This is a genomic window from Microbacterium sp. SLBN-111 (assembly GCF_049739645.1).
In the GTDB taxonomy this organism is placed as follows: Bacteria; Actinomycetota; Actinomycetes; order Actinomycetales; family Microbacteriaceae; genus Microbacterium.
This window is the reverse complement of sequence record NZ_JBMGQH010000001.1, coordinates 1992213-2049883: the sequence shown is the minus strand read 5'-3', so window position 1 is coordinate 2049883 and position 57671 is coordinate 1992213. Positions and strand designations below refer to the sequence as shown.

The window sequence follows — 57671 nt, the reverse complement described above, 5'->3', positions numbered from 1 at the left end:
TCGCCGGTGCCGAACGCCAGGCGCCGGGTCGCGGGGTGCGCGGCGATCGCGGCGGCGGCGAGCAGCGCCGCGGCCGACTCGATCATCGCCACGATCGGCACACCCACCCGACGGGATGCCGCGACGTGGGAGACGTCGGCGGGTCCGGCGCACATCGCGAGCACGATGCCGGCCAGGCGGTCGTCCAGCTCGCGGCACAGCTCCAGGTCGGCTTCGCCGTCGGGCGTGCCCGCGGCGCTGATCCGCAGCCACACGGGCGCGGTCTCGGCGGCGCGGCGGGCGCGTTCGCGGCCCTCGGTCTTGCGCGCGGCGGGCAGACCGTCCTCGAGGTCGAGGACGAGCACGTCGGCCGCGGTGTCGCCGCCGGCCGCCAGCGGCGAGCGCAGCAGCCACGTGCGGGCGAGGTCCACGCGCGCGGGGGCGGGGGCGGCCGAAGCCGCCCCCGCCGAGTGCTGCGTCAGGCTCACGAACGACCCCGGGCCGCCGCCGCCTCCGCCTCCGCCTGAGCGCGGAAGGCGTTGAGCGCCTGGGTGTCGACCGACGCCGGAACGGGCGCGGCTTCTGCTGCCGGGGTGGCGGCGTGGTCGTGACCGGTGAGGAGCGTCTCGTCGAAGGGGATGCGGCCCGCGAGGACCTCGCCGACGCGCTCGCGGTCGTACTGCTTGGTCCACGCTCCGATGAGGAGGGTCGCCACGGCGTTGCCGGTGAAGTTCGTGACCGCGCGGGCCTCGGACATGAACCGGTCGATGCCGACGATGACGCCGACGCCGTTGACCAGGTCGGGGCGGTAGGCGGAGAGGCCGCCGGCGAGGGTCGCGAGGCCCGCACCGGTGACGCCGGCCGCACCCTTGGAGGCGATGATCATGAAGATCAGGAGGCCGATCTGCTCGGGGATCGACATCGGGGCGCCCATGGCGGTCGCGATGAACAGCGACGCCATCGTGAGGTAGATCGCGGTGCCGTCGAGGTTGAACGAGTACCCGGTCGGGACGGTGATGCCGACGACCGGCTTCGAGACGCCCAGGTGCTCCATCTTCGCGATGAGGCGCGGCAGCGCGGCCTCGGAGGACGACGTGCCGACGATGAGGAGGTACTCGCGGCCGAGGTACTTCATGAGCGAGAAGATGTTGACCCGCGTGACGGCGAACAGCAGCAGACCGAGGACCACGGCGATGAAGAGGAAGCAGGTCAGGTAGAACGAGCCCATCAGGATGCCGAGGCTGATCACGGCCCCGAAACCGGTCTTGCCGACGACCGCGGCGATCGCGCCGAAGGCACCGATCGGAGCGAGCCACAGGATCATGCCGAGGATGCGGAAGACGAGCACCTGGAAGTTGCGGATGCCCTCGACCATGCGCGCGCCGCGGTCGCCCATGCCCTGCAGCCCGAAGCCGACGAGGAGAGCGATGAAGAGCACCTGGAGGATGCTGCCGCCGGTGAACGCCGAGAAGAACGTCGTCGGAATGATGCCCAGGATGAAGTCCTGCGTCGTGGTCGGCTCGGGGACGGCGTCGTAGGCCGCACCCGCGATGTTCAGGCCCTCACCGGGGTGGATGATGTTGCCCACCACCAGGCCGATGCCGAGCGCGAAGGTCGACATCACGAGGAAGTAGACCAGCGCCAGGCCGCCGATCTTGCCGACCGTGGAGGCCTTCGCGATCGAGCCGATGCCGACGACGATCGTGCAGAAGATGACCGGGGCGATCATCATCTTGATGAGGTTGACGAAGCCCTTGCCGATGGGTTCGAGGCCGACGGCGAACTGCGGGGCCACGAGCCCGACGACGATGCCCGCCACGACGGCGACGATGACGGCGATGTAGAGCCAGTGATTGCGGTCGATCTTCTTGCGAGGACGACCGTCGCGTGTGGTGCGGAGTGAGAGAGACATTCGCGACTTCCCCTTTTTCTAACGTCTTTGTTGAGTCCGGCGGGGCCGCCGGAGATGTGACGACTTTGCGGGAGCGCGGCGCACGGGGCGATTTGTGGTCGTATTGTTCACGGCAGGCCGAAGGAGGAAGCGACGTGCGATTGAGCGTGGGCGGACGACTGGCGATCGTGTCGCTCGGCGTCGTCCTGCTGGTCGCGGGCGTGCTCGCGGCGCTCCTGTCGGTGCAGTTGTCCGATTCCGGGCAGCGCCAGGCGGAGCAGGTCACCCGCTCGGTGGCGGAGACGCTCGCGCACGAACCGGACGTCGCGGCGCTGGTCCGGGCGCGTGATTCCGACACGCTGCAGCCGATGGTGGAGGCGATCCTCGCCGAGGGCGACCTGTCGTTCGTCACGATCATGACGCCCGACGGCATCCGGCTCACCCACCCCAATCGCTCCGAGATCGGCCAGCAGTACCTCGGCTCCCGCGACGAGGCGCTCGCGGGACGGACGTTCACCGAGGTGTACGACGGCACGCTCGGACCGTCCGTGCGCACGATCACGCCGATCCGCGACGGCGGCACCGACGCCGGCGAGATCGTCGGACTCGTCTCGGTCGGTGTGACCCTCGGCGCCGTGCAGGCGGACCTCGCCGCCCGCGTCCCGATGATCGTCGCCGCCGCGGCCGGCATCGTGGGCATCGGCATCCTCGGTGCCCTGTACGTGCGGCGCAGTGCGCGCCGGGTCACCGGGTCGTACACGCCGCGCGAGCTCGCCCGGCTCGTGGAGAGCTACGAGACCGTGCTGCACTCGCTGCGCGAGGGTCTCGTCGTCACGGACGGCCGCGGGCGGATCGTGCTGTACAACGACGAAGCCGCCGACCTCCTCGGCCTCCCGCCCGCGACGGAGGGCCAGGTCGACCTCGACCCGCGGGAGACCGACATGGATGCCGCTCTCGCCGACGCGATCGCGACCGGACGCCGCATGGTGGAGGAGACCGTGGCCACCGGCGACCGGGTGCTGCTGGTCAACCAGGAGGAGGCGCGGGATCTGAACGGGCGCCGCGCCCCCGAGCGCGGGCGCGTCATGACCCTCCGCGACCGCTCCGAGCTGCAAGCGCTGCTCGGCGAGCTGGAGGGGGTCCGCACCCTCAGCGAGACGCTGCGCTCGCAGACCCACGAGCACGGCAACCGGCTCCACGCGCTGCTCGCCCTGCTCGAACTCGGGCGCATCGACGACGCGCGGCGGCTGATCGCGGCATCCACCGAGGGGCGCCAGGATCTCGCCGACCGCATCGTCTCCGGCAACGACGGCGCCGTGGTCGTCGCGCTGCTGCTCGGCAAGCTCGACGAGGCCGCCGAGCGCGGTGTCGCCCTCGACCTCGACGTCGCCGAGCCGACCCCCGCGCTCCCGCTGGCCGCGGCCGAGGCGGTCACCGTGGTCGGCAACCTCGTGGACAACGCGATGGATGCCGCGGCCACCGGCGCCGAACCCCGCTGGGTCCGCGTCTCCCTCACGCGGAAGGGCCCCGACGTGGCCATCGAGGTGAGCGACAGCGGCGCAGGGTTCGACCCCGACCTCGCCGACCCGTTCGCGTTCGGCGCGTCGACCAAGCCCGCGGCGGTTCCCGGCGGCCGGGGCGTGGGCCTCGCGCTCGTGCGGGACATCGTCGCGGCGCACGGCGGGACGCTCTCGGTCACGGATGCGCCGACGACGGTGCGCGTGATGCTGCCCGCGCCGGTCGAGGCGGTGCCCGCATGATCCGGGTGCTCGTCGTCGACGACGACGCCCTCGCGCTCGAGTTGCACACCGCGTACGTCGGACGCGTCCCGGGGTTCCAGGTCGTCGGGCAGGCGGCGGGGGCGCGCGCGGCGCTCACCGCGATCGCGGACCCTGCCCGCCCCATCGACCTCGTGCTGCTGGACATGACCATGCCCGACGGCGGCGGCCTCGACGTCGCCCGGCGCGTGCGCGCGATGGGCGCGGGCGTCGACATCATCGCCGTGACGGCGGTCCGGGATGCCGCGACCGTGCGCGCCGCGGTGTCGACCGGGGTCGTGCAGTACCTCATCAAGCCGTTCACGTTCGCCGCGTTCCGCGAGCGGCTCGAGGCGTACCGCGCGTACGTCGAGGGGCTGGACCGTGCCGCCGGGGATGCCACGCAGTCCGAGGTCGACGCGCTGCTCGGGACGCTGCGCACCGTCGCGGCCCCCGCGCTGCCGAAGGGCCTGAGCGATGAGACGCTGCAGGCCGTCGCGGAACGCGTCCGCACGGCATCCACCGCGGTGTCCTCCACCGAGGTCGGCGAGCGCGAGGGCATGTCGCGCGTCACCGCGCGCCGGTACCTCGAGCACCTCGCCGACGTCGGTCGCGTGCGCCGCGAGCCGCGCTACGGCGGACCCGGCCGCCCCGAGATCACGTACGCCTGGGTCCGCGGCTGACGCCCGTGCCCTGCGGGCATCTCCGCCGCCAGTTCACGTGAAGTGGCCGAGCGTACGCGTCACAGCGCGCCACGCCGTGTGATCTCGACCAGATCACGTGAACTGGTGGCTGGGACCGGGGCGCGGACCGCGACCCGCGTCAGAGGTCGAACGCGGCCCGCACGCCCTCGTTCACCACGACGCCGGCGCGCACGTTCAGACCCTTCGCGAGGGCCGGATCAGCGGATGCCGCGGCCTCCCAGCCCGCGTCGGCGATGCGGGTGATGTACGGGAGCGTGGCGTTGGACAGCGCGCGCGTGGAGGTGTGCGGAACGGCGCCGGGCATGTTCGCGACGCAGTAGAACAGCGAGTCGTGGACGCGGAACGTCGGCGCGTCGTGGGTCGTCGGGCGCGATCCCTCGAAGCAGCCGCCCTGGTCGATCGCGATGTCGACGAGCACCGAGCCGGGCTTCATCGCGGCGACCATGTCGTCCGTGACGAGCTTGGGTGCCGCAGCTCCCGGGATCAGCACCGAGCCGATGACGAGGTCGGCGTCGGCGAGCTGCTCGGCGATCTCGAGGCGGGTCGACGCCCGCGTCTGGATGGCGCCGCCGAAGCGCTCCTCGAGCTGACGGAGTTTGGGCAGCGAGATGTCGATCACGGTGACGTTCGCGCCGAGGCCGAGGGCGTTCGCCGCGGCGTGCTCGCCCGCGACACCGCCGCCGATCACGACGACCTTCGCCTTCGGTGTTCCCGGAACACCGCCGGGGAGCAGGCCGCGACCGCCCGAGGCCCGCAGCAGGTGGTGCGCGCCCTCGATGATCGACAGGCGCCCGGCGACCTCGCTCATGGGGGCGAGCAGCGGCAGCGCGCGGTCCGCGGTCTGCACGGTCTCGTACGCGACGGCGGTGGTCCCTGCGTCCATGAGTGCGTCGGTCAGCGGCCGGTCGGCCGCGAGGTGCAGGTACGTGAAGAGCGTGAGGTCGGGACGCAGGTGCCCGTATTCGGGCGCGATCGGCTCCTTGACCTTGACGAGCAGCTCGGCGCGCGCCCACGTCTCGTCGGCGGTCGCGACGATCTCGGCGCCGGCCGCGCGGTACTGCTCGTCCGAGAACCCGCTGCCCTCACCGGCACCGGCCTGCACCAGCACCTCGTGGCCGCGGTGGACCAGAGCGTCGACGCCCGCGGGCGTCATCGCGACACGGTTCTCGTTGTTCTTGATCTCGGTGGGCACGGCGACGCGCATCGGTCTCTCCTCGGAATGGTGGTGGCAGGAAGAATCGCAGGAATCCATGTTTCGGTGGCGTAACGCCGCAGATTCTTCGGAATGGATGCCGCATCCCCCGGTATCGTCGGCGGAGAGACGCCCCAGCCGATCGAGAAACCGAAGGATCTACGATGCCCGACGACGACCTGCACCCGCTCGACGCCCGCATCATCGAGCTGCTCTCCGCCGACGCGCGGATGACGAACGCCGCCCTCGCCGACGCGCTCGGGGTGGCGGCATCCACCGCTCACGCCCGAGTCCGCGGCCTCGTCGACCGCGGACTCATCACGGGATTCCACGCCGCCGTCGACCAGAGCAGGCTCGGTCGCGGTCTCCAGGCGATCGTCGGCGTGACCCTCCGACCGGGGCAGCGGCACGAGAGCATCCGCGCCTTCGCGCAGGAGATCCGCCGCCACCCGGACGTGATCCAGCTGTTCTTCCTGGGCGGTTCCGACGACTTCCTCGTGCACATCGCGGTCGACGATTCTTCGGCCGTGCGCCGTTTCGTCGTCGATCAGCTCTCTGCGCGGAACAGCGTGGCATCCACGCGCACGAGCATCATCTTCGAGTACCACCGGAATGCGCTCGCTGCAGATTTCGACTGATGCGGCGCGGTCTGAAACGATACACTCGGCCGGAAAACGAACCGCAAACCCGGAGATCCCGTTGCTGCTGACGATCGGGCTGCTGGCGATGTGCCTCGGCGTGGCCGTCGGCATCGTCAGTGTCGCTCTGCCGCGCGTTACCACGCCCCTCTCCCTCACGACGTTCCTCCGCTACGCCGCCATCGCGGGGGTCCTCGCCGTGGGCTCGACCGTGATGTACGCGGTCCACGCCTCCGACAGAGGGCGGGGCTCGCTCGTCGTCGCGGACGCGGCGATGACGCTCTCCCCGGCCATCACGGCGGTCGGGGTCCGCGGGTTCCCTCCCCGCGCCCAGCGCATCGCCACGGGAGTCGCGGTGGCGATCGCGGTCGGCGTCGGCGTCTGCACCGCGGTGACGGACGCGGAGACGGCGCTCGTCGTCAAGTCCGCCACGTTGGCTGTCGTATGCGCGGGGTGTGCGCTCGCCGCGATCGCCACGACCACCGTCGCTCCGCTCCCGGCCCGACTGATCGCGGGCGCCATGGGCGCGTACGCGATCTACTCCGCCGCACGGGCGACCGTCGTGGCGCTCGGCGGGGACGCTTCTCCGCTGTTCTCCGTCGAGGTCGCCACGGCCGTGGCGACTCTCGCGGTGCTCGTGTGCGGCGCGGCGGTCATCCTCACGATCCACCCCGCCCGACGTGTCGCCGCAGACGGTCCGCACACGCTGTCCGTCGTCGTCATCGACGACGCTCGGCTGCTGGCCCACGCCTACGGCAGCGAGCGTCTGAGCTCGCTCGTCGCCGAGCTGCGCGCGGCCGCGCGGGCCCTCGACGATCACGCCTTCGACGTCCGCCACGGCGTCGCGACCGCCCTGCCCTCTGCCCTCGCGACCCTCGAGCACGAGATGCAGCACTCGTTCGGCTGGAACCCGGAGGAGATCGCCCTCCTCACCGAGCCCGCGCCTGCCCGCTCGCGCTCGGACGACGACTGACGGCGCCCGCGCCCGCAACGACGCCCTGCGGCGGGGGACTCGGACGCGGCAGATTTCGTCAAGCCCCCCTCTTCGCCCCGCGGCACCGCCAGGATGAGCCGAGGGAGGCCGCCGTGCTGTCGATTGGACTGGCTGTGATGTGTGCCGCCGTCGGCGCCAGCATGATCGGCATCATCCTGCCCCACCTCGGCGCCCGGATCCCGCTCACCTTCTTCCTGCGGGTGATCGGGCTCGCGGGGGTTCTCTCGGTCGGCTGCACGGCCCTGTACGTCGTGAGTCTCCACGGCGGCGATCGGCTGTCCTGCAGTGCGGCGGACGCCCTCATGGTCGCCACTCCCCTCGTGGTCGGCGTCTCGACCACGTCGCCGGGGAGTCGCCGAATGCGAGCGGTCCTCGCGCTCGCGATCGTCCTTCCCGCCGCCGTCGCGTCGAGTTCACTCCTGCTCCCGGCCGAGGTCTCCCACATCGTGCGCATCGCCGCGGTCACCCTCGCGTGCGCGCTCGGCGCCCTGCTCGCCTTCACGTCCGTGACCGTCCCGCGGCGGTCGGTGGCGGCGATCGTCGTGTCGATGACGACCTACGCCGTCTACTCCCTGGCCCGGACGGTCGTCGCCCTCAGCCCCGCGGCGACGTCGGACGTCGCTCGAACGGTGTTCTCGCACGCCGCCAGCGCCGGAGTCGCCACGGCGTGCGTTCTCCTGATCGGCGTCGCCGTCGTCCTCGTGCGCCGCTCCCCGCACCCCGACCTGACCGGGGGCGGCACGTCCTGGACACGGCTCGTGGTGGGCGACTGGCGCGCGGCGATCCGCACCCACGGCACGCCCACCGTGCTGGCGCTCGTCTCCGAGCTGCGCAGCGCCGCCCGCGATCTCGATCCCTCGTCCGTCGACGTGCACCGGGGCGTGGACGTACCGTGCCCCGCAGCGCTTCCCGCCGTGAGCAGGGTGCTGCGCGAGACGTACGGATGGGGGCCCGAGAACTTCGCGCTGCTGCGGACGCCGGAGCCCCTGCCGCGGCCGACGTGGTCGTCGATCCCGGCCGCACGGCCCTCCGACGCCGCGGACGGGTGAGCGGGACCGCTAGCGGACGGTCGCGGCGATCGCGGCGATGTCCGCCGGGGTCGAACGGCAGCATCCGCCGACGAGCCGCGCGCCCGCGGCGACCCAGGCCGGCGCGTCCTCGGCGAGCGGAGCAGCACCCCCGTGCCAGGTCCGGGTCGTGGCATCCCACCGCTCCCCGGTGTTCGGGTAGGCGACGAGCGGGACGGCGGGGCGCGTCGGCGAGCGCGGGACCGACGCTGCCGGGAGCGCAGCAGTTCACGCCGACGGCGACGACACCCGGAACGGATGCCGCGGCCCTCAGCGCCGCGGCCAGCGACCCCGCCGCGGCGAAACCCGTGCTGTCCGCCGAGAGGCTCACGAACGCGGGGACGCCCAGGTCGGCCAGCTCGAATGCGAGCGCCTCGACCTCGAGCGGCGACGGGACGGTCTCGACCGCGAGCAGGTCGGCCCCCGCATCCGCGAGCACGGCGAGACGCCGCCGGTGCAGCGCGCGCAGCGCGGCGACGTCGAGCCCGTAGGCACCGGTGTAATCGCTGCCGTCGGCGCGCAGTGCGCCGATCGGACCCACGGATGCCGCGACCAGGCCGTCCCCCGCCTCCCGGGCCAGCGACACCGAACGGCGGAGGAGCATCTCGACCTCGGCATCCGGGATCGGACCGCCGAAGCCCACCTGGTACGAGGCCGTGATCAGGACGTCCGCACCGGCCACGGCGAACTCCGCGTGGGCGGCGCGCACTTCGTCGGGGTCGTCGCGCAGCACGCGCGCCGACCATAGCGGGGACGCCACGTCGTTGCCGCGGCTCTCGAGCAGCGTGCCGAGGCCGCCGTCCAGGACCAGCGGCGCGGCGGTGAGATCGATCACGCCTCGTGGGTCTCGCCTGCGGCGAGGACGCGCAGCACCCGCGCGAGCATGGCCTGGTCCGCGCGGCTGACGTCGCGCAGCGCATCGCCTTCGAGGCGGACGAGCTCGGTCATGGCGGCATCCACGCGCTGGATGCCCTCGGGCGTGATGGCGACGAGGATCGCGCGGCCGTCGGACGGGTTCGGGCGGCGGGTGACGAGGCCGCGGTCGGCGAGCTTGTCGAGGCGGTTGGTCATCGCCGCGCTGCCGATCATCGTCGCCGCGATGAGACGCGTGGCGCTGAGCTCGGTGCCGGCGCGGCGGAGGACGGCGAGGACGTCGAACTCCCACACCGCGATGTCGGCGCTGGCGAACGCGCGGGCGCGCAGCTTCGACAGGTGGAACGCCGCGCGGCGCAGCCGCGACATGACGTCGAGAGGGGTCAGGTCGACCTCGGGCAGCAACTGCGACCAGGCGTCGATGAGGAGATCGACCTCGTCGTCCTTGTTGCTGGAGAGAGTGGACACACCACGACGGTACCGGAGCCGGGATGCCACTCGGCCACCGACGACCCTTCTCCCGCGAAATTCCGGCTCGGGCGCCTCAGCCGAGCCGCTCGGCGAGCGCCTCTCCCGCGGCGGTGAGCCATCGGGCGGGCTCGGCCAGCGCAGCCTCGGTCGACCCGGCGAGCTGCACGAGCGCGACCGCCGCACCGAACCCGGACGTGTCGGCATCCGGAGCGATCCGACCAGCGACGAGTCCGACCCGGCGTCCCTCCGCGCGGGCGAGAGCCGCGACGCGGGCGGGGGCCTTGCCGGTCGCGGAGCTCGCGTCGAACGACCCCTCCCCGGTCACGACCACGTCGGCCGCGGCCACGGCGTCGGCGAGACCGAGGAGGTCGGCGATGCGCTCGGCTCCCGGAACCAGCTCCGCGCCCCAGGCCCGGAGGGCCGCGCCGGTGCCGCCGGCCGCACCCGTGCCGGGGAAGGCGGCGTCGGTGGCGAGCAGGTCCGCCGCGCGAGCGAGGGCAGCATTCGCCGCCGGGATGTCCTCGGCGCCGAGCCCCTTCTGCGGCCCGAACACCGCGGCCGCGCCGCCGGGGCCCGTGAGGGGGCTGCGGACGTCGGTCAACACGAGCGCCCCGCCAGCCGGCAGCGCGCGGAGCCCGTCGCGTTCGAGGCGCGCGGCGGTCTGGACACCGCGCAATCCGGGCGGAACATCTCGACCGTCGGCATCCACGATCCGCGCGCCGAGGGCGGTGAGCAGGCCGAAACCGGCGTCGGTCGAGGCGCTGGACCCGATCGCGAGCACGAGCCGCGAGACGCCGTGGTCGAGGGCGGCGGCGATCGCCTGCCCGAACCCGCGCGTATCGGCGTCGAACGGGCGCAGGTCGCCGGCGAGCAGCTCGATCCCCGACGTGGACGCCAGCTCGACGACCCCGGTCCCGTGCGGCGCGTCCGCCGTCGCCGGGAGGAGGGCCCAGGATGCCACGACCTCACGCCCGTGCGGACCCGTGACGGTCAGCGGCATCCGTCGCGCTCCCGGCACGGCGACGAGGAAGGCGTCGAGCGTGCCCTCCCCGCCGTCGGCCACAGGCAGCTCGACGATCGCGTCGCCGGGCCGCACGGCGCGCCACCCCGCGGCGAGCGCGGCCGCGGCCGCCGCCGCGGAGATCGATCCCTTGAACCCGTCCGGGGCGAGCAGCACGCGCGTCACGCGCCGACCCTACCGCGCAGCCCCCGGCGGGGCGGCCCTGACCGCGAGACTCCACCCAGCCGACAAACCCACTGCAGCCTGCAACCGAGATGTCAGCCCACTGCAGTCCCGGCGCCAACGGGGCCCGGCCCCGGGCCCACCCCGAGTTCAGCGCGGCGGGGGCGCCGTCGTGCCGCGGGCGACGAGACGAGTCGCGAGCTGCAGGTGCGTCTCGGGCAGCTCCTCGCCGGCGAGCAGCGCAAGGACGATGCGCACGGCCTCCGCGCCGAGGAGCTTCATGGGCTGGCGCACGGTCGTCAGCGGCGGCTGCGCCCGCGCCGCCTCGGGCACGTCGTCGAAACCGACGACGGACAGGTCATCGGGCACGCGCAGCCCGCGGGCCACGGCCACCTCGACGATCGACAGCGCCGACAGGTCGTTGGCGGCGAACACCGCGGTCGGCGGATCCGGCAGCGCGAGCATCGCGTGCGCGGCCTCGCGCGCGACGTCCTGCTCGTAGTGCCCCTGCCCCACGAGAGCGGGATCGAACGGAATGCCGGCGGCCGACAGGGCCTCGCGATACCCCGAGGCCCGGGCGACCGCCGACCGCAGATCGGGACGCCCCGCGATGAACCCGATCCGGCGGTGGCCGAGCTGCACGAGGTGGTGGACGGCCTGCTGCGCGCCGGTGAAGCTGTCGGACTCGACGGTGGGGAGGTCGGCGCGGCCGGTGTGCGGGTCGATCGCGACGATGGGCACCTCGGCGGCGACGTTCACGACGGTCGGGGTCACGAGGATCGCGGCGTCGATGAGGGTGCCGCTCAGGCGGCTGAGCGAGCGCCGCTCCCACCCCTCGCCGTCGCGGCGTGCGCCGGTGTAGGCGAGCAGGTCGTATCCGGTGTCGGACAGCGCTCCCCCGACGCCCTTGAGGATCTCGGCCGAGAAGGGCTCGATGTCGGCGACGAGCACGCCGATCACCCCGGTCCGCCGCGACCGCATGCTGCTGGCGACGAGGCTCGACTCGTAGCCGAGGGCGCGCACGGCATCCAGGACGCGGCCCACGGTCTCGGGCGCCACCCCGTAGCGCCCGTTGACGGCTTTCGACACCGTGGCGACCGACACACCGGCAGCCGCGGCGACGTCGTGGATGGTGGCACGCCGGGTCATGGCATCCGACCCTAGCGTGGAAATCATTTTCGAAAACGTTTGACGACGCTTCGCGGCCGGGTGACACTGCTCCCACCCGGGCCGCACACCCGGACGTGAACGACCGGCACCGATGCCGACACCGGAGCATCCCGCACGGGACGCACCTCGACGAAGAGAAACGGGAATCACATGAACAAGAGGAAACTCCTCGCCGCAGCCACCCTCGCGGTCGCCGGCACCCTGGCCCTCGGCGGCTGCGCCGGCGGCGGAGGCGGACAGAACGCCGACGGCAGCGTCACCCTGACGCTGTGGCACAACTCCACCACCGGCGACGGCAAGAAGTACTGGGAAGACACCGCCGCGGCCTTCGAGAAGGCCAACCCCAACGTGAAGATCGAGATCCAGGCCGTGCAGAACGAGGAGATGGACGGCAAGCTCCAGACCGCCCTGAACTCCGGCGACGCCCCCGACCTGTTCATGGCGCGCGGCGGCGGCAAGCTCGCCGACATCGTCAAGGCCGGCCAGGTCATGGACCTCACCGACAAGATCTCGTCGGATGCCAAGACCGCGCTCGGCTCGTCGCTGTCGGCGTTCGAGATCGACGGGAAGAACTACGGGATGCCGGTCGCGGTGCTGCCGTCCGGCATCTTCACGTCCCAGGACGTCCTCACCGCCGCGGGTGTCACCTCGGCCCCGAAGACGATCGACGAGCTCGAGGCCGCCAACGCCAAGATCAAGGCCACCGGGGTCGCCCCGATCGCCGTGGGCGCGAAGGACGCCTGGCCCGCCGCGCACTGGTACTACAACTTCGCGCTCCGCGCCTGCTCCAAGGACGTGCTCGACGCGGCGGCCGCGAGCCGCAGCTTCGACGACCCGTGCTGGCTCAAGGCCGGCGAGAACCTCGAGGCGTTCCTCAAGACGCAGCCGTTCAACGACGGTTTCCTCACCACCGCCGCGCAGCAGGGCGCCGGTTCGTCCGCCGGTCTCCTCGCCAACAAGCAGGCGGGCATGGAGCTCATGGGCGCGTGGGACCCGGGCGTGATCGCCTCGCTCACCCCCGACCAGAAGCCGCTCCCCGACCTCGGCTGGTTCCCCTTCCCGGAGGTCCCCGGCGGTGACGGCGAGCCCGGCGCCATGATGGGCGGCGTCGACGGGTACTCGTGCTGGGTCAACGCTCCCGCGCAGTGCACCGACTTCCTGAACTTCCTGGTGAACAAGGAGAACCAGGAGGCCTACGCCACGGCCTTCCAGACGCTCCCCGCGTCCTCGGAGGCGACGGATGCCGTGACCACCCCCGCGCTGCAGTCGGTGCTCGAGGCCTACTCGAAGGCGCCGTACGTCTCGGTATGGCTCGACACGCTCTACGGCCAGAACGTCGGCAACGCGCTCAACGTCGCCGTGGTCGACATGTTCGCCGGCAAGGGCACTCCGCAGAGCATCGTCGACGCCGTCAACGCCGCCGCCGCGCGCTCCTGAGGGAACCGACATGACCACCGTGCGTCATCCCGTCGCCCCCGCGTCGGACGACGTCGTCGGTCGCCGCTCGTCCGAGGAGAGAGCTCCCCGCTCCTCCTCGGCCGGGCGGTCGCCCGTGCGGCGGCGCCGCGAGAACTGGAAGATCCGCGGGGAACTGGCGATCCTCCTGGGCCCCGCCCTGGTGGTGTTCGTCTCGTTCGTCATCCTGCCGGTGGCCCTGGCGGCCTTCTACGGCTTCTACAGCTGGTCGGGCTTCGGGACGCCGACGGAGTTCGTCGGCATCCGGAACTACGTCACGATCCTCACCGACCCGGCCTTCCACGAGGCCCTCGGCCACAACGCCTTCATCGTCGTGGGCTCCCTCGTGCTGCAGGGACCGCTGGCCCTGGGCCTCGCGCTGCTGCTGAACCGCAAGATGCGGTTCCAGTCGCTCATCCGCGTGCTGATCTTCGTGCCGTACGTCATCTCCGAGGTCGTCGTCGGCCTCGGCTGGGGCCTCATGCTGCAGTCGGGTGGCGCGCTCAACGGCGCCCTCGACAAGATCGGGCTGGGGGCCCTCCGCGCCGACTGGATCTCCGACCCGGCACTCGCCATCTGGACCCTGCTCATCATCATCACGTGGAAGTACATCGGCTTCGCCGTGATCCTCTTCCTCGCCGGACTCCAGGGCATCCCGGAGGAGCTGTCGGAGGCCGCGGCCATCGACGGCGCGTCCTACTGGCAGATCCAGCGCCACATCGTGCTGCCGCTCATGGGACCGACGATCCGCATCTGGGCGTTCCTCTCGATCATCGGGTCGCTCCAGCTCTTCGACCTCGTGTGGATCATCTGGGGCCAGTACGTCGCGTCCACCGCCGGCACCTCGACGATGGCGACGTACATGGTGGCCAACGGCCGCAACGCCGGCAGCTACGGGTACGGCAGTGCCGTGGCCGTGGTCATGTTCCTCATCTCGCTCGCCGTCGCGCTGCTGTACCAGCGCTTCGTGCTCCGCCGCGACACCGCCGGCGCCCTCACGGGAGGCACCAAATGACCGCCACCGCCACCCTCGTCGCACCCCGCGCCGCGAAAGCGCCGCGCGGACCGGCCGGCCGCAGCCGGGCGAGCTCCGCGGTCGTCGGCTTCGTCGCGCTCGTCCTCATCGCGCTGATGCTCGGCCCGGTGATCTACATCATCCTGGGCGGCTTCCGCTCGAACTCCGAGATCACGGTCGACCCGGCCGGGTTCCCCACCCGCTGGAACTGGGAGAACTACACCGAGGTCCTCGCGAGCGGCACCTTCTGGGGCCAGGTCGCGAACTCCGCGATCGCGGCGATCGCGACGACGATCTTCGTCGTGGCCCTCGGGCTCATGGCCGCGTACGGACTCTCGCGGTACACCTTCCGCGGCCGCGGCGCGCTCTACGCGCTGTTCACCGCGGGCCTGATGTTCCCCATGACCGTCGCGATCACGCCGCTGTACATCCTCGTCCGCAACCTCGGGCTCATGAACTCGCTCGCGGGCGTCATCGTCCCGCAGATCGCGTTCGCGCTGCCGATCACGGTGATCATCCTGTCTCCGTTCCTCTCGGCGATCCCCCGCGAACTGCAGGAGGCCGCGTCGATCGACGGACTCGGGCGCCTCGGGTTCTTCTGGCGCATGGTGCTGCCGCTCGCCGTCCCCGCGGTCGTGACCGTCGGCATCCTCGCCTTCGTCAACAGCTGGAACTCGTACATGCTCCCGCTGTTCATCCTCAACAACGAAGCGACGTACACCCTGCCCCTCGGGACGCAGGCGTTCGCGTCGCAGTACTCCGTCGACACCGCACGCGTGCTCGCGTTCACCTCGCTGTCGATGATCCCCGCTCTGGTGTTCTTCAGCCTGTTCGAGCGACGGATCGTCGGCGGCCTCACCGGCGCCGTGAAGGGCTGACCCGCATGACCATCCACAGAACCGACGTCGGCGCCGCGCTCACTCCCGGGGTCTCGGCCCGCGTGCAGGCGCTCGTCGCGGACATGACCCTCGACGAGAAGCTCGCGCAGCTCGTGGGGTACTGGGTCGACCAGGGTGACGAGGTCGTCGCGCCCCTGTCCGGTGAGAAGGTCACCTCGACCGGATACGCGGATGCCACGGTCCACGGCCTCGGCCACCTCACGCGCGTCTACGGCACCCGGCCGGTCGACCCGGTCGAGCGGGCCGCATGGCTGTGGGGCGAGCAGCGGCGGCTCCAGACGGAGACGCGTCTCGGCATCCCGGCGCTCGTGCACGAGGAGTGCCTCACCGGCTTCGCGGCGTGGAAAGCCGCGACCTTCCCGACCCCGCTCGCGTGGGGCGCGTCCTTCGATCCCGAGACCGTCGAGCTCGTGGCATCCGCCATCGGACGCTCGATGCGCGAGGTCGGCGTGCACCAGGGCCTCGCGCCCGTGCTCGATGTCGTGCGCGACCCGCGGTGGGGGCGGGTCGACGAGTGCATCGCCGAGGACCCGTACGTCGTCGGCACGATCGGCACCGCGTACGTGCGGGGGCTGCAGTCCGCCGGGGTGCACGCGACGCTGAAGCACTTCGTCGGGTACTCGGGTTCGCAGGCCGGCCGCAACCACGCACCCGTGCACGCCGGTCCCCGCGAACTGCAGGACGTGTTCCTCCCGCCGTTCGAGATGGCGGTGCGGGACGGCGGCGTGCGCTCGGTGATGAACTCGTACGCCGAGATCGACGGCGTCCCCGTGGCCGCCTCCGGCGACCTCCTCACCGATCTGCTGCGCCGGCGGTGGGGCTTCGACGGCACCGTCGTGTCGGACTACTTCGCCGTGGACTTCCTCCGCTCGATGCACGGCCTCGCCGCGACACCGGGCGAAGCCGCGCAGATCGCGCTCGAGGCCGGGATCGACGTCGAGCTCCCCGGCGCCGACGCGTATCCGCACCTGGCCGAGCGGGTGGCATCCGGGGATCTCTCCGAGGCCCTCATCGACCGAGCCGTCGCGCGGCTGCTCGCGGAGAAGGAGGACCTGGGACTGCTGGATGCCGACTTCTCCACGCCCCCCTCGAGTGTCGATCTCGACGACGCCGACCATCGCGCGCTGGCGTACCGACTCGCGCTCGAGAGCGCGGTGCTGCTGCGCAACGACGGGGTGCTGCCGCTCGCGGCGGCGCCCGGACGCATCGCGGTGATCGGCCCGAACGGCGACAGCGCCGAGGCCCTGATGGGCTGCTACTCGTTCGCGAACCACGTGCTCGCGCACCACCCCGGCACGCCGATGGGCTTCGACATCCCGACCGTGCGCGAAGCGCTCGCGGCGCGGTTCGGCGACGTCGTGCAGGCCGAGGGGGTCGCGGTCGAGGGGACGGATGCCGACGGCATCCCCGCCGCGGTCGAGCTCGCGCGATCCGCGGACGTGGCGGTGGTCGTCGTGGGCGACCGCGCGGGACTCTTCGGCCGCGGCACGGTCGGCGAGGGCAACGACGCGGATTCCCTCGAGCTGCCCGGCCTGCAGCGGCGTCTCGTCGAGGAGGTCGTCGCCACGGGCACCCCCGTCGTGATGGTGCTGCTCACCGGACGCCCGTACGCCCTGGGCTGGGCGCTGGACGCGGCTGCCGGTCCGGCCGCCGTGGTGCAGGCGTTCTTCCCGGGCGAGGAAGGCGGCCCCGCGCTGGCCGCGCTCCTGGCCGGGGATGCCACGCCCTCGGGGCGCCTCCCCGTCTCGCTCCCCCGCTCGGCCGGTGCGCAGCCGTACTCGTACCTGCACCCGATCCTCGGCGGCCGGAACGAGGTCACGAGCACCGATCCGACGCCCGTGCGGCCGTTCGGGTTCGGTCTGTCGTACACGACGTTCGTCCGCGAGGCGCTTGCCGTGGACGCCGAGGTGCGCGCGGGCGATGCCTTCGCGGCTTCGGTGCGCGTGACGAACACGGGGTCCGTCCGCGGGGCCGACGTCGTGCAGCTGTACGCGCACCGCGCGGTGGCGAGCGTGACCCGGCCGGTCGCGCAGCTCGTCGCGTACGCCCGCGTGGAGCTGGAGCCGGGCGAGACCGCGGAGGTGCGGTTCACGATCCCGGCATCCCGTCTGGCGTACAGCGACCGCACGCTCCGCCGCGTCGTCGAACCCGGCGAGGTCGAGCTGCGCGTCGGCCCGTCCTGCGCCGAGATCGACGAGGCCGTAACGCTGCACCTGACGGGCCCGGCGTACGAGCTGCGCGCCGACGACGCCCGGGTCGTCGGGGTCGTGGTGCGCCGGGGGTAGCCGCGAGGCGGCCGGTGCCGTCCCGCGTGGCGCCCCACCTCCGTTGAGTGTCCAAGACACGCGGACCGCGCTCGGGCGGTTTCTAGCGTCTAGTGCAACGCCTTCGTGGTGGAGGTTGTGGTGTCGGGGAAGTTTTCGTGGGAGTTGCGTGCGGCGGTTTTGCGGGCGTTGGTTCGTGGGCAGTCGTTGTTGCAGGTCGCGGGCTGGTGTGGTGCGGACCGGGTCACGGTCGGGCGTTGGGCGAGGCTTGCGGGTATGCAGGTGCGGGACGGGCGTCGGGGCGGGGTGGTGCGCGCTGATGTGGATCGCGAAGTGTCGCCCGAGGTGGGGCGGTCGTATCGGCGTTTGACGTTGGCGGACCGCTCGTTCATTCAGGCAGCGTTAGCGTTTCCGGAGCCGTGGGGAGTGCGCAGGATCGCGGGACAGCTCGGGGTGTCTGCCTCGACGGTGTCGAGAGAGATCCACGCCCACCGGGTCCGGCATGGGGACGGGTTCGGTTACGACGCGGAGGTCGCGCATTACCGGGCGGTGCGTTCTCGTGATCGGTATCGTCCGGGGAAACTCGCCGACCCGACGCTGCGGCGCGAGGTCGTGACACGCTTGAACGCGAGGTACTCCCCGCAGCAGATCGCGGGGGAGTTGAAGCGGGCGTTCCCGGATCAGGCGGAGATGCAGGTGTCCCACGAAACGATCTACCAAGCGTTGTATGTCCAGGGACGCGGTGCGTTACGACACGAACTCACCGTCGAAAAGGCACTGCGATCAGGACGGACCGGCCGAGTCCCGCAATCGAAGCTTCCCCCGCGATCGACCCGCCCCTGGTTGGAAGGGGCTCGATTGGTCAACCGTCCCGCGGAAGCGACTGATCGCGCTGTTCCCGGCCATTGGGAGGGCGATCTCGTCGTCGGACCCGAAAACTCCGGCATCGTGACCCTCGTCGAACGCACCACCCGCTACGTCCTCCTCGGACGCCTCCCCGGGACCCGGGACAGCGCCACCGTCACCGACGTTCTCGCGTCCATGATTCACGCGCTTCCCGCCGAGTTGAAGCGGACCATCACCTGGGATCAAGGCACGGAGATGGCATCCCACAAAGCCTTCACCCTGCGGACCGGATGCCCCGTGTTCTTCTGCGACCCGCACTCGCCCTGGCAACGCGGCACGAACGAGAACACCAACGGGCTGATCCGCGATTTCTACCCCAAAGGCACCAACTTCAACACCGTCACCGACGACGGCCTCGCCGAAACCCAACGCCTCCTCAACATCCGCCCCCGCCAAACCCTCGACTTCCGCAGCCCCCATGTCATGCTGACCGAACTGATCAACGGTGTTGCACTAGCCACCTGAACCCGCCTCGTCGGCATCCGCGTGTCTTGGACACTGAACGCCCCAGGCGGCACGAGCAAGGGATGGGGCGCGCGTCCGCGGACAGCGGCTCTGCCGCCAGTTCGGTGTCCAAGACACGCGGACCGCGCTCGTCGGCATCCGCGTGTCTTGGACACTGAACGCCCCAGAGAGCCCGACGTCTCCCCGCGACGCGCCGCGAGCGGACCCGCGCCGGATACCGTGGACGGATGACGCTCCCCACCGCCTCCCGCGTGTACGACGAACGCGAGACCGAGGGCGCCGACCCGTGGTCGATCGACCTGGAGCGGATCCAGTTCTCGCCGTACTTCTCGCGGCTCTCGGCCGTGACGCAGGTGGTGTCGCCGTCGATCTCCGGTGCACCGGTGCACAACCGCCTCACGCACTCGCTGAAGGTCAGCGCGATCGCGCGGGTCGTCGCGCTGCAGCTGAACACCCGGGCCGGCCGCGACGTGTGCAACCCGACGGTCGTCGAGGCGGCGGCCTACGCCCACGACCTCGGCCACCCGCCGTTCGGGCACCTCGGCGAGACGACGCTCGACCGCCTCGCCCGCACCGAGCTGGGCCTCCCCGACGGCTTCGAGGGCAACGCCCAGACGTACCGCATCCTCACCGCCCTCGACGTCGTCGAGAACGCTCCGCGCGGGCTGAACCTCACCGCGGCGGTGCGCGCCGCGTCGGCGAAGTACCCCTGGTCGCCGTCGGTGTCCGCGGCCGAGATCGAGCGGATCGGCCCGCCCCGTGGCATCCGTCGCGCTTCTGACGGCGCGTACCGCGTGCACAAGTACTCGGTGTACGACCTCGACGTCGACGACCTCGACCACGCGCGGGAGGGGATGGATGCCGAGCCCCTACGCCAGACGATCGAGGGCGCCGTCATGGACCTCGCCGACGACATCGCGTACTCGGTGCACGACGTCGACGACTTCTACCGCGCCGGGATCCTGGACCACGCCCCGATCGCGGCGGAGTTCCGCGGGTGGCTCGACGACGTCCTCGAATGGCGCTCGCGGGACGACGCGGAGGTGCGGGCCGAGCTCGTCCCCGGCGCCGCGCTCGAACGCTTGCGCCGCAAGATGCGCCGCGACGACCCCTGGGTCGCGGACGACGAGGCGTTCCTCGCCGCGGTCAGCGACGTGGATGCCGAGCTCGTCACCGACCTGCTCGCCCGGCCGTTCGACGGGTCGCTGACGGCCGAGCGGCGTCTGGCCTCCTTCACCGACCGGTGGATCCGCCGATTCCAGGAGTCCGCGCAGCTCCGCCCCCTCGACACCCCACGGTCCGGGCCGGTCGCCCTGTCGCCGTGGGCGTGGCACCACGTCGAGGTGCTGAAGTTCGTGCACAAGCGGTTCGTCCTGAGCCGTCCCGACCTCGCGATTCAGCAGCGCGGGATGAGTCGCATCCTCGCGCGCTCGGTGCGGGCGCTCGGCGAGTGGCTCGACGACGACCTCGACCGCGCGCGCACCCCGCGCCGCCTCCGTGAGCTCATCGCGCTCGCCCAAGAGCAGTACGCCGCGCTCCCCGCCGGCCGTCGACCCACGGATGCCGAAGCCGAGACGCTCGCGCGCTCCCGCGGAATCGTGGACTACGTGGCATCCCTCACCGACGCCCAGGCGTTCACGCTGTCGGAGGCGATCTCCGGCCGCGCCGACCGCCTGTGGTCGCTGGGGCAGAGGCTGTAGCGCGCCGCGCGGCTCACGGCATCCATGTCCCACTTCGTGCGACATTGCGCCCCCAAAACCGCACATAGTGGGACACGCCCACCGGCCGGCCGCGGCCCCGCCGCGGTGGCAGCAGCCATGTCCCACTTGGTGCAACGTTCTGCACCCAAAACCGCACATCCTGGGACACGCGCACCGACCGACCGCCGCGGCACCGCCCGGGCGGCATCCATGTCCCACTTGTGGCTGCCTGCGACGACCTCAGGCCGCACATTTCGGGACACGCTCCGTCGCAAGTGGGACGAGGTCACGGATGCCACCGCACCCATGTCCCACTTCGTGCGACGTTGCGCCCCAGAAACCGCACATCCTGGGACACACCCACCGGCCGGCCGCGGCCCCGCCGCGGTGGCAGCAGCAATGTCCCACTTCGTGCGACATTGCGCCCCCAAAACCGCACATAGTGGGACACACGCCACGACCGACCGCCGCAGCACCGCCCAGGCGGCATCCATGTCCCACTTGTGGCTGCCTGCGACGACCTCAGGCCGCACATTTCGGGACACGCTCCGTCATAAGTGGGACGAGGTCTCGGATGCCACCGCACCCATGTCCCACTTCGTGCGACGTTGCGCCCCCAAAACCGCACATAGTGGGACACACGCCACGACCGACCGCCGCAGCACCGCCCAGGCGGCATCCATGTCCCACTTCGTGCAAGGCCACGCCCCCAAAACCGCACATTGTGGGACACGCCCCCGCCGCAACCGGGACGAGACGCACGAATGCCCCGGATCCGCAGGCGTCCCACCACCGACGCGGATCCGGGGCACGGTTCGTGCGCCGGAGAACCGGAGCACGGGACGCGCCCCGAACGGGACGCGTACGTGCCGCACCGCCCCGGGGCCGGCGAAGGGCAGCCCGGGGCGGCGGGGGTCAGATGCCCTGGGCCAGGCGGTAGTACGCCTGGTTCCAGCGCAGCTCGCTCTGGAAACCGCGGACCGTCGTGTCCTCGTCGATGACGACGAGCTCGGTCTTGGCGATCTCGGCGAAGTCGCGGAACACCTCGATGCCCACGGCCGTCGTCATGACGGTGTGGTGGGCGGCACCGGCGGCGAGCCAGCACGCGGCCGAGGTCGCGAAGTCCGGCGCCGGCTTCCACACGGCGCGGCCGACGGGGAGCTTCGGGAGGTCGGGCGCCTCGACGTTCTCCACGACGTTCGCGGTGAGGCGGAAGCGGTCACGCATGTCGCTCAGGGCCACGACGAGCGCGGGGCCCGGGTCGGCGGTGAAGACCAGGCGCACCGGGTCTTCCTTGCCGCCGATGCCGAGCTCGTGGATCTCCAGGCGCGGCTTCTTCGTCGACAGCGACGGCGAGACCTCGAGCATGTGGGCGCCGAGGATGCGCTCGTTGCCGGGGACGAGGTCGTACGTGTAGTCCTCCATGAGCGAGGCGCCGCCGGGGAGACCCGCACCCATGACGTTCGCGACGCGCACGAGGATCGCCGTCTTCCAGTCGCCCTCGGCGCCGAAGCCGTAGCCCTCGGCCATGAGTCGCTGCACCGCGAGACCGGGGAGCTGCTTCAGCGCGCCGAGGTCTTCGAACGACGTCGTGAAGGCGCCGAAGCCGCCCTCCTCGAGGAACGAGCGCAGACCGAGCTCGATCGCGGCGCCGTCGCGGAGCGACTGGTGACGCGCGCCACCCGGGAGCAGCTCGTCGACGACGTCGTAGCTGTCGATGTACTCCTGCACGAGCGCGTCGATGTCGGCATCCGCCGCCTGCTCGACGGCCTCGACGAGCTCGTTGACGCCCCACGTGTTGACCTGCACGCCGAAGCGCAGCTCGGCCTCGGTCTTGTCGCCCTCCGTGACGGCGACGAAGCGCATGTTGTCGCCGAAGCGCGCGAGCTTGAGGGTGCGGGCGGCGGTCCAGCCGGCGGCGGCGCGCTCCCAGTCCTCGATCTGCTGGCGGACGGCGGGGTTCGACACGTGGCCGACGACGGTCTTGCGGGCCACGCCCAGGCGCGTCTGGATGTACCCGAACTCACGGTCGCCGTGCGCGGCCTGGTTGAGGTTCATGAAGTCGAAGTCGATGTCGTTCCACGGCAGCTCGACGTTGGCCTGCGTGTGCAGGTGCAGCAGCGGCTTCTGCAGCGCGTCGAGGCCCGCGATCCACATCTTCGCGGGGCTGAAGGTGTGCATCCACGCGATGACGCCGATGACGTCGTCGCGGCCGTTGACCTCGAGGGCCATGCGGCGGATGCTGTCGGAGTCCTTCAGCACGGGCTTCCAGACGACCTTCACCGGGAGGCCGGCGAGGCCCTCGACGACGGCCTGCGACTGCTCGGCGACCTGCTTCAGGGTCTCCTCGCCGTAGAGGTTCTGGCTGCCGGTGACGAACCAGACCTCGTAGCCGTCGAGGTCGTTCTTGAGCTTCGTGCGGGTCATGACTGTTCCTTTTCGAGTGTTCAGAGGGATGCCACGGCGGCGGCCTCGACGGCGAGGCCCGCGCGGTAACGGTCGAGGTAGGCCGAGAAACCGGCGACGTCCGCCGGGTCGGGGTCGGCGGTGGTGATGGGTGCATCGGCGAAGACGGCCTCGCCGAGGTAGGTGTCGAGGTCGCGGCCGGCGCCGTCGGCGACGTACGCCGCGAGCACGGCCATGCCCCACGCGCCACCCTCGGACGCCGTCTCGGCGACGGCGACCGGCGCGTCGAGCGCCGCCGCGAGGAAGCGCTGCGCGACCCCCGCGGTGCGGAACATGCCGCCGTGGGCGTACATCTTGTCGAGGCCGACGCCCTCGCGGTGGAGGACGTCCATGCCGAGCGCGAGCGTCCCGAAGACGCCGTACAGCTGCGCGCGCATGAAGTTCGGCAGCGTCAGGCGGCTGTCGGGGGTGCGCACGACGAGCGGACGCCCCTCGTCGAGGCCCGCGATCGGCTCCCCGGCGAGGTGGTTGTACGCCAGCAGTCCGCCCGCGTCGGCCTCGCCCTCCAGCGCCGCGGCGAAGAGCGCCGCGTACGTGGCATCCGGGCTCTGCGTCACGCCGGCCGCGGCCGAGAACGCGGTGAACATGTTCGCCCACGCCGCCAGCTCGCTCGCGCCGTTGTTGCAGTGCACCATCGCCACGGCATCACCGGAGGGGGTCGTCACGAGGTCGAGCTCGTGGTGCACCTCGCCGAGCGGACGCTCGAGCACGACCATCGCGAAGATGCTGGTGCCGGCGCTGACGTTGCCCGTGCGCGGCGCGACCGCGCCCGTGGCGACCATTCCCGTTCCGGCGTCACCCTCGGGCGGGGCGAAGGGGATGCCGGGACGCAGGGCGCCCGTCGGGTCGAGCAGGGCCGCACCCTCCGGCGTGAGCGCACCCGCGGCCGCCCCGGCCACGAGCACCTCGGGCAGCAGGTCGGCGAGCGCGGGGACGCGTCCGGCGGCGAGGCCGTCGTAGCGCGCGACCAGCTCGGCGTCGTAGTCGCGGGTCGTGGAATCGATCGGGAACATGCCCGACGCGTCACCGACGCCGAGCACCTTCTCGCCCGTCAGCTTCCAGTGCACGTACCCCGCCAGCGTGGTGAGGAAGCGGATCTCGGGCACGTGGGGCTCGGCATCCACGACCGCCTGGTGCAGGTGCGCAATCGACCAGCGGAGCGGGATGTTCACGCCGAGCAGCTCGGTGAGCTCGGCCGCCGCGACACCGGTGTTGGTGTTGCGCCAGGTGCGGAAGGGGGCGAGCAGCTCCCCGTCGGCGTCGAACGCGAGGTAGCCGTGCATCATCGCCGACACCCCCATCGCGGCGTACCGCTCGGGGGTGACGCCGTACTTCTGCTGCACGTCGGCGACGAGGTCGGCGTACGCGGCGCGGAGGCCCGACCACACGGCATCCAGGGAGTAGGTCCAGAGCTTGTCGGCGTAGACGTTCTCCCACTCGTGGGAGCCGACGGCGAGCACCTCGGCGTCGGGGCCGATGAGGCACGCCTTGATGCGGGTGGAACCGAGTTCGATGCCGAGACTCGCCCGACCTTCGGTGATGTGCGCGTTCATCGGCGGTCGTCCGTGCTCTGTCCGTAGACGTTCTGGTAGCGGTTGTAGAGGGCGTCGATCTTGTCCTGCGGGATCGGGATGAGCGGGCCGGCCTCGCGCGCGATGTGCACGGTGCGGGCGACGTCCTCGAGCATGACGGCGGCCTTCACGGCATCCTTCGCGCTCGCGCCGATCGTGAAAGGACCGTGGTTCTGCATGATCACGCCGCGCGAGCGGTGTCCGCGCAGGGTCTCGACGATGCCGCGACCGATCGAGTCGTCGCCGATGATCGCGAACGGGCCGACCGGGATGGGCCCGCCGAACTCGTCCGCCATCGCCGTGATGACGCAGGGGATCTCCTCGCCGCGGGCCGCCCACGCGACGCCGTAGGTCGAGTGCGTGTGCACGACGCCGCCGACTTCGGGCATGTTGCGGTAGACGTAGGCGTGGGCCGCGGTGTCGCTGGAGGGGCTGCGCTCGGACCCGGGGGTGCCGGGGATCGCGTTGCCGTCCAGGTCGCAGAGGATCATGTTCTCGGGGGCGAGGTCGTCGTACGAGACGCCCGAGGGCTTGATGACGAACAGGTCGGCCCCGGGGACGCGGCCCGAGACGTTGCCGCCGGTCCAGACGATCAGGTTGTAGCGCACGAGCTCGGCGTGCAGTTTCGCGACGTCGGCGCGGACGGCGTCGATCGCCTCCTGCACCTCGGGCGTGAACGTGACGGCATCGGACACGCGGGGTCTCCTTCGACTCTGTCGGTGGCGGGTTCGCGTGCCATGTTACCGGTAACATCCCGCGTTGGCGAGACGTGAATGCCACTGCGCGAGTGTCCCCGGGATTTGGGGCGCGATTCTCCGTTCGGGGCGTGGAAACGACGCCCCAACTGGCGGAATCCGCCCCAAACCCCGTGATCGGGATGCCACGACTCGGCGCGAGCCCGGGCGTCAGCGCGGGGCGGCGGTCGAGGCGCGCGGGACCAGCACCGGATGCGCCGGAGGGGCGGCGACCTCGCCGAGCACCCGCGCCACGGCCTCCGCGGCCTCGCCCTCGACGTCCAGGCGCACCGTCGTCAGCGGCGGGCTGTAGAACCCGGCATCCGGGTTGTCGTCGAAGCCGGTGACCGAGACGTCCGCCGGAACGCGCAGGCCCCGCGCCGCAAGGCCGGCCATGAGCCCCAGCGCCATCTGGTCGTTGGCGACGGCCACCGCGGTGGCACCAGCGCGCACGTGCGCGGCGACCGCGTCGGCGACGGCCGCACCGGAGCCGGCGCTCCAGTCCCCCTCGACGCGCCCCTCCCGCGCGAGCCCGCGACGGGCCACGGCATCCGCGACACCCGCGGTGCGCGCCAGGGCTTCACGCCAGTCCGCGGGGCCGGCGACCTCGACGATGCGGCGATGTCCGAGGTCGGCGAGATGATCCACGACGAGGGCCGCCGCGTCCCGCTGGCGGCTCCCCGACTCGCCGTACAGCGGTACGAGCGGCACGTCGTATCCCTCGAGAGGAGTGGCTCCGTGAGCGGCGACGAGCACGATCCCGTCGACCCCCTGGTCGAGCAGGTGGCGCACGGCCGCGTCGATGTCGGCCGGGTCGTCCGAGTCGGTGTACGCGGTCGAGATCCACCGACCCCGCGCCCGCGCCGCCCGCTCAAGTGCCGCGATCCCCGCGGACGGACCGTGCAGGACGGCATCGGATGCCACGACCCCGACGGTCCGGGTGAGACTCGTGCCGAGGGCGCGCGCAGCGTTGTTGACGCGGTAGTCCAGGGCGGCGACCGCCGCGAGCACGCGCTCGCGGGTGGCATCCCGGATACCGGGATAGTCGTTCAGCACGCGCGACACGGTCTGCGTCGAGACGCCGGCGGCATCGGCGACGTCGCGCATGCCGATGCGCTTCACCCCGCCGTCGCCGCTCATGGTCCCTCACAGTAGCGGCGCGCAACCCCCTCGGCGTGCGCGCGCCCGCGCGGTGCGATGGCGGAATGACCTCGGCTCCCGGCATCCCGCGCCCGTCCCGCACGCCCGTGTCGGGCGCGATCGGAGCCGCCCTCGGGCGCGCGTTCGCCGTCGCCCAGCGCGTGCGGCACCCGCGTCCGATCCACAGACGCGGCGTGGTCCTGCGCGGCGAACTCCGGCGGATTCCGGATGCCACGCCCGCGGGCATCGCCTGGATCGACGACGCGTCGGCCGACGCGAGCCCGGTCGTGGTCCGCGTGTCGCGGTCGGTCGGCCTGCCGTCACCGCTCCCCGACATCCTGGGGCTGGCGCTGCGGGTCGTCGACGCCGACATCGAGTTGGCGTCGACCGGGTGGGGAGTTCCGGGACGCTTCGCGCTCGTCCCCCGACGCCGGGCGGAGCGCGCGAGCTTCGGCATCCTGCTCCCCTATCGCGGGGACCGCGGACCGGTGCTGCTGGGCGCACGAACGGTGTCGGGGCGTCCGCCCGCCACCGACCCGCGCGCGCTCACCGGTCCTGACGTCGGCGCCGTCTGGACGCTCGAGCTGTCGCATGCGACGGCGTGGGGGCCGTGGCATCCATTCGCTGTGATCGAGCTGCGCCTCGACCCCGATCCGGACGACCGCGGTCTGCGCTTCGACGCCGTGCGCCGTCCGCTTCCCGGCGCGCGCACCTACGCGTGGGTGCGGGCGGCACGCCAGCCGTCCTACCTCCGCGTGCAGCACGACGCGCCCCCGCCGCGGGCTGCGGCGAACGCCCCCGCGGACGCCGAGACTGCACCGGGCTGACGAAACCGGCGCAGCCCGCGGGACGTTCGCCACGCGGATGCAGTCTCGCGGCCCGCGCCCGCACCCGCACCGACCGCCCCGACCCACCCGGCCTTACTCGAAGTTGCGGTGCCGAGCCACGAGGTCCTCGAACTTCGCGCCGGTGCGGCGCACGAGCATGAGGTACAGCACGTCCCAGAAGATCCAGAGCGACTGCTCGAAGAGGCTCCCCATCGCCTGGATCGTCGGCACGAGACCGCTCGGGTCGTCGGCACCGTAGGTGTGCGCGGGGACGGTCAGCACGATGTCGGCGAGCTGCGCAGTGGGGCCGTCCGGGACGGCCGTGGCCACGAGCAGCGTCGCGCCGGTCTTCTTGACCTGCTCGGCGATGTAGTGCAGGTGCGGGATGTTCGCCGGCCCCGACGGCATGATGAACAGGTCGTCGGCGGTGACGGCGGGCGTGGTGTCGTCCCAGCCCCAGTGCACGGTCTTGCCGAAGTGGGTCAGGCGCATCGCGAACGCCTTCGACCCGAGGCCCTCGCGGCCGATGCCGAGCACGAAGATGCGCGGGTGCTTCTCGAGGGCGTCGAGGGCGGCCTCGATGTTCTCCTCGGGGACGCGGCGGAACACCTCGCCGAGTTCCGCGACAACGGTCGAGCTGATCTCCTGGAATTCCGACATGAGCGGTCCTTTCTTTCGTCTGCCGGGTCAGCGGGTGCTGGTGCGGCCGCCCCAGCGGCCGACGAGCAGCGCGAGGAGGATGACCGCGCCGTACACCGCGTTGATCCAGAAGGTGGGGACGCCCGCGAGCGTCAGCACGTTGGTCAGGGTACCCAGCAGCAGCACGCCCATGAGCGCGCCGACGATGCGTCCCTGCCCGCCGTTGAGCTGCACGCCGCCGATGACCGCGGCGGCGAGCGCACTGAAGATGAGGTTGTCGCCCATGCCGCTGGTGACCGAGGCGAGGCGTCCAGCGAGCATCATGCCGGCGAAGGCGGCGAGCGCGCTGGCCACGACGAAGGCGGTGATGAGCACGGCATCCACTCGGATGCCGGCGGCCCGCGCCGCGTCCGCGTTGCCGCCGATCGCGTAGAGCGCACGGCCCCACGCGGTGTAGCGGAGGACGAGCCCGGCGACGAGGAACAGGATGCCGGTGATCCAGATCGCGGCGGGGATACCGGCCCAGCGGGCCGAGCCGACGTAGCGGAACGCCTCGGGGAGACCGGCGAGGGTCTTGCCCTGGCTCACGCCGAGCGTGATGCCGCGGAGCAGGATCAGCATCGCCAGCGTGACGATGAACGGATCGAGCTTGACCTTCACGACGAGGAAGCCGTTGATCAACCCGATGACGACGCCGATCGCGAGGGTGACCAGGATCGCGACGCCGGGGCCGACCTCGGATCCGAGGCCGCCCATCGCGGCGGGCACCATGAGCCACGCGGCGACCATCGGGGCGAGGCCCACGGTGGATTCGAGCGAGATATCGAGCTTGCCGGTGATGAGGATGAAGGTCAGGCCGATCACGACGATGCCGAGCTCGGCGGACTGCCGCAGGATCAGCGTCAGGTTCGCGGCCGACAGGAACGCGGGACTGACCACCGCGCCGACGATCGCGACGATGATGAGGCCCGGCAGGACGCTCAGCTCGCGCACGTTCTTCACGACCGTGCGCATCACGGGGTTGGTCGCGGGGGCGGGGGTTCGGACGACGGTGGTACGCACGATGTTCACTCCAGGCCTTCGATGGCTCGAACGATGTCTTCTTCGGTGGGGTCGGCGAGTTCGGCCGAGATGCGGCCCTCGCGCATGATGAGGACGCGAGAGCTGACCAGCAGTTCCTCGACGTCGTCGGAGATGAGGACGACGGCGACGCCGTCGGCGAGAGCGCGCAGCATGAGGCCGTAGATCGCGTCCTTCGCGGCGATGTCGACGCCCGCGGTGGGCGAGATCAGCACGAGCACGCGGGGCTTGCGGGCCAGGGCGCGGGCGAGCACGACCTTCTGCTGGTTGCCGCCGCTGAGTCCGGACACCGCGAGCGAGGGGTCCGGCGGGACGAGCGCGACGTCGGCGATGAGGTCGCGCGACAGGGCCGTCTGCTTCCGCGGCGAGAACACGCCCGCCGGGGCGAGCTGGTCCATGATGCCCATGGTCATGTTCTCGGCGACGCTGAGCTGCGGGACGTAGCCGTCGCGGTGGCGGTCCGCGGGGACGAAGCCGATGCCGGCGCGCTGGCTGGCCTTGACGTCGCCGGTGCGGATGGGATCGCCCGCGACGACGACCTCGCCGGACGCGAGCCGCCGCAGGCCGGCGATCGCCTCGCCGACGGAGTACTTGCCCGAACCGCCCACGCCGCCGATCGCGACGAGCTCGCCGGGCGCGACCGAGAGGCTGATGTCCGTGAACGCCCCCTCCTTCTCGCTCGCCGAGCGCAGCTGCACCGCGGGCGCGGCATCCTCGTCGGGGGCGATGCTCTCGGCGCGGTGGCGGCGCTGCTCCTGCCCGGCGAGGAGCGCCTCGACGAGATCGTCGGAGCGGATCTCGTCGCCCAGACGCGACCACAGCAGCTTGCCGTCGCGGAGCACCGTCGCGGAGTCGCAGATCGCGGTGACCTCGCGTAGGAAGTGCGAGACGAAGACGAACGTCACGCCCTGCTGCTGCAGCTCCTGCACCTTGTCGAACAGGCGTCGGATGGCCGCGCCCTCGAGCTGCACGGTCGGCTCGTCGAGCAGCACGATGCGGGTGCCCGCCTCGAGTGCCTTGGCGATCGTGAGCATCTGGCGCTCCTCGATCGGGGCGTCCGAGAGCAGCATCCGGGGGTCGAGGCGGATGTTCCACTCGTCGAGGATCCGCTCGGCCTCGGACTGCATCTTCTTCCACGACACCCGTGCCCCCGCGGTGGGCAGGCGTCCCGCGAAGAGGTTCTCGGCGATGGTGAGGTTGGCGAATACCGAGGGGCGCTGGTAGACGCAGGCGACGCGCTGCTGCCAGGCCTTGGGATCGGATGCCGGGGGCGCGGCCTCACCGAAGAAGCTCACTGTTCCGGTGTCCGGCGTCTCCAGGCCCGTGATCATGCGCAGGAGCGTGGACTTGCCGGCGCCGTTGCGCCCGATCAGCCCGTGCACCTGCCCGGGGAGGATCGAGACGGAGACGTCCTGAAGCGCCTTCGTCGCACCGTAGGTCTTGCTGACGCCGTCGATCTGGATGGCGGGCACGGTGGTCGATGGGGTGGTCATGACGTCTCCGTCTCGGGGGTGTCGTGGTAGGGCCGGATTACTTGGTGGCGCCGAACGCGTCGAGGGCGAACTGCTTGTTGCCCCACAGGTTCGGGTCTTCCACGTTGTCCTTGGTCACGACCGGGGTGGGCAGCAGGTCGACGAGGTTGCCGTTGCGCTCCTCGATGACACTGCCGTGGTCGGTGTTGCCGGGCTTGAACGTCTCGCCCTTGATCGCGCGCGTGAGGTAGTCCACGCCGTAGTCGATGTAGTCGGTCATCGGCTGCGCGACAGCGGCATCCAGCCATCCGTCCCGGATCGCGGTCATCGCCATGGGGCTGGCGTCGACCGAGACCTGGACGATGTGACCCGGCTGTCCGGCGGCGACGAGCTTGCCGGCGGACTTGAGGGTGTCGAGGATCGTCGGGAAGAACGTCGCGTCGCTCTGGTTGTAGATGCCCGCGACGTTGCCGTACTGGTTGAGCGCGGTCTCGATGCCGGCGGCCGCCTTCGCCGGGTCCCACTCGGTGGCGACGTTGACGAGCTTGACGTTCGGGTACTTCTGCTTCATGCAGTCGTTGAAGCCGTTGGTGCGGTCGCGGCCGTTCGAGGTGACCGGGTCGCCGTCGAGGGTGATGACGACGGCATCCGCGGCGACGCGCTTGCCCATCTCCTCGCACGCGAGCTCGCCCATCTTGACGTTGTCTGCGCGGACGATCATGGCGATCTTGCCGGAGGCGGGCGCTTCGTCGATCGCGACGATCGGCACGCTGGAGTCGTTGGCGTACTCGATGGCCGGGACGATGGCGTCGGCGTCGCCGACGGAGATCACGAGGCCCTTGGCGCCCTTGTTGATGAGGGTCTGGATGTCGGTGATCTGCTGCGCCGCGTCGCGGTCGGCGTTGGTCGCCGGGATCGTGGCGTAGCCGAGCTCGGCGAAGCGTTCCATGGAGCCGACGTTCTCGGCGTTCTGGAAGGGGTCGGTGTGCGGCTGCGAGTAGCTCAGCGGGGTGTCGGCGGGGTTCGCGTCGCCGCCGGCGGCACCGGAGTCGGTGGATGCCGCGCCGGAGCAGCCGGCGAGGAGCAGGGCGCCCGCGCCGAGGAGCGCGAGTCCGGTGATGGGTGAAGTTCGCATGCGTACTTCCTCTCTGAAGTGCAGAAGCCTCTGGGGGCCGGTGGCGTTTCGGGATGCAGGATCGAGGTCCTGCACGTATCGTACGTGTTGTACGTACAGAATGTACAGTGTCAATCGAAACTCGTTCGGCGGGGGTTCCGGACGACGACGATGCGGGTCGGGTATCCGCACCGTCTGTACAGTCGGAATCAAACGTACGACGGGAACGCGCAACGACGCGCACGACGAGGAGGATCACGTGGCGCACACCATCGAACGGGTCTCCCCCGTGCCGTACTACGAGCAGCTCTTCGAGATCCTGCGCGAGCGCATCACCCACGGCGACATCGCCGAGGAGGAGCGCCTGCCGAGCGAACTCGAGCTGTGCCGCGAGTTCGGTCTGTCGCGGGCGACCGTGCGCCAGACCCTCACGAAGCTCGAGAACGAGGGGTACGCGCACCGCATCCCCCGCCGTGGCGTCTTCGCGAGCGTGCCGGGGCAGACCGCGGGATGGACCGTGCAGGAAGGTTTCCTCGAGTCCCAGCTGCGGCACGGGCGCACGGGGATCACGACCGAGGTGGTGCGCGCCGGGTACGTGACCCCCGACGCCCACGTCGCCGAGGCCCTGCGCACTCCCGACGGAGCCGACGTGTTCGCCCTCGAACGCGTGCGTTCCCTCGACGGCACGAAGGCCATGTTCAGCACGAACTGGTTCCCGCGCGAGGTGGGCCGCACGATCGAGTCCGAGGCGGGTGTCCTCGACGGCTCCGCGTCGCTCAACGGCCACCTCCGGGCCGCCGGGTTCGTCAGCAGCGGCGCGCAGCGCGTCATCCACGCCCTCCCCGCCCCGCCCGAGGTCGCGGCGCACCTCGAGGTCGGCGTCGACCACCCCGTGCTGCGCGTCCGGTCGCTGTCGTGGGCCGCCGACGGCACCCGGTTCGACTACTACGAGACGTGGGTGCTCACCGACGTCATCCCGCTCGAGGTGAGCGTCGCCGCGAGCTGATCGCGCTCAGCCGAGCATCCCCGTCGCGAACCCGCCGAGGGCGTCGATCGGGTCGGGATGCCACCCGCACGCGGTCGCCGCGAGGAGGGCGGCCCCGACCGCGGTGACCTCGGGCTCGAGCACCGGGACCGCGGGAACGCCGTTGACGGCCGACTTGATCGCGATCCACCCGGGCGACCGCACCCAGCCTCCCGCGACCCGCACCTCACCCACTCCGCCCACGTCGCCGCGCACCGCGTCCACCGCGTCGCGCCCGGCGACGGCGAGCGCGCCCAGCACAGCCGACGCCCGCACGAGCGGATCCGCCGGGGCGTCCGGGGCGTACGTCGGCTCCCCGCCGCCGCGCTCGCCCGGCACGAAGAAGCCCGAGTCCCACAGCTCGAGGGGCTGCGCGCGGCCGATGAGCAGGTGCCGGATGGCCCGGGCGACGTCGGGGTCGCGGGAGGCCCACTGCACGTTCCGGGCGAGTTCCTCGACACGCAGCAGCGTGCTCCCTTCGGACCGGATGCCGGGAGCCAGGTCGACGTGATCCTCGCCGCGAACGCACGCGATGCGGGTCTGCGCGACCACGACCTCGGCGGTGCCCATCGAGTCCAGGACCGCACCGGGGACCATGAGCTGCACGCCCCACCCCCCGATCGGGTGGTCGTGGCCGCCGACGACGGCGACGGCATCCGGGGCCACGACTCCCGCCTCGTGGAGGCGCCGCGACCGGATGGCGCCGACGATCTCGCCCGTGCGCAGGACCGGGGGCAGCAGCCGCGCGTCGCCGAGCGCGAGGGACACCCTGTCGGCGTCCCACGCGCGGTCGCGGCTGCGCCACGCGGCGGTGCGCGGTGCCAGGGTGTCGCTGAGGAACGGACGCCCGGTCCACAGCACCGCCGGCAGGTCGGTGAGGGCGATCCACGCCGCCGCGCGATCCGCACCGGACTGCGCCCTCGCCCAGCTCCACCCCACGAGCGTGCGGACCGCGTCGGTGTCGACGTCGAGGGTCTCGTCGCCGACGAGGGCGGGGCGCAGTCGCCGGAACACCTCGTGCCGCCGCGGGTCGAACCACGCCAGCGCCGGGACGAGCGGCGTCAGGTCCGCGTCGACCAGGACGCCGTCCTCCCCGATTCCGGCGACGCACAGCGCGTGCAGCTCGCGTCCGCCGCCGCAGACCTCGACGACCATGTCCTCGATCGCCGCGACGAGGGCGCGGGCATCGATGGCGAGGTCGCCGCCCGCGCGACGGGTCGGTCTGCTGGCCCGGGCGACCACGGCGCCCTCTCCGGCGATCGCGACGACCTTCGTGTTCGTGCTGCCGACGTCGATGCCGACGGCCACGGGGATGCGCGATCGAGACGTCACCGTCGAACCCTCCCCAGCGAAGCGAGGACCGTGCGGCGGTCCCCTTTCGACCCTAGCGAACCCCGGTTCAGACCGGCGCGGGAGCCGTGACGCCGGACGGCGCGGGGACGACGTACCCCAGGGCGACCTGGGCGTCGTGGTGCTGACGGCGGATGCGGGGTGCCGGCTCCGCCGCGGGGATGCGCTCGAGCTCCACGGGCCACGCGGGAAAGTCGCCGGTGAGCGCGACCGCGGCCTGCATCGCGGCCCCCTTGGCCACGTACTCGTCGGCGGTGGGCACGTGGATCGGCAGGACGACCAGCTCGGCGAGCACCCGCTGCACGGCGGGGTTCTTCGCCGCGCCGCCGATGACGAGGAGCCGACGCGCGTGCACGCCGCAGGCGTCGAGCGCGTCCAGCATCGCCACCTGGCTCGCCACCGTCCCCTCGACGATCGCGCGGGCGAGGTTCGCGCGCGTGAAGTTCGTCAGTGTCGCACCCAGCACGGCTCCGCGGGCGTGCGGGAGGTCGGGCGTGCGCTCCCCCTCGAAGTACGGCAGCAGCGTGAGGCCGTCCGCGCCGGGTTCGGCCGACAGCGCGAGCTCGGCGAGCTCGTCGTGCGAGCAGCCCAGGATCTCGGCGCCGACCTGCAGGTTCCGCGCGGCGTTGAGCGTCGCCACGAGCGGAAGGTGGCCGCCCGTGGCATCCGCGTAGTTGCAGACGTACCCCGCGTAGTCGTGGACGGCATGCGCGGTGCGCGCGTAGACCACACCCGAGGTGCCGAGGCTGAGGACGGCATCCCCCTCCTCGAGTCCGAGGGCGAGGGCCGCGGCGGCGTTGTCCCCGCTGCCGACGCCGATCGGGATCCCCTCGGGGATGCCGGGGAGCCCCCGTCCCGTCCGGCCCGCCGTCGCGCGGGGTCCGAGCACCGTCGGAAGCACGACGTCGTGCCCGAGGGCGTGGACGACGAGATCGCGCTCGTACTCGCCCGTCTCGGGCGACCAGTAGCCGGTGCCGGAGGCCTCGGAGCGGTCGGTGACCAGCGCCTCGATGTCGCCCGCGCCCGGACCGTGGCCGGCCAGCCGCCACGTCAGCCAGTCGTGCACGACCGCGATCGCCGCCGTGCGGGCGGCGGCATCCGGCTGCTCGTCCCGGAGCCACCGGGCCTTCACGACCGTGTCGGACAGCGTCAGCGGCAGTCCCGTGCGACGGATCCACGTGTCGCGCCCGAGCTCGGCGTTCAGCGCGACCATGTGCGGGTGCGAACCGAGGTCGTTCCACAGCGGCGACAGCGCGGTGGGCACGCCCCGCGCGTCGAGGAAGATCGGGGTGTGCTGCTGACCGCTCACGGAGACGGCGAGCACGTCGTCGAGCCCCCCGGCCGCGCGGACGGCCGCCAACAAGGCGTCCCACCAGACCTCGGGGTCGACGATCGTCTGCGGGGGGTGCGGCGCAGACCCCTCTCGCACCGGGCGTCCGGTGTCGAGGTCACGGACGGTGACCTTGCAGCTCTGGGTGGACGAGTCGATTCCGGCGACGAGCCTCATTGCCACGCCTTTCGTTCGAAGAAACAGGGGCGCCCGGCCGCGCGGCTCATGCGGGCATCTCCGCGAGGTGCGCCCAGCGGGCGGCCGTTCGTGCGCGCCACGCCGCCAGCTCCGCCGTGCGGGCGGTGTCGGGCGGGACGTCGCGCGGCTCCGACGCACTCCAGGGCGAGCGGATGCCATGAGCCAGGGCCTGCGCGCCGCGCGAGACGACCTCGGGAAAACCCGACACGCTCAACGGAACGCCCAGGTAATCGGCCTTGAGCTGCAGCCACAGCGGATTCGCACTCGCGGGGCCGATGACCTTGACCCGGTCGAGCTCGAGATCGAACAGCTCCCACACCTCCGCGAACTGGCGGACCATCCCGAGGAAGCACGCGAGCACGAGCTCGACGGCGGTCGTGTCGGTCTGCAGCCCCGCGATCGCGCCGCGCGCGGTGGCATCCTTGCGGGGCGGCGGGCTGCCGCGGAACTGCGGCAGCACGAGGGGAAGCCGGTCGAGGTCGACGGACCCGAGGACCCAGTCGCGATGGGCGCGCGCCACGAGATCGGCGAGCTCGTAAGGCTCCCGGTCCAAAAGGGTGCGGAGCGTCGCGAAGGCCGACCCGCCCGTCGGGATCGAGGCGAAGAGGGTGAAGCCGTCGCCGTCGCACGCGAGTCCGCCCGCGACCTTCGTCGCCGCGGTCCCGGCATCCAGGCGCGGGGTACGCAGCAGGGCGAGGACGCCTTCCGTGGTGCCGGTGGAATCGAGCACCTCGCCGGGGCGCAGATCGGCACCCGCTCCCCCCACCATGTGGTCGTGGCCGGCGACGTGCACGGTCACCTCGTCGAGACCCCAGGCCCGCGCCGTCGCCGGATCCATCGCGACGCCCTCCGACGCCGCCCGCAACGGCGGGAACACGCCCGGGTCGACGCCGAACAGCCCGCACACCTCGCGCGACCAGCGACGCCCGACGAGGTCGAGCGCCATCGTGCGGCTCGCCAGAGACGGCTCCGCCCAGCGCCGCCCCGTGAGGAGCGCCGCGACGTACTCCGAGACGTTCAGCCACTGCGCGGCCGCCGTCGACCGCTCGGCGTGCGCGAGCGCCCACGCCACCTTCGACAGGGCGTAGTTGGCGTTGACCGGCAGCCCGGTCACCGCGTAGATCCGGGCGCGATCGGCCTCGGTCAGACCTGTGAGCAGATCCGCACCGCGGTGGTCGTGCCACAGGATCATCGGCGACACGAGCGACAGGTCGGGGTCGACGAGACCGCCGGACTCCCCCACGCCGGCGATCGCGATGCACTGCACCGAGCGCCGCGCGGCCGGATCGAGCGCGTCGACGAAGGAGCGAACGGCATCCATCACCGCGTCCGTGTCGTAGACCTCCCCCCACGCGTCTCGCCGGGTGGGCGTGGCGCAGCGGTCGGCGGCCTGGAGGCCGCCCTCGGCGTCGAACAGGCAGAGCTTGATACTCGTCGTGCCGATGTCGACCGTGATCGTGGGGGTCATGAGCGTCAGACCGAGGGGTTGAGCATGCGGATGCGGCGCTCGACGACGTCGGTGATCGCGGCGACGGCGTCGAGCGAGACCCGGATGAGCGAGTTCTCGTGGGGGTTCGCCGCGTAGGCCTCGCCGAACGAGCGGATCATCGCGTTGCGCAGGTCGCTGGCGACGTTGACCTTGACGACGCCGAACTCGGCGAGCCGCCCGAGCTGCTCGGCGGGGAGCCCGGAACCGCCGTGGATGACGAGCGGAACGGGGCTCTGCTCGCGCACGCGGGCGAGGAGGTCGAAGTCGATGCGGGCGTTCGGGGCGTAGCCGTGCACGTTGCCGACCGAGACGGCGAGCATGTCGCACCGCACCGCCGCGACGAACTCCGCCACCTGGGCCGGGTTCGTGGTGCTGGCGAACTCGGGAGCGACGTCGTCCTCCTTGCCGCCGATGCTGCCGAGCTCGGCCTCCAGGGCGACCTCCGCGCCGCACATCTCGCGCGCCCGTGCCGACACGGCGACGTTCTCGGCGAACGGTTCCTCGGAGGCGTCGATCATGATCGACGTGAAGTCGGCCGCGAGCGCCGCCTCGACGGCATCCAGGGACTTGCCGTGGTCGAGGTGCAGCGCCACCGGCACGGGGCAGTCGGCCAGGCGACGCGCCACGGTGTCGTAGATGTACTCGTACCCGGACAGCTTCACGTTCGTGGGCGCGACCTGGATGAAGGTCGGCACGCCCACCCGCTCGACGGCGTCGACGATGCCCATCGTCGTCTCGATGTTCGTGGTGTTGAACGCTCCCGCGACCAGCCCGCGGGCGGTGCACTCTCGGATGACGTCGTGACCGCTGACCAGTGCCATCGGCTTCCTTCCGTTGACGGCGACGGAGGGCGCTCAGCCCGAACGGCTCCCCGCGCCCCTCCGTGAGCGAGCCGTGCCCGCTTCGGTGTCAGCGTAATACGTAACGTCCATATCGTCCAGTCTGTACGTACAGTTTTGTTGCTGCGCGTTCCGCCCGCGCACGGTTCCGCCCGCGCACACGAGAAACGCCGAGACGGCATCCGGCCGACGAAAGGGCCGCGGCGTGCGGCGGTTTCGTCAGGCGGATGCCGTCTCGGCGTCAGGGGACCCGAGCCGGGCGGGGCGCTACTCGCGGGCGCGGAGCGCGGCGACCTCGTCGTAGAGCGCGCGGATTCCGGGGCGGAAGTCCGGGTCGACGGCGCGGGCCGTCGCGACGGTCCACTCCACCGGACCACCGGCGAGCACGCCCGCGGCCTGACGCGCGGCGCCGAGCGCGACGTACTCGCCCGCGGCCGGCACGACGATCTCGGCGTCGAACACCTGCGCGGCGATCCGCGCGACGGCCTCGTTCGCCGCGGCCCCGCCGATGAGCAGCACGCGCCGCACCTCGACGCCCTGCGCCTGGATCGCCTCGAGCCCCACGGCCAGGCCGCTGAGCATCCCCTCGATCGCCGCGCGGGCGAAGTTCGCGCGGGTCGTGGATGCCAGGGTCAGACCTGTCAGCGAGGCCTTCGCGTGCGGCAGGTTCGGGGTGCGCTCGCCCTCGAACCACGGCACGAGCACGACGCCGTCGGCACCCGGCTCGGCCTGGAGGGCGAGTGCGCCGAGCTCGTCGTGCGAGACGCCGAGGAGCCCGGCGAACGCGTCGAGCACGCGGGCGGCGTTGAGCGTCGCGACGAGCGGCAGGAATCGGCCCGTGGCATCCGCGAATCCGGCGACGGCACCAGAGGTGTCCCGGACGACGTGGTCGGTCACCGCGAACACCGTGCCGGACGTGCCGAGCGACACGACGACGTCGCCGACGCCCGCGCCGAGACCCAGCGCCGCGCCGGCATTGTCGCCCGCGCCGGGCCCGACGAGCGCGCCGCCCGCGAGCGACCCGGCGCTCTCCCACGGCTCGAGCACGCGCGGCAGCACCGCGTCGTGTCCGAGCGCGCGCTCGAGCAGCTCGCGGTCGTAGCCGTCGGCACCCCAGTAGGCCGTTCCCGAGGCATCCGAGCGGTCGGTCGTCAGCTCGGTGAAGTCGGCGTTGCCCGGACCGAAGCCGCGGAGCCGCCACGTCAGCCAATCGTGCGGCAGCGCCACCGCGGCGACGCGCGCCGCGTTCTCGGGTTCGGCATCCCGCAGCCACCGGAGCTTCGTGGCCGTGAAGGAGGCCACGGGCACGACGCCCGTGCGTTCGGCGTACGCCTCGGCGCCCACCTCGGCGATGAGGTCGGCCGCGGCCTGCGCCGAGCGGGTGTCGTTCCACAGCAGCGCGTCGCGGATGACACGCCCCTCCGCGTCGAGCGCGACCATGCCGTGCTGCTGTCCCGCGATCGAGACCGCCGCGACGTCGTCGAGGCCGCCGGCCTGCGCGATGGCATCCTGGAGCGCGATCCACCACGCCTCCGGATCGACCGACGTTCCGGCCGGGTGCGACGCGCGCCCCTCGCGGACCACCCGCCCGGTCTCGGCGTCGACCACGACGACCTTGCACGACTGCGTCGACGAATCGACTCCCACGACGAGCGCCATGCTCACTCCCTCTGTTCGCGCCGCCCGGCTCTGGCCGGCGCCTCGTTCCGCCGCCGCCCCCGCCGGGTCGGCGCCCCACCACCGTTCAGTGTCCAAGACACGCGGATCACGCGCGACCGCATCCGCGTGTCTTGGACACTCAACGCTGAGGAGAGGGGCCCGGATGCCATGGCATCCAGGCCCCTCCCGGGATCAGCGTGCGCCGAGCAGGTGCTCGGTCGCGAGCTGCTGCAGACGGACGAAGCCGAAGCCCTTGCCGCCGAGGTACGCGTCGGTGTCGAAGTCCTCGTAGGCCGAGCGGTCGGCGAGCAGGTCGTCGTACGACTCGCCCTCGTTGAGCGTCGGCTGCGCGAGCTCGAGGACCTTCGCGGCCTCCAGAGCCTCCTGCACCTCGGGGGCGGCGCGGAACGCCGCGGCGCGCTCCTTGAGCAGCAGGTAGGTGTTCATGTTGGCCGAGACCGAGTCCCACACGCCCGACTCGTCCTCGGTGCGCGAGGGCTTGTAGTCGAAGTGGCGCGGGCCGTCGTAGGCCGGGATGCCGCCGGGGCCGCCGTTCTCGAGCAGGTCGACGAGCGCGAACGCGTTGTGCAGGTCGCCGTGGCCGAACACGAGGTCCTGGTCGTACTTGATGCCGCGCTGACCGTTGAGGTCGATGTGGAAGAGCTTGCCGTGGTAGAGCGCCTGGGCGATGCCCGCGGCGAAGTTCAGGCCCGCCATCTGCTCGTGCCCGACCTCGGGGTTGAGGCCCACGAGCTCGGGGCGCTCGAGCGAGTCGATGAACGCGATCGCGTGGCCGAGGGTCGGCAGCAGGATGTCGCCGCGGGGCTCGTTCGGCTTCGGCTCGATGGCGAAGCGGATGTCGTAGCCCTTGTCGGTGACGTAGTCGCCGAGGAGGTTCACGGCCTCGCGGTAGCGCTCGAGCGCCTGGCGGATGTCCTTCGCGGAGTCGTACTCGGCGCCCTCGCGGCCGCCCCACATGACGAACGTCTTCGCACCGAGCTCGGCGGCGAGGTCGAGGTTGCGCAGGACCTTGCGCAGCGCGAAGCGGCGCACCTGACGGTCGTTGGAGGTGAAGCCGCCGTCCTTGAAGACCGGGGCCGAGAAGAGGTTGGTGGTGACCATCGGGGTGATGAGGCCCGTGGCATCCAGGGCACCCTTCAGACGGTCGATCTGCGTCTGACGCTCGGCGTCGGTGGAGCCGAAGGCGAACAGGTCGTCGTCGTGGAACGTCAGGCCGTAGGCACCGAGCTCGGCGAGCTTCTCGACGACGTGGACGACGTCGAGCGGCTTGCGGGTGGGTCCGCCGAACGGGTCGGTGCCGTTGTAGCCGACGGTCCAGAGACCGAACGAGAACTTGTCGTCACGGGTGGGGGTGGGCATTCCTGCTCCTTCGCATGGATGCGCACGGTGGATCGCCGCCGCACGAGGTTTTGTTGGTTCTCACAACATATACCCCGGATGCCGCGGCGTCCAGCCCCCGCGTCAGAGCCCGAGCGCTCCGTCCACCACCGCGAACACCGCGGGGTCCCAGGTCAGCGCCCGCTCCCAGGGCAGGCCGAATCCCTCGGCGAAGAAGATGCTGTGGACGTGGTCGGGGAACGAGTGCCGCTTGACCTCGGGCAGGACGGCGGCGGGCACCTCGTCCGCGCGTCCGCTCGTCATCGACACGAGGCCGTCGTGCGGCCACAGCTGCACCGGCTCGGCCGCCGCGGCGAAGTAGCCCGCGCCGATGGCGGTCACCGGGATGCCGTCCAGCACGCCCGCCTGCGCGTCGTTCCAGTTCCGCAGGAACCGCCGCGACACCTCGGCCGCGGCGCCCTGGGAGTTGGCATCCGCGTACGGACGCACCTCGGCGAAGATCTTCAGCGTCGCCGGATCTCCGTGGGCGTCGGCCTCGGAGATCTCGTCGTCGAGGAAGTCGCCGAGCACCGAGCCGTCCCACGGGGTGCCGAGCGTCACGAGGCGCTCGACGCGCGGAGCGTCAGAACCCAGCTCGCGGATCGCGGCGCGCGAGAACAGCCCGCCCATCGAGTGCCCGACGAGCGCGACGCTGCCGACGCCGTCCTCCGCGGCGAGGTGCCGCAGGAATCCGGCGAGCGCGACGCCGGCGTCGTCGACGCGGCCGACGGCGTTGATCGTGACCTCGGCGGGCAGCACGACCGGCACGTCGGAGAAGCCCTGCCATCCGGCATCCTCCCGCACCTCTCCCGCACCGATGCGGGCGGGAGCCGTGAAGACGCGGATGCCACGGGCGAGGAAGTGCGCGCGGAGGGCGGTCATCGTGTTGCCCGCCGCGAGACCCGTGGCGGCCGCGTGGTCGGGGTCGGTGTAGGGGGTGACGGCGGCTCCGCCGGAGACGAGGACGACGGCATCGGTCATGGCGCTCAGATTACCGACCGGCGGTTACACGTTGAGTGTCCAAGACACGCGGATGCCATGGAGTGCGGTCCGCGTGTCTTGGACACCGAAACGCGACGCAGCGTCCACCGCGCCGCGCGCCGCGCGTCAGTTCGGCAGCGCCTCTTCGATCGCGGCGACGACCTCGGGGGCGTCGGGCTGCGTGCGGGGGCTGAAGCGCACGACGCGGCCGTCGGGGAAGACGACGAACTTCTCGAAGTTCCAGGAGATGCGCCCCTTCTTGCCCTCGGCATCCGGGGTCTGCGTGAGCTCCTGGTAGAGCGGGTGCGCGCTGCGCCCGTTGACCTTGACCTTCTCGGACATCGGGAAGGTCACGCCCCACGTGGCGGAGCAGTACTCGGCGATCTTCTCCTCGTCGCTGAGCTCCTGCAGGAACTGGTTGCTCGGGAAGCCGATGACCGTGAAACCGCGGTCGGCGTACTTCTTGTGCAGCGCCTCGAGCGCTTCGTACTGCGGCGCGAGGCCGCAGCGGGAAGCGACGTTGACGACGAGCGCCGCCTTGCCCTCGGTGAGGGCACCGAAGGTGGTCTGCTCGCCACGGATGGTGGTGATCGGGATGCCAGACAGGTCCATGTTCTGATTCTGGCACCGAGTGCTATGCGCCGCGTGAACGGTCCATAAACGCCGCCGCTCGGCGGAAACGCCGCGTCCGGGCGTTTCTGCCGAGCGGGAGCGTTTATGGCGCGGGAAGCGGGACGCGGGGGCGCTCCCGGCACGGAACCCGCGGCCGTGGCACAGTGGTCGGATGGTCACCGCGAGCAGGGGCGACGGCATGCGCCGCGCGAATCTCGCGCTCGTGCTGCGCACCGTGCACCGCGAGGGCCCCCGCTCCCGCGCCGCGCTGACCGAAGCGACGGGCCTCAACCGCTCGACGATCGCCGACCTCGTGGGCGAGCTCGTGGGAGACGGCCTCGTCGTGGAGCGCGCCCCCCGACCCGGTGGGCCGCGTCGGCCGCCCCTCCCCGACGGTGGCCCCGGATCCGCGCGTGGTCGCGATCGGCGTCAACCCCGAGGTCGACGCGCTCGACATCGGTGCCTTCGCCCTCGACGGCACCCCTGTGGCGCGCGAGCGCCTTCCGCAGAGCGCGCTGCTCACCCCCGAGCGCACGGCCGAACTCGTCGACGAACGCCTCACCGTCTGGGCCGACGGTCCCCTCCGCGGGCGCCGCACGGTCGGCGTGGGCGTCGCCGTGCCCGGGCCGGTGCGCGCCGCCGACGGCCTCGTCCGCACCGCGCCGCACCTGGAGTGGACGGATGCCGCGATCGGCGACCTCATCACCCGGGCGACGGGTCTTCCCGCACGCGTGGGCAACGACGCGGCGCTCGGCGCGCTGGCCGAGTATCTCTTCGGCGCCGCCCGCGGCGCACACGACGTCGTCTATCTCAACGGCGGCGCGAGCGGCATCGGCGGGGCCGTGATCGTCGGCGGGGTGCCGCTCGGCGGGGCCGGCGGCTACGCCGGCGAGTTCGGTCAGAACCGGCCCGGAATCGTGGATGCCACCGACCGCCGCGCCACCGACGGTGTGCTCGAGGACGAGGTCAGCCGCGCGCGACTCCTGGCCGCCCTGGGTCTCGATGCGGTGGACGATTCCGCGCTCGCGGAGGCGCTGGCATCCACCGACGATCCGGACGTGCGGGCCGAGACCGCCCGGCAGCGGCGCATCCTCGCCACGGCCCTCGCGAACGCCGCGAACGTGCTGAATCCCGCGGTCGTCGTGCTCGGCGGGTTCCTCGCCACGCTCGCCGCCCTCGACCTCGACGGTCTCGACGCGGCCGTGCGCGCCCAGACGATGCCCGCGTGCGCGGAGGACCTGCGGCTGCGCGTCGCCGAACTCGGCGAGAACCGCCTGCTCGTGGGGGCGGCGGAAGCAGTCTTCGAGGCCGAGCTCTTCCCGACGCCCTGATCCCGTCGGTCCCACCGCGACCCGCGCGCAGGCAGGATGGACCCCATGACCCACACCCGCCCCTCCGGCACGAACTGGTCCGGGAACCACCGCTACCGCGCCGCCGAGACGCTGCTGCCCGCCGACCTCGACGAGCTCGCGGCCGCGATCACGGGGGCGGACTCGCTCCGTGTGCAGGCGACCCGGCACACGTTCAACGACGTCGGCGACACCGACGCAGCGCTGCTCTCGCTCGAGAACCTGCCCGTGCGGATCGAGGTCGACGGCGACCGCGTCCGCGTCGAGGGGCTGGTCACGTTCGCGCAGCTCGCGCCCGTGCTCGAGGCCGAGGGGCGCGCCCTCCACAACCTCGGCTCGCTCCCCCACATCTCCGTCGCCGGCGCCGCCGCGACGGGCACCCACGGCTCCGGCACCGCGAACGGCAACCTCTCGAGCGCCGTCACGGCCCTGGAGATCATGGATGCCGACGGCCACCGGCACCTCGTCCACCGTGAGCACCCGTGGTTCCCGGCGGCGGCGCTCGGCCTCGGCGCGTTCGGCGTCGTCACGGCCGTGGAACTGCGCACCGTCCCGACCTACACCGTGACCGCCGAGGCGTACACGGGCGTCGCGTGGGACGACATCGTCGCCGACCCGCGACGCCTCTTCGCGAGCTCGCGCAGCGTCAGCGTCTTCACGACGTGGGGCGACCCCGCGCACGACCTGGTGTGGATCAAGACGACGGATGCCGACGTGGAACCGGGCTACGTGACCGACCTAGGCGGCCGTCCGATCGGCGACGACCTGCACCTCGGACGCATCCGCACGGTCGGCAACACGACGGAGCGCGGGACGCCCGGCCCGTGGCACACGCGCCTCCCGCACTTCCGCGCCGAGGCCCTCCCCAGTGACGGGGACGAGATCCAGTCCGAGTACTTCGTCCCCCTGGATGCCGCGGCCGAAGCGCTCGCGGCGGTGCGGGCCGTGGCATCCACGATCGATCCCGTTCTGCTCGTCACAGAGCTGCGGACGGTCGCGGCCGACGACCTGTGGCTGAGCCCCGCGTACCAGCGGGACGTGCTCGCGATCCACTTCACGTGGCGCAACGACAACGCCGGGGTGGCCGCGGTTCTGCCGACTGTCGAGGCCCGGCTGGCCCCGTTCGACGCCCGCCCGCACTGGGGCAAGGCGTTCACGATGCCCGGCGAGACGATCCGCGCGACCCTCCCCCACGCCGCCGACTTCGTCGCCGCGGCGCGCGAGGCCGATCCCCGCGGCGTCTTCCGCAACGCGTACCTGCAGCGCACGCTCGGGCTGTGACGCACGTCGGCCCCGCTCCCCCACGGAGCGGGGCCGACGTCGTGTGGACGGTCAGTCGCGACGGACGCGGCGGCGGTACCAGAGCAGCACCGCGCCAGCGAGCACCATCATTGCGGCACCGAGTCCGAGCCCGAGCGAGACGTTCGAACCGGTCACCGCGAGGCTGCCCGACGGCACGACCTGGACGGGGAGCTGAGCGAACTCCGTGCCGCTGCCGCGGGTCAGGATCAGCGTGTGCGCCCCCGTCGAGAAACCCGACGGGACGGTGACGCGGAACGTGACGGCACCGTCCGGTCCCGCGACCGGGATGCCCGCCACGACGAGCGGCTGGCTGTGCAACACCGCCGTGACCTGCTCGCCCGCGGCGAGTCCCGTCACCGTGACGGTGAACGACCCGCCCTGCTCGACGTGCGAGGCACTCGCCGTCACGACCGGTCCCGCCGGAGCCGGCGCGCCCGTGGGCTGCGGCGTCGGCTGGGCCGTGGGCGTGCCGGTCGGCTGGGGCGTGGGCGTCCCGGTCGGCTCCGGCGTTGGGGTCGGTGTCGGCGTCCCCGTCGGCTCCGGCGTCGGAGTCGGTGTCGGTGTCGGGGTGGGCGTCGGCGTGCTGGTCGGCGTCGGCGCCGGGTCGACGAGCGACCCCTTCGTGAACAGCGTCTGCACCTCGGAGGCATCCAGGGCTCGTCCGTACACGCGCACGTCGTCGAGGTCACCGGCGAAGAGGCGGTCCGGCGCGTACTGCGACTTCGCGAGCAGACCGCTCACTCCCCCGAGGGCCTCGAGGTCGGCGGCGTCGAAGATCGTCGCGACCTCGGCCACCTTCTGGCCGTTCACGTACGTCACCAGGGTCTTCTTGCCCGTGAGGACGAGGGTGACCTGCGCCCACGTGCCGGCCGTCAGGGCGGCGGCTCCCGACTTGTTCTCGGTGTAGCCCGCCTTGATCGCCGCGGCGGCACCGCCGCAGTCGGGGCTCGTGAAGATGTAGTTCGTCGTGCTCGACCCCAGCGACAGCGGCCACTGGCAGGCGGCGCCGCCGTCCCACTTCATCCACGTCGAGACCGTGAGATCGCGCGTGCCGTCGGGGATGACCGTGCCGCCGATCGTGGCGTACGCCGCGGTCGAGTCCGGTGCGCCGCCGGGGAACGACAGGGCCGAGTCGCCGGCGACACCGCGCGCACCGTCGGCGGTCGTCGCACCCGCCCCGCGGATCGTCGCGTCGTGGCCGCGACCCGAGACGTCGGTGATCCGCGAACCGTCCGTGGTCGCGTTGTCCCCGTCGAAGGAGTAGTGCAGGAGCAGGTCGGCCTCGGGCCTCGCGACGGTGACGGTGAGCGTCGCCGTGTGGTCGTCCATCGTCGTCGCCGTGACGACGGCCGCCCCCACGGAGTTGCCGCGGATCGTGCCCGAGGCGTCGATCGAGACGACGGCGGGGTTGCTCGAGCTCCACGTCACCTTCTGATCGGCGTTCGCCGGAGCGACCGTCGCTGTGAGGGGAGCCGTGGCCCCGAGTGCGAGCACCTTCGAGCCGTACCCGAGGGTGACGGAGGTGGATGCCACGGGCGTGCCGACCGCCGTGATCGTCGCGATCGCGGGGGTCGCCGATCCGTCGTTCAGCGCTCCGCGCACCTGCACACTGTCACCGGGAGCCTTCAGCGAGGACAGGTCCTGCGCTTCCCAGGTCACGCCGACGGGTGCGGTGCCGGTCCCCCGGGTGGCATCCACGGTCGTGGGCAGGACGACCGAGGTCGTGCCGGGGGCGACTTCGAGCGAGACCGGAGCGACCGAGGTGACCACGTCTTGGGGGTTCCACTTGGCCAGAACACGATCGCGCTCCGCACGGGTGATGCCGAAGGCGACACCGTGACGCGGGGACGGCGGCAGCGAGTACTTCGCCGGCACCTTCCAGTCGACCTCCCCCTCCTGGAGCGATTCGGTGTACAGCGGGATGTACCCGCCGCCGCCGTACCAGTCGACGAACACGTAGTTGCGGTCGCCGTTGATGTCACCGGGGTTCGAGCGGAACGCCGACGGCCCCTCGGTCTCGGGGAGACCGGCGTTGGCCGAGAGGCAGGTGTCGAACTTGGTCCACTCGCCCGAGGTGGACGGTGCCCGCAGGTCGGTGCCCTTCTCCGCCACGATGTCGGGGCGGCAGGCGGTCTGCTCGGTGCCCTTCGTGAAGCGGTAGTAGACGCCGTCGCGCTCCAGGATCGTGGTGTCGATGAGGCCCGCGTTCGTTTTGCGGAGCCCCTCGATGTCGCGCGATTTGATGTACGGCACGGCGGGCGTGAAGTTCACGAAGTCGCGCGTGGTGGCCATGAGGATCTGCGGCCCGTTGCCGTCCTCGGTGGCGTCGGTGTGGACGTCGTCGGAGGTGAACAGGCGGGACGACCAGTAGACGACGTACGCGTCGATCGTCGGGTCGTAGTGCGCCTCGGGCGCCCAGGTCATGCCGGCGGTCGGCGGGGAGACCAGGATGTGGCGCTGCTGGCCCCAGTTCACGAGGTCGGTCGACTCCCAGATCTCGAGGTAGCGGCTGCCGTAGTCGGTCGGGAAGCCCTTCCGCGCGGCGGACAGGTCGGTGGCTATCAGGAAGAAGCGGTCGCCTTCCTTGGAACGCAGCACGAACGGGTCGCGCAGGCCCTGGTCGCCCATCGTCGACTCGAGCACGGGGTTCGCGTCGTTGATCGTGCGCCAGTTCAGCGCGTCGTTGCCCTGCGAGACGGCGAACCGGATCTTCTCGCCGTCGATCGAGTTGTCGCGGAAGTAGACGAACATGTACGCCTGCTCGTCGTCGCGCGTGTGCTGCGTGGCGGCGAGGACCTTCACGGGCAGCTGCACGGTGCGGGTCGCCGCCCCGAGGGTCACGGTGGCGGTGAGGGTCACGTCGCGGTCGGTCGTACCGCGGGTGACGCTGCCCTTGCGGATCACGTCGGGCTCGGCACCGCTGTCGGTGTCGGTGATGACGGCGGTGTCGGACGACGCCCAGGAGATCGCGACGTTCCCGGCCTGCGCGGAAGGGAGCCCGCCGGCGATGTCCGCGCCGGTCTCCGGCAGACGGATCGAGCCGCGGACGTCACCGGACAGACCCGCCTGGGAGGGTAGCGCGTCGGCGACCTGGCGGACCGCCTCCTCCTGCTCGGTGCCGGACAGCGCGACCACGGTGACGTCGATCGGCGCACCGGTGCGCGTCTGACCACCGAGCGCGAAGGTGGGCGTCAGCTGGACCGTGGCATCCCCGTCCGAAGCGGAGGGACGCGTCACGCTTCCGTCGGCGGCGACGACGCTCGCGTCGCTCGTGGCCCAGGTGATGGTCGAGCCGCCGTCGGACGTGGTCGGCAGCGTCAGATCGCGGTCGACGTGCGAGGTGTCACCCAGAGACACGGAGTCGGATGCAAGGAGCGCGGCGTACTGGTCGGCACCGGCGGTGCGGATCTCGTCGGCGGAGAGGGCGGTGGTCCAGATGCGGACGTCGTCGAGGGCGCCGGCGTAGTACGGGTCGTCCCAGAACGAACGGCCGAGGTAGCCGCCCACACCGTTCTGCCCGAGGGCCGCGTCGATGGTGTGACCGATGCCGGTCGCCTCGGCGTTCCCGCCGTCGAGCTGGCCGTTGACGTAGTACGACACCTTCTGCCCGGGCTGGAACACGAGCGTCACGTTCGCCCAGTGGTTCACGGGCAGCGCCGCACCGCCGTCGCCGACGCGACGCTCGCCGTTCGGCGCGTCGGAGACGGCGCCGTACGTGCCGTTGCAGCTGGTGGACGACAGCAGGTTCTTCGTCGTGGAGCGGCCGAGACCGAACACGAGCTGGCAGTTGCCGTTGTCGGCGCCCTCCCACTTCGTCCAGACGCTGACCGTCACGGCGGTGTCGGTGGACGAGACGATGTCGTTCGGGAGTTCGATGTACGAGGCGACGGCATCGGCGTCGTTGCGTCCGCCGGTGAGGTGGATGGCCTTGTCGTCCGCGGCACCCGTGACCCCGGGGACGACGGTCACCCCGCCGTTGCGCACGACACCGTCGGCGCGCGGGGTGCGCACACCGGTATCGGGGATCGCTGCCCCGGCGGCGAGCGTGCCGCTCAGGGTGTCGAACGTGTAGTTCAGGTCGGGCGCGGGCACGGGGGCGGCGAAAGCCGCGGGGGTCGTGACCAGCGCCGACGCCGCGACGGCCGTGATGGCCGTGGCGGCGAGCAGACGGGGGACGCGCATCGTTGACGCTCCGTTCGGGTGCGGGGGCGGGCTTGCTCGCGGCTACGGTGCCGGTGCGACTCCGCAGCGACGATGCTACGGACCCGTCGGCGCATTGTTAGCGCTCACACTGCGGAGAACATACCGAGTGCTGGACGGCGCGTCAATATCGATAAAAACATTCCCGTTAGCCTTCACATTCACCTTGCGCTCGGGCCGGTGGAGTCTTTATGGTCGGTCGGAATCGAATCGTCGAACCCGTTCGACCCCCCGACCGACACGAGGACGTGCGGCCGCGATCGCCCCCACGACGCGAACGAGCCTCCTCGTCCCCTCGCGCCCGAAAGGCCCCCCGATGCGTTCACGCCGTCCCGCGGCTCTCGCCCTGACCGCCGTCCTCGTCGGCGGCGGTCTCGTCGCTGGCATCGCCCCCGCGTACGCCGCCGCCCCCGATCCCGCGCTCTCCTATGACTTCGACGACCTCGCCCTCGGCGCCGCTCCCGCCGGGACGACGATCGCGGACGGCGCCGGCACCCACCCGGGAACGGTCCGCGGCACCGGCGCGACCATCGTCGCGGGTCCGCGCGGCGGCGGAGACCACGCCCTCGCTCTGCCCGGTGGGGCTGCGGGGTCTGGGGCCGCGTTCACGGAGATCGCCCCCGGGCTCACCGACCCCGCCACCGGCGACGTCACGATCTCGGCCTGGATCAAATGGAGCGGCAACCAGTCGTGCGCGTGGGCCTACAGCCTCGGCAGCTCCGACCAGCGGTACCTCTTCGCCACTCCGCAGTGCGGCGGGAACCTCATCGGCGCGGTGAAGCAGAACGGCGAGCAGCGGGCGACGAACGACGGTCCCGCCTCCGCGACGCACTGGTCCCATGTCGCCGTCGTCCTGCAGTCCGGCGTGAGCGTGTCGACCTACGTCGACGGTGAGCGGGTGGCATCCACCCCGACGAACGCCACGGGCGCGGCGACCGTCGGCACGGCGACGTTCTCCGGTCTCATCGGGAAGTCCCTCTACGCCGGCGACCCGCTGTTCGCGGGGGCCATCGACGACGTGCGCGTCGACCGCGCGGCGCTGTCGACGGCGCAGGTGCAGGAGATCGCAGCCCCGGCCGCGGAGGCCATCGTCCAGCGCGACCTCGACGCGATCGACCTCGGCGACACCTCGGCCGTGACGGGCGACCTCTCGCTCCCGCGCACGGGTGCCGAGGGATCGAGCATCCAGTGGACCTCGAGCGACACCGGCGTGATCGACGCGAGCGGCGCCGTCCATCGCCCCGCACCGGGATCCGCCGACGCGACCGTCACGCTGACCCCGCGCGCCGCGTTCGCGGGCACCGAGATCACGGGGACTCCCGTACAGGTGACCGTGCGCGCCGAGTCGGCGACGGAGCTCTCCGCCCGCCTCACTGACACCCTCGTGGTGCCGCCGGTCGTGGCATCCGGGACCGCCCTCCCCACCGTCCCCGGCGTCGATCTCACGTGGAGCGGCGACGCCGTGTCGGGCGGGAGTCTGGTGAACACCGGATCGGCCCTCACGAATGCGCAGATCACGGCGAGCGCCACGTGGGGCGGCACCACATTCCGCAAGACGTTCGAGGTGTCGGTGCTGGACGCCGCGACGGGACGCACCCTCGTCGCGTACACCCGCACCCCCACCGACGACCACGACGCCAACCAGGACACCGTGGCCCGCAGCATCCACTTCGCGGTCGGCGCGACGCCCGACGAGGCGCAGCCGCTGCAGGACAACTACGGCGTCGTGTTCGCCCGGGGCGAGTACCTCGGCGTCGACAACGTCGATCAGCGGGGCATCGCCGCCCCGTCACCGTTCTTCTTCGCCGACGGGCGCCTCGGATTCATCGCCACGCGCGTGTTCCTGTCGGGAGCGCCGGATGCCACGGCCCGCTCGGGCGCGACGATCTTCCGCGCCTCCGACGACCAGGGTTCGAACTTCGACGAACTGGGCACGATCGATCTCGGCACCACCGGGGGCGTCGTCTCGCCCCGGGCGGTCTGGGACTCGGCTCGCTCGCTCTACGTCGTGTCGTGGAACGACGACAACGGCGCCGCGCACCGCACGACCGTGACCGAACTCGCGCGGACCGAGCTGGTGGCCGACCCGTTCTCCCCGCTGAACAACGGTCGGCGCTCGCAGATCGTGTCGGCCGGCAATCGCGGCGACGTCGCCGACGGCGGCCTCGCGACCGTGGCGACGCCTTCGCTCACCTCGTTCGGGACCCGCGTTGCCAACGCCGAGCCCTCCGGGGCCCTGCCGATCAGCGGCGCACTGGCCTCCGCGCTCGCCGAGCGGTACGACCGCGTCGTGAACACCGGGGTCTCGGTGGATGCCGCCACGGTCGAAGCCGGCGACACCGCAGCAGCGGCGGCACTCGGGCAGAAGCGCGCCGACCTGACCTACTCGGACGGTTCCACCGAGAACCTGCCGGTGGACTGGAACGCCGAGGACCTCGCGGCCGTGGGCGCCGCGAAGGACGGCACGGTCACGGTGCGCGGAACCGTGCGCCAGAAGGACTACACCGTTCCCTTCGCCGCCAACCGCGCCGACCCGACGATCTACCGCTACGAGCACGACGGCACGACGAAATACCTGTTCATCGCGACCGACGACACGAACAACAACAACATCGGTTCGGCCCACCTGCCCATCCGCGTCGCCGACACCTTCGACGGTCTGTCCGACGCCGCGGGCGGCGCCCAGCGCGAGATCGACCTGCTGAACCGCTACACGCGACGGGATACGACGACCGACGGGCGGACGATCGCCGGATGCTACTGGGCACCGGAGATCCACGAGATCGGCGGGAAGCTGTCGATCCTGTTCTCCCCGTGCTTCAACGAGAACGACACGACCTCGAACGAGGGCGGCAGCTGGACCACCGTGCAGTCGCACATCATGCAGCTGAAGGACGGCGGAGACCCGGGCAACCCCGACGACTGGTCGAAGCCCGCCGCGGTCCTCACCGCCGCGGGTCAGCCCCTCGGTCGAGACGGCTACCGCAACATCAGCCTCGACATGACGTACTTCGAGGCGAACGGCAAGGCCTACTACGCCTGGTCGCAGCGGTACATCTCGCCCGGCTTCGGCGACCCGCTCACCTGGATCGCAGAGGTCGACCCGCAGAACCCCACGCGCATCCTCGGCGAGGAGAAGCCCGTCATCTCCCCCTCGCTGTCGTGGGAGCTCCGCCTGGCCGAGGGCGGATTCGCGATGGAGCGCGACGGCAAGATCTACCTGGTCTACTCCAGCGACGGGGTCAGCCCGCGCTACGTCGTCGGCGCGGTCTGGGCCGACGCCACGAGCGACCTGACCGACATCGACAGCTGGCACAAGTTCACCACCCCGATCATGAAGAGCGTGCCGATGCCGGCCGGGGTCTGGGACTACCTGACCTACCCGCAGGGGCCGGGGCACGGCGCGGTCACCACGGACGACGACGGCAACGAGCTGTACGTGTACCACACGTGGGGTGACGGCGTCGCAGGCAACGGGCGCGACACCCGTATCGGGCGCATCCACTGGGCGGCGGGCGATCGGCCGGTCCTGGACATGACGAAGGACGAGCAGGTGCTCCCCACGCTGCGTTCGGTGACGATGACGGTGACGATCGCGCCGAAGGGTGGCCCCACGCCCACGCCGGAGCCGACCTCGAGCGCGACGCCGACGCCCGGCACCCCGTCTCCTGCTCCCTCGGCGCCGGGAGGCCCGTCCGCCGCGAGCTCCTCGGAATCGCTCGCCGCAACGGGCGGCAACATCCCCTTCGCGGCGGCCTGGGTGGGCCTGACGCTCCTGTTCCTGGGCACCGGCGTGGCCGCCGTTCGCCGCCAGCGCCGTAACGACAAGAACGGAAACGTCCGATGAGGAACGCCCTCCCCGCGCGCCGGTGCGCGCCCCTGGCCATCGGTGTCGTCGGACTGCTGGCGGCCTCGGCCGCCGGCGCCCCGGCCATGGCGGCACCACCCGTGATGCGCACGGTCGCGCCGGCGGTCGCGCCCGCGCCCGTGGCATCCTTCGACTTCGATTCCGCACCCACGGACGGCGCCTTCGTCTCCGGCGACGCCCGCGCGAACGTCGAGGGCACCGCCACCCTCGAGGCGGGTCAGCCGGGTCACGGCACGGCCGCACGACTGTCGTCGGCGTTCTGGCTCGACCTGAAGACCGTGGGCGGCGGGTCGCTGCTCGCCGGCCGCGACGACGTGACGATCTCGTACGACAGCCGTCCCGACGCGCAGGGCAACGTCGGATGGGCGGTGTTCGCGGCCGCCGCGAACACCCCGCAGACCTACGGGCGAGAGCGTTACGTCGGTGTCCTCGATCGCGCCGACGGTCTCGTCGTGGAGCGCTACCTGAACACGGCGGGGCGCGACACCTCGGGCAACCTCACCGCGCCCGCCGGCGGGGCGTGGAAGCACGTCGATCTCGTCCTGTCCGGCGAGACCGCGCGGCTCTATGTCGATCACGAGCTCGTCGCCGCGAACCTCGCCGGCGAGGCGCTCAGCGCGATCCTGGGGCAGGACGGCGGAGTGCTCCAGGTCGGCAAGGGCAACTGGGGCGGCGGAGAGTACTTCTCCGGCCTCATCGACGACCTCCGGGTCTACGACCGCGCCCTCACGCCGGCCGAGCTGGGCGTCACGGGCGCTCCCGTCGACGACCGTGCGGCCCTCGGCATCCCTTCGGTCGTGATCGGTGATCTGCCCGACGAGGTGCGGGGTCGCGCGGTGACGTGGTCCGCTTCAGGTCCGGGCGCGGGGCGCATCGCGCCCGACGGCACGGTCGATACGGCCGGTCTCGACGACGCCGGTGTCGCCGCGCACCTCGAAGCCCGCGTCGACGGCGATGCCGATCCCTTCACGTGGGACGTCACCCTCCAGCGCCCGGGCGGTGAGATCGCGGCCTACGTCAAGACCGTGACGACCACGAACGGCGTCAAGGACGATCCCCTCGCCTACGCCGACGACCGCCGTTCCGACGCCCTGTACGTCGCCGCGCGCGCGGCCGGCACGACGGCGTGGACGCCGCTCAACCGCGGCCAGGCGATCCTCTCCGTCCGGTGGGACGACACCCAGGCCGCCAAGCCCTGGGCGCAGATGGGCACACCGAGCCTCTTCCGCGACGCCGACGGGCACCTCGGCGTCGTGGCGTCGCAGAACGACTCGACCAGCCGCATCTACGTCTGGCGCTCGACCGACGATCGCACGTTCGACGACCAGCAGGTCATCGACCTGGGCGGAGGCATCGTCTCCGCGCCGCGCATCGTCGCCGAGCCCGGCGGCGGATACCGCGTCCTGTGGACCGACCTCGGCAGCGGCGAGGGACGCAGCGCCGCCCTGTCGAGCCTGGACGTGTCGGCGACCGTGACGTCGCCGACCCTCGCCGACGTGCGGCGCCTCGGCACGGACGGCACCGGGCTGCCCGCATGGGCGTCCGACGTGACGTCCGCGCCCCTGACGGCTGCGCAGTACTCCGGCTTCGTCGACGAGTACGTCGACCTGCAGAACACGGGCGTGGATGCCGTCGCGGTCGACGCCGCAGCCGGAGCGACGGTCGGCGACGTCCGCGGCGCGCTGCCGGGAACCGTGACGATGACCTACAACGACGGCAGCGCGAAGGCGCTGCCGGTGGAGTGGGATGCCGCGCAGATCGCCGAGGCCGCCGGGCGAGGTGCCGGAACGTACGAGATCACCGGGACGGTGCAGCAGCACGCGCAGCGCATGGTTTCGGATGCCCGCGCCGATCCGCACGCGTTCTTCAACCCTGACGACGGCTACTACTACCTCACCGGTTCGCACTACGGCGAGCCGTCGAACGGCCGCATCGACGAGGCGAGCAGCTACCGCAAGATCGGTCTGAAGCGCGCGAAGACGCTGGACGGCCTCGCCGACGCCCCGGAGCAGATCGTGATCGACCCCGACGACGGCACCGTCGGTCGAGAGGCGCAGTACCCGAACACGTTCTTCGGCTGGGGCGGCTTCATCTGGGCGCAGGAGTTCCACAAGATCAACGGGCGCTGGTGGATCGTCGCCGGGATGAACCGGGGCTTCGCGCAGACCGGCGGCTGGTGCGACAACACCGTCCTGATCCCGTACACCGGGGACACGGCATCCATCGCCGCCGGCGGCTTCTTCGACGAGAGCAACTGGGGCGAGCCGGTCGTCCTCGACGGCGCGGCGTTCGACGTGACGTACTTCGAGCGCGAGGAGAACGGCGCGACCCAGGGGTACTGGGTCATGCCGAACGGCAACCGCATCCTCGTCGGCGAAGCGCGCGGGGGCGACGGAGTCGTGCCCCTGCTCGACGGACCGCTGTCGACGGTCTACACGACCAGCCAGCCGTGGGAGCGGGGCAAGCAGGCGCCCACCCCGTCCGACACCGACGAGGGCGCGGACCAGGCGGTCGTCGAAGCGCCCTACATGATCGAGCACGGCGGACGGGTGTACCTCACCTACTCCGGCGGCACCGTCGACAAGTACTACGCCCTCGGTCTGCTCACGGCGAAGGTCGACGCTCCGCTGACGGACCCGGCCAGCTGGACGCAGACGCCGTTCCCGGTGCTCGACACGAATGACACCTTCGAGGGTCGCCTCGCCGCCGACGAGACGAAGGCCACGAAAGAGACGGCCGGAACGGGTCACAACTCGTTCGTCGTGGATGCCACCGGCAACCTGCTGCTCGCCTATCACGCGCGCCCGTACCCCGACCCGCACACCGCGACCGATCCGGCCGGTGCCGGGGGCCTGTTCGACCCCGACCGCAACACGTGGTTCCAGTCGGTGAACGTCCGCGCGGACGGACGGCTCGACCTGACGCTGTCGAAGGACCAAGAGGTCGCGCCGGAGAACCGCACGGTCGTCGCGCGCGTGACGATCGCGGCCGGTCCGACGCCGACTCCGACGCCGACTCCGACTCCGGAACCGACCGGAAGCGCGACCCCGACGCCGGGTCCGACCGGAAGCGCGAGCCCGACCCCGTCCGCTTCGCCCGCGGCCGCGGCGGGTCGCGGCGACACCCGCTCCGGCGCCCTGGCCGCGACGGGAAGCGACGGGGCACCCGCGGCCCTCGCGCTCACGGGTCTCGTCGCGCTGATCGCCGGTGGCCTGATCCGGGCGCGTCGTCGCCGCACGTCCTGACCCCTCACCCGACCGGGAACGGCCCGGGCCGATCGCGCGAGCGACGGCCCGGGCCGTTCCGCGTGTCGGAGGGAGCCGCGGACACGTGATCAGCGGTCGGGCTTCGGGCGAGCGCGCGGGTGAAGGAGGCGTCTCGAGCCCGGGCCGCGCCGCGAGCGACGCCGCGCGGGCCGCGGGGTCGAGTCAGAGTGGTCGGACCCGTTCCTCACCCGAGAGGCCCCATGACCGCTGCGCCGCATTCCTCGGCCGGCTGGGTCGCGATCGCTTACGGCGCTCTCGACGTGTCGGCATCCGACATGTTCGCGGACGGTGCCGAGCTGCTCGTACTCCCCGCCGATCCCGCGGAACCGTTCTGCCTCACCGGCGAGGGCGCTCGGATGTGGCGGCGGATCGTCGCCGGGCCGGTGACCCCGACGAAAGACGCAGAGCGGGAGATGCTCGAGGCGATGACCGCCCTCGGCATCGCTTCCACGGATTCCGCGCACCCGGCGCGGATCGCACGCCTCGACCCGCCCCGTCTTTCGTCGCCCTTCCACGAACTGGCGTATGCCCTCACCGCCCACGTCGCTGCCGAGCACGGCATCCCATGCGTTTTCATCAAGGGACCGGCCCTCCACCACCAGGGACTGCGCGCCCGCGAGCACTCGGGCGACGTCGATGTATGGTGCCCGCCGGCCCGCTGGAACGAGCTGGCCGACGCCCTCGTCCCGTGGGGGTGGCGACGCTCGCCCGACCCGTGGCACGACACCCCCGTGCCCCACAGCATCACGATGACCCCGGGCGCATGGGGGTGCGAGATCGACGTGCACCGCCGGGTCCCGGGCCTGATTCTCGACGACGCTTCCGCCTTCGACATCGTGTCCGCCGCGTGCCTGCCCGTGCACTATGCGGGGACGACGGTTCCGGTCCCCGCCCCGGACGTGCACGCCGTTCTGGCGGCCGTCAACGAGGTGCGCCCCGTGATCGGTGCCCGAAGACGTTCCCGCGCAACGGCATCCGCGGCCGTCGGCGTTCTCCTCGCCACGGAAGGGACCCGCGACCGCGCACGCGAGTTGGGGGCCGTCCCCGCACTGCGCGATGAGATGGTCGCCGCCTTCGGAGCCGACGCGGTCGACGATACGGCGATCCTTCCGCGCGATTGGCTCTGGCGGGCTCGGCCCG

41 protein-coding genes and 2 pseudogenes (2 of these 43 cut by a window edge) are annotated in these 57671 nt (G+C 71.9%); 18 read left to right on the top strand and 25 right to left on the bottom strand.

Going from position 1 to position 57671, the window contains the following annotated elements; translation table 11 throughout:
• Together RKD05_RS09445 and RKD05_RS09440 are read right to left on the bottom strand one after the other, a co-directional pair.
• Positions 1–467 carry the 5' portion of an aldolase/citrate lyase family protein gene (locus tag RKD05_RS09445; protein WP_424709620.1) on the bottom strand. The gene continues 364 nt to the left of window position 1, outside the view, so only the first 467 of its 831 coding nucleotides appear in the window; its start codon is at positions 465–467; the stop codon falls past the left edge of the window.
• Complete coding sequence (locus tag RKD05_RS09440) at positions 464–1891, bottom strand: cation:dicarboxylate symporter family transporter (RefSeq protein WP_424709619.1); 1428 nt, start codon at positions 1889–1891, stop codon at positions 464–466. Before RKD05_RS09440 ends, RKD05_RS09445 begins: the two co-directional genes overlap by 4 nt.
• A gap of 134 nt (positions 1892–2025) precedes the next feature.
• Here RKD05_RS09440 and RKD05_RS09435 point away from each other — a divergent pair, with 134 nt between their 5' ends.
• Both RKD05_RS09435 and RKD05_RS09430 read left to right on the top strand, forming a co-directional pair.
• On the top strand, positions 2026–3630 hold the full coding sequence (locus tag RKD05_RS09435) for a sensor histidine kinase (protein ID WP_424709618.1): 1605 nt from the start codon (positions 2026–2028) through the stop codon (positions 3628–3630).
• Entirely contained in the window at positions 3627–4310 is a 684-nt protein-coding gene (locus RKD05_RS09430; RefSeq protein ID WP_424709617.1) for a response regulator, read from the top strand. Before RKD05_RS09435 ends, RKD05_RS09430 begins: the two co-directional genes overlap by 4 nt.
• A 139-nt stretch (positions 4311–4449) precedes the next feature.
• Here RKD05_RS09430 and ald read toward each other — a convergent pair whose 3' ends face one another.
• Complete coding sequence (gene ald / locus RKD05_RS09425; protein ID WP_424709616.1) at positions 4450–5535, bottom strand: alanine dehydrogenase; 1086 nt, start codon at positions 5533–5535, stop codon at positions 4450–4452.
• Between the two features lie 152 nt (positions 5536–5687).
• Here ald and RKD05_RS09420 point away from each other — a divergent pair, with 152 nt between their 5' ends.
• The 3 genes from RKD05_RS09420 to RKD05_RS09410 all read left to right on the top strand — a co-directional run bounded on the left by RKD05_RS09420 (position 5688) and on the right by RKD05_RS09410 (position 8204).
• Positions 5688–6161 (top strand): Lrp/AsnC family transcriptional regulator, encoded by a 474-nt coding sequence (locus tag RKD05_RS09420; protein ID WP_424709614.1) that lies wholly within the window; start codon positions 5688–5690, stop codon positions 6159–6161.
• Between the two features lie 61 nt (positions 6162–6222).
• The gene (locus tag RKD05_RS09415; RefSeq protein WP_424709613.1) at positions 6223–7134 is read left to right on the top strand and encodes a hypothetical protein; all 912 of its coding nucleotides are present in this window, start codon (positions 6223–6225) and stop codon (positions 7132–7134) included.
• A gap of 161 nt (positions 7135–7295) precedes the next feature.
• Positions 7296–8204, top strand: coding sequence for a hypothetical protein (locus tag RKD05_RS09410; protein ID WP_424711890.1), 909 nt, complete (start codon positions 7296–7298; stop codon positions 8202–8204).
• Between the two features lie 9 nt (positions 8205–8213).
• Here the strand turns inward: RKD05_RS09410 and RKD05_RS09405 are convergent.
• From RKD05_RS09405 to RKD05_RS09385, 5 genes and pseudogenes are all read right to left on the bottom strand, one after another.
• A pseudogene (locus RKD05_RS09405) lies at positions 8214–8342 on the bottom strand (homocysteine S-methyltransferase family protein); the annotation flags it as partial.
• Between the two features lie 124 nt (positions 8343–8466).
• Positions 8467–8982: pseudogene (locus RKD05_RS09400) on the bottom strand (homocysteine S-methyltransferase family protein); the annotation flags it as partial.
• Between the two features lie 71 nt (positions 8983–9053).
• Positions 9054–9563, bottom strand: a complete 510-nt coding sequence (locus RKD05_RS09395) for a MarR family winged helix-turn-helix transcriptional regulator (protein WP_022879241.1) — start codon at positions 9561–9563, stop codon at positions 9054–9056.
• 76 nt (positions 9564–9639) lie between these two features.
• Positions 9640–10752, bottom strand: coding sequence for a glycerate kinase (locus tag RKD05_RS09390; protein ID WP_424709611.1), 1113 nt, complete (start codon positions 10750–10752; stop codon positions 9640–9642).
• Positions 10753–10899: 147 nt separating this feature from the next.
• The gene (locus RKD05_RS09385) at positions 10900–11898 is read right to left on the bottom strand and encodes a LacI family DNA-binding transcriptional regulator (RefSeq protein WP_424709609.1); all 999 of its coding nucleotides are present in this window, start codon (positions 11896–11898) and stop codon (positions 10900–10902) included.
• Positions 11899–12069: 171 nt separating this feature from the next.
• Between RKD05_RS09385 and RKD05_RS09380 the strand changes: the two genes are divergently transcribed.
• The 6 genes from RKD05_RS09380 (at position 12070) to RKD05_RS09355 (ending at position 20623) form a co-directional block, all read left to right on the top strand.
• The gene (locus RKD05_RS09380; RefSeq protein ID WP_424709608.1) at positions 12070–13356 is read left to right on the top strand and encodes an extracellular solute-binding protein; all 1287 of its coding nucleotides are present in this window, start codon (positions 12070–12072) and stop codon (positions 13354–13356) included.
• 10 nt (positions 13357–13366) lie between these two features.
• Entirely contained in the window at positions 13367–14389 is a 1023-nt protein-coding gene (locus RKD05_RS09375) for a carbohydrate ABC transporter permease (protein WP_424709607.1), read from the top strand.
• Positions 14386–15267: a carbohydrate ABC transporter permease gene (locus tag RKD05_RS09370; protein WP_424709606.1), complete on the top strand. Its 882-nt coding sequence runs from the start codon at positions 14386–14388 to the stop codon at positions 15265–15267. Before RKD05_RS09375 ends, RKD05_RS09370 begins: the two co-directional genes overlap by 4 nt.
• A gap of 5 nt (positions 15268–15272) precedes the next feature.
• A complete protein-coding gene (locus RKD05_RS09365; protein WP_424709605.1) occupies positions 15273–17573 on the top strand; it encodes a beta-glucosidase in 2301 nt (766 codons plus the stop codon).
• Positions 17574–17693: 120 nt separating this feature from the next.
• On the top strand, positions 17694–18923 hold the full coding sequence (locus RKD05_RS09360; protein WP_424711803.1) for an IS30 family transposase: 1230 nt from the start codon (positions 17694–17696) through the stop codon (positions 18921–18923).
• 227 nt (positions 18924–19150) lie between these two features.
• Complete coding sequence (locus tag RKD05_RS09355; RefSeq protein ID WP_424709603.1) at positions 19151–20623, top strand: deoxyguanosinetriphosphate triphosphohydrolase family protein; 1473 nt, start codon at positions 19151–19153, stop codon at positions 20621–20623.
• Between the two features lie 915 nt (positions 20624–21538).
• Here the strand turns inward: RKD05_RS09355 and araA are convergent.
• The 4 genes from araA to RKD05_RS09335 all read right to left on the bottom strand — a co-directional run bounded on the left by araA (position 21539) and on the right by RKD05_RS09335 (position 26534).
• Positions 21539–23050, bottom strand: a complete 1512-nt coding sequence (gene araA / locus RKD05_RS09350; protein WP_424709601.1) for an L-arabinose isomerase — start codon at positions 23048–23050, stop codon at positions 21539–21541.
• A 20-nt stretch (positions 23051–23070) separates the two neighbouring features.
• Complete coding sequence (locus RKD05_RS09345) at positions 23071–24642, bottom strand: xylulokinase (RefSeq protein WP_424709599.1); 1572 nt, start codon at positions 24640–24642, stop codon at positions 23071–23073.
• On the bottom strand, positions 24639–25355 hold the full coding sequence (locus RKD05_RS09340) for an L-ribulose-5-phosphate 4-epimerase (RefSeq protein ID WP_424709597.1): 717 nt from the start codon (positions 25353–25355) through the stop codon (positions 24639–24641). Before RKD05_RS09340 ends, RKD05_RS09345 begins: the two co-directional genes overlap by 4 nt.
• Positions 25356–25565: 210 nt before the next feature.
• Complete coding sequence (locus tag RKD05_RS09335; RefSeq protein WP_424709595.1) at positions 25566–26534, bottom strand: LacI family DNA-binding transcriptional regulator; 969 nt, start codon at positions 26532–26534, stop codon at positions 25566–25568.
• Between the two features lie 65 nt (positions 26535–26599).
• Between RKD05_RS09335 and RKD05_RS09330 the strand changes: the two genes are divergently transcribed.
• Positions 26600–27361, top strand: a complete 762-nt coding sequence (locus RKD05_RS09330; RefSeq protein ID WP_424709593.1) for a hypothetical protein — start codon at positions 26600–26602, stop codon at positions 27359–27361.
• Positions 27362–27454: 93 nt separating this feature from the next.
• On the opposite strand, the gene RKD05_RS09325 is transcribed toward RKD05_RS09330, so the two are convergent.
• The 4 genes from RKD05_RS09325 to RKD05_RS09310 are packed head-to-tail and all read right to left on the bottom strand — an operon-like array spanning position 27455 to position 31687.
• On the bottom strand, positions 27455–28021 hold the full coding sequence (locus tag RKD05_RS09325; protein ID WP_424709592.1) for an SIS domain-containing protein: 567 nt from the start codon (positions 28019–28021) through the stop codon (positions 27455–27457).
• Between the two features lie 27 nt (positions 28022–28048).
• Positions 28049–29071, bottom strand: coding sequence for an ABC transporter permease subunit (locus tag RKD05_RS09320; RefSeq protein WP_022879226.1), 1023 nt, complete (start codon positions 29069–29071; stop codon positions 28049–28051).
• Positions 29068–30573, bottom strand: a complete 1506-nt coding sequence (locus RKD05_RS09315) for a sugar ABC transporter ATP-binding protein (protein ID WP_424709590.1) — start codon at positions 30571–30573, stop codon at positions 29068–29070. Before RKD05_RS09315 ends, RKD05_RS09320 begins: the two co-directional genes overlap by 4 nt.
• A gap of 37 nt (positions 30574–30610) precedes the next feature.
• Positions 30611–31687, bottom strand: a complete 1077-nt coding sequence (locus RKD05_RS09310; RefSeq protein WP_424709589.1) for a sugar ABC transporter substrate-binding protein — start codon at positions 31685–31687, stop codon at positions 30611–30613.
• Positions 31688–31925: 238 nt separating this feature from the next.
• On the opposite strand from RKD05_RS09310, the gene RKD05_RS09305 reads away from it, so the two are divergent.
• Complete coding sequence (locus RKD05_RS09305; RefSeq protein WP_424709587.1) at positions 31926–32672, top strand: GntR family transcriptional regulator; 747 nt, start codon at positions 31926–31928, stop codon at positions 32670–32672.
• Positions 32673–32678: 6 nt separating this feature from the next.
• On the opposite strand, the gene RKD05_RS09300 is transcribed toward RKD05_RS09305, so the two are convergent.
• From RKD05_RS09300 to RKD05_RS09265, 8 genes are all read right to left on the bottom strand, one after another.
• Complete coding sequence (locus RKD05_RS09300) at positions 32679–34022, bottom strand: FGGY-family carbohydrate kinase (protein WP_424709586.1); 1344 nt, start codon at positions 34020–34022, stop codon at positions 32679–32681.
• A 67-nt stretch (positions 34023–34089) separates the two neighbouring features.
• The gene (locus RKD05_RS09295; protein ID WP_424709584.1) at positions 34090–35547 is read right to left on the bottom strand and encodes an FGGY-family carbohydrate kinase; all 1458 of its coding nucleotides are present in this window, start codon (positions 35545–35547) and stop codon (positions 34090–34092) included.
• Between the two features lie 46 nt (positions 35548–35593).
• Positions 35594–37036 (bottom strand): FGGY-family carbohydrate kinase, encoded by a 1443-nt coding sequence (locus tag RKD05_RS09290; protein WP_424709582.1) that lies wholly within the window; start codon positions 37034–37036, stop codon positions 35594–35596.
• A 5-nt stretch (positions 37037–37041) separates the two neighbouring features.
• On the bottom strand, positions 37042–37878 hold the full coding sequence (locus RKD05_RS09285) for a class II fructose-bisphosphate aldolase (RefSeq protein WP_424709580.1): 837 nt from the start codon (positions 37876–37878) through the stop codon (positions 37042–37044).
• Between the two features lie 285 nt (positions 37879–38163).
• Positions 38164–39555, bottom strand: coding sequence for a xylulokinase (xylB, locus tag RKD05_RS09280; protein ID WP_424709578.1), 1392 nt, complete (start codon positions 39553–39555; stop codon positions 38164–38166).
• Positions 39556–39747: 192 nt separating this feature from the next.
• Entirely contained in the window at positions 39748–40935 is a 1188-nt protein-coding gene (gene xylA / locus RKD05_RS09275) for a xylose isomerase (RefSeq protein ID WP_424709576.1), read from the bottom strand.
• Between the two features lie 102 nt (positions 40936–41037).
• Entirely contained in the window at positions 41038–41934 is an 897-nt protein-coding gene (locus tag RKD05_RS09270; RefSeq protein WP_424709574.1) for an esterase/lipase family protein, read from the bottom strand.
• A gap of 126 nt (positions 41935–42060) precedes the next feature.
• Positions 42061–42546, bottom strand: a complete 486-nt coding sequence (locus RKD05_RS09265) for a glutathione peroxidase (RefSeq protein ID WP_022879017.1) — start codon at positions 42544–42546, stop codon at positions 42061–42063.
• A gap of 413 nt (positions 42547–42959) precedes the next feature.
• On the opposite strand from RKD05_RS09265, the gene RKD05_RS09260 reads away from it, so the two are divergent.
• Both RKD05_RS09260 and RKD05_RS09255 read left to right on the top strand, forming a co-directional pair.
• Entirely contained in the window at positions 42960–43877 is a 918-nt protein-coding gene (locus RKD05_RS09260; protein WP_424709573.1) for an ROK family protein, read from the top strand.
• Between the two features lie 45 nt (positions 43878–43922).
• Complete coding sequence (locus RKD05_RS09255; RefSeq protein ID WP_424709571.1) at positions 43923–45176, top strand: D-arabinono-1,4-lactone oxidase; 1254 nt, start codon at positions 43923–43925, stop codon at positions 45174–45176.
• A gap of 51 nt (positions 45177–45227) precedes the next feature.
• On the opposite strand, the gene RKD05_RS09250 is transcribed toward RKD05_RS09255, so the two are convergent.
• Entirely contained in the window at positions 45228–49379 is a 4152-nt protein-coding gene (locus tag RKD05_RS09250) for a LamG-like jellyroll fold domain-containing protein (protein ID WP_424709570.1), read from the bottom strand.
• A 334-nt stretch (positions 49380–49713) separates the two neighbouring features.
• Between RKD05_RS09250 and RKD05_RS09245 the strand changes: the two genes are divergently transcribed.
• The 3 genes from RKD05_RS09245 to RKD05_RS09235 all read left to right on the top strand — a co-directional run.
• Positions 49714–53244 carry a family 43 glycosylhydrolase gene (locus RKD05_RS09245; RefSeq protein ID WP_424709568.1) on the top strand — a complete coding sequence of 1177 codons (3531 nt, stop codon included), beginning with the start codon at positions 49714–49716 and terminating at the stop codon, positions 53242–53244.
• Entirely contained in the window at positions 53241–56510 is a 3270-nt protein-coding gene (locus RKD05_RS09240; RefSeq protein WP_424709566.1) for a family 43 glycosylhydrolase, read from the top strand. Before RKD05_RS09245 ends, RKD05_RS09240 begins: the two co-directional genes overlap by 4 nt.
• A gap of 221 nt (positions 56511–56731) precedes the next feature.
• A protein-coding gene (locus RKD05_RS09235) for a hypothetical protein (protein ID WP_424709564.1) crosses the window boundary here: on the top strand, positions 56732–57671 show its 5' portion. It continues 269 nt past the right edge of the window; the window shows 940 of its 1209 coding nt (coding positions 1–940); the start codon lies at positions 56732–56734; its stop codon lies off the right edge, out of view.

Bases quoted from the DNA above. Each gene is read 5' to 3' on its own strand.
- RKD05_RS09440 (WP_424709619.1), bottom strand. From the start codon at position 1,891: ATGTCTCTCTCACTCCGCACCACACGCGACGGTCGTCCTCGCAAGAAG.
- RKD05_RS09430 (WP_424709617.1), top strand. From the start codon at position 3,627: ATGATCCGGGTGCTCGTCGTCGACGACGACGCCCTCGCGCTCGAGTTG.
- ald (WP_424709616.1), bottom strand. From the start codon at position 5,535: ATGCGCGTCGCCGTGCCCACCGAGATCAAGAACAACGAGAACCGTGTC.
- RKD05_RS09420 (WP_424709614.1), top strand. From the start codon at position 5,688: ATGCCCGACGACGACCTGCACCCGCTCGACGCCCGCATCATCGAGCTG.
- RKD05_RS09410 (WP_424711890.1), top strand. From the start codon at position 7,296: ATGATCGGCATCATCCTGCCCCACCTCGGCGCCCGGATCCCGCTCACC.
- RKD05_RS09385 (WP_424709609.1), bottom strand. From the start codon at position 11,898: ATGACCCGGCGTGCCACCATCCACGACGTCGCCGCGGCTGCCGGTGTG.
- RKD05_RS09380 (WP_424709608.1), top strand. From the start codon at position 12,070: ATGAACAAGAGGAAACTCCTCGCCGCAGCCACCCTCGCGGTCGCCGGC.
- RKD05_RS09375 (WP_424709607.1), top strand. From the start codon at position 13,367: ATGACCACCGTGCGTCATCCCGTCGCCCCCGCGTCGGACGACGTCGTC.
- RKD05_RS09370 (WP_424709606.1), top strand. From the start codon at position 14,386: ATGACCGCCACCGCCACCCTCGTCGCACCCCGCGCCGCGAAAGCGCCG.
- RKD05_RS09365 (WP_424709605.1), top strand. From the start codon at position 15,273: ATGACCATCCACAGAACCGACGTCGGCGCCGCGCTCACTCCCGGGGTC.
- RKD05_RS09355 (WP_424709603.1), top strand. From the start codon at position 19,151: ATGACGCTCCCCACCGCCTCCCGCGTGTACGACGAACGCGAGACCGAG.
- araA (WP_424709601.1), bottom strand. From the start codon at position 23,050: ATGACCCGCACGAAGCTCAAGAACGACCTCGACGGCTACGAGGTCTGG.
- RKD05_RS09345 (WP_424709599.1), bottom strand. From the start codon at position 24,642: ATGAACGCGCACATCACCGAAGGTCGGGCGAGTCTCGGCATCGAACTC.
- RKD05_RS09335 (WP_424709595.1), bottom strand. From the start codon at position 26,534: ATGAGCGGCGACGGCGGGGTGAAGCGCATCGGCATGCGCGACGTCGCC.
- RKD05_RS09330 (WP_424709593.1), top strand. From the start codon at position 26,600: ATGACCTCGGCTCCCGGCATCCCGCGCCCGTCCCGCACGCCCGTGTCG.
- RKD05_RS09325 (WP_424709592.1), bottom strand. From the start codon at position 28,021: ATGTCGGAATTCCAGGAGATCAGCTCGACCGTTGTCGCGGAACTCGGC.
- RKD05_RS09315 (WP_424709590.1), bottom strand. From the start codon at position 30,573: ATGACCACCCCATCGACCACCGTGCCCGCCATCCAGATCGACGGCGTC.
- RKD05_RS09310 (WP_424709589.1), bottom strand. From the start codon at position 31,687: ATGCGAACTTCACCCATCACCGGACTCGCGCTCCTCGGCGCGGGCGCC.
- RKD05_RS09295 (WP_424709584.1), bottom strand. From the start codon at position 35,547: ATGAGGCTCGTCGCCGGAATCGACTCGTCCACCCAGAGCTGCAAGGTC.
- RKD05_RS09290 (WP_424709582.1), bottom strand. From the start codon at position 37,036: ATGACCCCCACGATCACGGTCGACATCGGCACGACGAGTATCAAGCTC.
- RKD05_RS09285 (WP_424709580.1), bottom strand. From the start codon at position 37,878: ATGGCACTGGTCAGCGGTCACGACGTCATCCGAGAGTGCACCGCCCGC.
- xylB (WP_424709578.1), bottom strand. From the start codon at position 39,555: ATGGCGCTCGTCGTGGGAGTCGATTCGTCGACGCAGTCGTGCAAGGTC.
- xylA (WP_424709576.1), bottom strand. From the start codon at position 40,935: ATGCCCACCCCCACCCGTGACGACAAGTTCTCGTTCGGTCTCTGGACC.
- RKD05_RS09270 (WP_424709574.1), bottom strand. From the start codon at position 41,934: ATGACCGATGCCGTCGTCCTCGTCTCCGGCGGAGCCGCCGTCACCCCC.
- RKD05_RS09265 (WP_022879017.1), bottom strand. From the start codon at position 42,546: ATGGACCTGTCTGGCATCCCGATCACCACCATCCGTGGCGAGCAGACC.
- RKD05_RS09255 (WP_424709571.1), top strand. From the start codon at position 43,923: ATGACCCACACCCGCCCCTCCGGCACGAACTGGTCCGGGAACCACCGC.
- RKD05_RS09250 (WP_424709570.1), bottom strand. From the start codon at position 49,379: ATGCGCGTCCCCCGTCTGCTCGCCGCCACGGCCATCACGGCCGTCGCG.
- RKD05_RS09245 (WP_424709568.1), top strand. From the start codon at position 49,714: ATGCGTTCACGCCGTCCCGCGGCTCTCGCCCTGACCGCCGTCCTCGTC.
- RKD05_RS09240 (WP_424709566.1), top strand. From the start codon at position 53,241: ATGAGGAACGCCCTCCCCGCGCGCCGGTGCGCGCCCCTGGCCATCGGT.